Annotated in this window: 50 protein-coding genes and 1 pseudogene; 20 read left to right on the forward strand and 31 right to left on the reverse strand. The window is 65.1% G+C overall.

Translation table 11 applies throughout. The features are described from left to right. Positions 1 to 276 precede the first annotated feature (276 nt). From ASG87_RS03090 to ASG87_RS03115, 7 genes are all read right to left on the reverse strand, one after another. Positions 277 to 1,449 (reverse strand): AI-2E family transporter, encoded by a 1,173-nt coding sequence (locus tag ASG87_RS03090; protein ID WP_056000660.1) that lies wholly within the window; start codon positions 1,447 to 1,449, stop codon positions 277 to 279. Beyond that, positions 1,446 to 1,733, reverse strand: a complete 288-nt coding sequence (locus tag ASG87_RS03095; RefSeq protein WP_056000663.1) for a hypothetical protein — start codon at positions 1,731 to 1,733, stop codon at positions 1,446 to 1,448. The genes ASG87_RS03090 and ASG87_RS03095 overlap by 4 nt, the downstream gene beginning before the upstream one ends. Beyond that, positions 1,730 to 2,188: a hypothetical protein gene (locus tag ASG87_RS03100; RefSeq protein ID WP_056000666.1), complete on the reverse strand. Its 459-nt coding sequence runs from the start codon at positions 2,186 to 2,188 to the stop codon at positions 1,730 to 1,732. The genes ASG87_RS03095 and ASG87_RS03100 overlap by 4 nt, the downstream gene beginning before the upstream one ends. A gap of 20 nt (positions 2,189 to 2,208) precedes the next feature. Then, on the reverse strand, positions 2,209 to 2,592 hold the full coding sequence (locus ASG87_RS03105) for a DUF883 family protein (protein WP_056000670.1): 384 nt from the start codon (positions 2,590 to 2,592) through the stop codon (positions 2,209 to 2,211). A gap of 126 nt (positions 2,593 to 2,718) precedes the next feature. Then, positions 2,719 to 2,874: a DUF1328 family protein gene (locus tag ASG87_RS19090; RefSeq protein ID WP_082582717.1), complete on the reverse strand. Its 156-nt coding sequence runs from the start codon at positions 2,872 to 2,874 to the stop codon at positions 2,719 to 2,721. A 108-nt stretch (positions 2,875 to 2,982) separates the two neighbouring features. After that, positions 2,983 to 3,606 carry a YbhB/YbcL family Raf kinase inhibitor-like protein gene (locus ASG87_RS03110; RefSeq protein ID WP_056000673.1) on the reverse strand — a complete coding sequence of 208 codons (624 nt, stop codon included), beginning with the start codon at positions 3,604 to 3,606 and terminating at the stop codon, positions 2,983 to 2,985. A 104-nt stretch (positions 3,607 to 3,710) separates the two neighbouring features. After that, on the reverse strand, positions 3,711 to 4,802 hold the full coding sequence (locus ASG87_RS03115; protein WP_056000792.1) for a PQQ-dependent sugar dehydrogenase: 1,092 nt from the start codon (positions 4,800 to 4,802) through the stop codon (positions 3,711 to 3,713). Between the two features lie 122 nt (positions 4,803 to 4,924). Between ASG87_RS03115 and ASG87_RS03120 the strand changes: the two genes are divergently transcribed. Together ASG87_RS03120 and ASG87_RS03125 are read left to right on the forward strand one after the other, a co-directional pair. Continuing rightward, entirely contained in the window at positions 4,925 to 6,400 is a 1,476-nt protein-coding gene (locus tag ASG87_RS03120) for an AAA family ATPase (protein ID WP_056000676.1), read from the forward strand. A 282-nt stretch (positions 6,401 to 6,682) separates the two neighbouring features. Continuing rightward, complete coding sequence (locus ASG87_RS03125) at positions 6,683 to 7,366, forward strand: aspartyl/asparaginyl beta-hydroxylase domain-containing protein (protein WP_056000679.1); 684 nt, start codon at positions 6,683 to 6,685, stop codon at positions 7,364 to 7,366. On the opposite strand, the gene ASG87_RS03130 is transcribed toward ASG87_RS03125, so the two are convergent. From ASG87_RS03130 to ASG87_RS03140, 3 genes are all read right to left on the reverse strand, one after another. Further along, on the reverse strand, positions 7,316 to 8,377 hold the full coding sequence (locus ASG87_RS03130) for an alpha/beta fold hydrolase (RefSeq protein ID WP_056000682.1): 1,062 nt from the start codon (positions 8,375 to 8,377) through the stop codon (positions 7,316 to 7,318). The two genes, ASG87_RS03125 and ASG87_RS03130, sit on opposite strands and share 51 nt — an antisense overlap. Further along, a complete protein-coding gene (locus tag ASG87_RS03135; protein WP_056000685.1) occupies positions 8,374 to 9,174 on the reverse strand; it encodes a lysophospholipid acyltransferase family protein in 801 nt (266 codons plus the stop codon). Before ASG87_RS03135 ends, ASG87_RS03130 begins: the two co-directional genes overlap by 4 nt. A gap of 83 nt (positions 9,175 to 9,257) precedes the next feature. After that, positions 9,258 to 9,734 carry an Lrp/AsnC family transcriptional regulator gene (locus tag ASG87_RS03140; protein ID WP_056000688.1) on the reverse strand — a complete coding sequence of 159 codons (477 nt, stop codon included), beginning with the start codon at positions 9,732 to 9,734 and terminating at the stop codon, positions 9,258 to 9,260. Positions 9,735 to 9,888: 154 nt separating this feature from the next. On the opposite strand from ASG87_RS03140, the gene phhA reads away from it, so the two are divergent. Then, a complete protein-coding gene (gene phhA, locus ASG87_RS03145; RefSeq protein WP_056000692.1) occupies positions 9,889 to 10,782 on the forward strand; it encodes a phenylalanine 4-monooxygenase in 894 nt (297 codons plus the stop codon). Between the two features lie 161 nt (positions 10,783 to 10,943). Here the strand turns inward: phhA and ASG87_RS03150 are convergent, their stop codons facing one another. Next, the gene (locus tag ASG87_RS03150) at positions 10,944 to 11,819 is read right to left on the reverse strand and encodes a LysR substrate-binding domain-containing protein (RefSeq protein WP_056000694.1); all 876 of its coding nucleotides are present in this window, start codon (positions 11,817 to 11,819) and stop codon (positions 10,944 to 10,946) included. Positions 11,820 to 11,948: 129 nt separating this feature from the next. On the opposite strand from ASG87_RS03150, the gene ASG87_RS03155 reads away from it, so the two are divergent. Then, entirely contained in the window at positions 11,949 to 12,467 is a 519-nt protein-coding gene (locus ASG87_RS03155) for a lipocalin-like domain-containing protein (RefSeq protein WP_056000696.1), read from the forward strand. Between the two features lie 33 nt (positions 12,468 to 12,500). On the opposite strand, the gene ASG87_RS03160 is transcribed toward ASG87_RS03155, so the two are convergent. The 10 genes from ASG87_RS03160 to ASG87_RS03205 all read right to left on the reverse strand — a co-directional run bounded on the left by ASG87_RS03160 (position 12,501) and on the right by ASG87_RS03205 (position 19,789). After that, a complete protein-coding gene (locus ASG87_RS03160; protein WP_056000699.1) occupies positions 12,501 to 13,172 on the reverse strand; it encodes an SGNH/GDSL hydrolase family protein in 672 nt (223 codons plus the stop codon). 43 nt (positions 13,173 to 13,215) lie between these two features. Further along, positions 13,216 to 13,905 (reverse strand): RES family NAD+ phosphorylase, encoded by a 690-nt coding sequence (locus ASG87_RS03165; protein WP_056000795.1) that lies wholly within the window; start codon positions 13,903 to 13,905, stop codon positions 13,216 to 13,218. A 156-nt stretch (positions 13,906 to 14,061) separates the two neighbouring features. Beyond that, positions 14,062 to 14,460, reverse strand: a complete 399-nt coding sequence (locus ASG87_RS03170) for an MbcA/ParS/Xre antitoxin family protein (RefSeq protein ID WP_056000702.1) — start codon at positions 14,458 to 14,460, stop codon at positions 14,062 to 14,064. A 399-nt stretch (positions 14,461 to 14,859) separates the two neighbouring features. After that, a complete protein-coding gene (locus ASG87_RS03175; RefSeq protein WP_056000705.1) occupies positions 14,860 to 16,635 on the reverse strand; it encodes a DUF885 family protein in 1,776 nt (591 codons plus the stop codon). 81 nt (positions 16,636 to 16,716) lie between these two features. Next, a complete protein-coding gene (locus ASG87_RS03180; RefSeq protein WP_056000707.1) occupies positions 16,717 to 17,421 on the reverse strand; it encodes a YafY family protein in 705 nt (234 codons plus the stop codon). 87 nt (positions 17,422 to 17,508) lie between these two features. Further along, the gene (locus tag ASG87_RS03185) at positions 17,509 to 18,144 is read right to left on the reverse strand and encodes a glutathione S-transferase family protein (protein ID WP_056000710.1); all 636 of its coding nucleotides are present in this window, start codon (positions 18,142 to 18,144) and stop codon (positions 17,509 to 17,511) included. A 14-nt stretch (positions 18,145 to 18,158) separates the two neighbouring features. After that, complete coding sequence (locus ASG87_RS03190) at positions 18,159 to 18,530, reverse strand: VOC family protein (RefSeq protein ID WP_056000798.1); 372 nt, start codon at positions 18,528 to 18,530, stop codon at positions 18,159 to 18,161. Between the two features lie 31 nt (positions 18,531 to 18,561). Beyond that, positions 18,562 to 18,966 (reverse strand): GFA family protein, encoded by a 405-nt coding sequence (locus ASG87_RS03195; protein WP_056000713.1) that lies wholly within the window; start codon positions 18,964 to 18,966, stop codon positions 18,562 to 18,564. Continuing rightward, on the reverse strand, positions 18,963 to 19,166 hold the full coding sequence (locus ASG87_RS03200; protein WP_056000716.1) for a hypothetical protein: 204 nt from the start codon (positions 19,164 to 19,166) through the stop codon (positions 18,963 to 18,965). Before ASG87_RS03200 ends, ASG87_RS03195 begins: the two co-directional genes overlap by 4 nt. Positions 19,167 to 19,177: 11 nt before the next feature. Continuing rightward, entirely contained in the window at positions 19,178 to 19,789 is a 612-nt protein-coding gene (locus ASG87_RS03205) for a DJ-1/PfpI family protein (protein WP_056000801.1), read from the reverse strand. Between the two features lie 179 nt (positions 19,790 to 19,968). Between ASG87_RS03205 and ASG87_RS03210 the strand changes: the two genes are divergently transcribed. From ASG87_RS03210 to ASG87_RS03230, 5 genes are all read left to right on the forward strand, one after another. Further along, positions 19,969 to 21,015: a class 1 fructose-bisphosphatase gene (locus ASG87_RS03210; protein ID WP_056000719.1), complete on the forward strand. Its 1,047-nt coding sequence runs from the start codon at positions 19,969 to 19,971 to the stop codon at positions 21,013 to 21,015. A 64-nt stretch (positions 21,016 to 21,079) separates the two neighbouring features. Then, positions 21,080 to 21,268 (forward strand): hypothetical protein, encoded by a 189-nt coding sequence (locus ASG87_RS03215; protein WP_056000722.1) that lies wholly within the window; start codon positions 21,080 to 21,082, stop codon positions 21,266 to 21,268. Positions 21,269 to 21,526: 258 nt separating this feature from the next. Further along, positions 21,527 to 22,447, forward strand: a complete 921-nt coding sequence (locus ASG87_RS03220; protein ID WP_056000725.1) for a patatin-like phospholipase family protein — start codon at positions 21,527 to 21,529, stop codon at positions 22,445 to 22,447. Between the two features lie 89 nt (positions 22,448 to 22,536). After that, positions 22,537 to 24,588, forward strand: coding sequence for a S9 family peptidase (locus ASG87_RS03225; protein ID WP_056000728.1), 2,052 nt, complete (start codon positions 22,537 to 22,539; stop codon positions 24,586 to 24,588). 17 nt (positions 24,589 to 24,605) lie between these two features. Then, positions 24,606 to 24,833 (forward strand): hypothetical protein, encoded by a 228-nt coding sequence (locus ASG87_RS03230; protein WP_056000731.1) that lies wholly within the window; start codon positions 24,606 to 24,608, stop codon positions 24,831 to 24,833. A gap of 287 nt (positions 24,834 to 25,120) precedes the next feature. On the opposite strand, the pseudogene ASG87_RS03235 reads toward ASG87_RS03230, so the two are convergent. Further along, positions 25,121 to 25,855, reverse strand: a pseudogene (locus ASG87_RS03235) (PA0069 family radical SAM protein); the annotation flags it as partial. Between the two features lie 334 nt (positions 25,856 to 26,189). Here ASG87_RS03235 and ASG87_RS03240 point away from each other — a divergent pair. Next, on the forward strand, positions 26,190 to 27,254 hold the full coding sequence (locus tag ASG87_RS03240; RefSeq protein ID WP_056000734.1) for a PA0069 family radical SAM protein: 1,065 nt from the start codon (positions 26,190 to 26,192) through the stop codon (positions 27,252 to 27,254). 30 nt (positions 27,255 to 27,284) lie between these two features. Here ASG87_RS03240 and ASG87_RS19095 read toward each other — a convergent pair whose 3' ends face one another. The 3 genes from ASG87_RS19095 to ASG87_RS03245 all read right to left on the reverse strand — a co-directional run bounded on the left by ASG87_RS19095 (position 27,285) and on the right by ASG87_RS03245 (position 28,774). Continuing rightward, the gene (locus tag ASG87_RS19095) at positions 27,285 to 28,049 is read right to left on the reverse strand and encodes an SseB family protein (protein WP_162258307.1); all 765 of its coding nucleotides are present in this window, start codon (positions 28,047 to 28,049) and stop codon (positions 27,285 to 27,287) included. Between the two features lie 90 nt (positions 28,050 to 28,139). Continuing rightward, a complete protein-coding gene (locus tag ASG87_RS21220; protein ID WP_082582719.1) occupies positions 28,140 to 28,421 on the reverse strand; it encodes a BPSL0761 family protein in 282 nt (93 codons plus the stop codon). After that, entirely contained in the window at positions 28,418 to 28,774 is a 357-nt protein-coding gene (locus ASG87_RS03245; RefSeq protein WP_056000737.1) for a hypothetical protein, read from the reverse strand. Before ASG87_RS03245 ends, ASG87_RS21220 begins: the two co-directional genes overlap by 4 nt. 82 nt (positions 28,775 to 28,856) lie before the next feature. On the opposite strand from ASG87_RS03245, the gene ASG87_RS03250 reads away from it, so the two are divergent. The 9 genes from ASG87_RS03250 (at position 28,857) to ASG87_RS19110 (ending at position 36,985) form a co-directional block, all read left to right on the forward strand. Next, positions 28,857 to 29,081, forward strand: a complete 225-nt coding sequence (locus tag ASG87_RS03250) for a helix-turn-helix transcriptional regulator (protein ID WP_056000740.1) — start codon at positions 28,857 to 28,859, stop codon at positions 29,079 to 29,081. 50 nt (positions 29,082 to 29,131) lie between these two features. Continuing rightward, a complete protein-coding gene (locus tag ASG87_RS03255; RefSeq protein ID WP_056000743.1) occupies positions 29,132 to 30,763 on the forward strand; it encodes a class I SAM-dependent DNA methyltransferase in 1,632 nt (543 codons plus the stop codon). After that, positions 30,753 to 32,042 carry a restriction endonuclease subunit S gene (locus ASG87_RS19105; RefSeq protein ID WP_082582720.1) on the forward strand — a complete coding sequence of 430 codons (1,290 nt, stop codon included), beginning with the start codon at positions 30,753 to 30,755 and terminating at the stop codon, positions 32,040 to 32,042. The genes ASG87_RS03255 and ASG87_RS19105 overlap by 11 nt, the downstream gene beginning before the upstream one ends. A 140-nt stretch (positions 32,043 to 32,182) precedes the next feature. Then, complete coding sequence (locus ASG87_RS03265) at positions 32,183 to 32,791, forward strand: SLATT domain-containing protein (RefSeq protein WP_056000746.1); 609 nt, start codon at positions 32,183 to 32,185, stop codon at positions 32,789 to 32,791. Next, complete coding sequence (locus ASG87_RS03270; protein ID WP_056000749.1) at positions 32,788 to 34,071, forward strand: nucleotidyltransferase; 1,284 nt, start codon at positions 32,788 to 32,790, stop codon at positions 34,069 to 34,071. The genes ASG87_RS03265 and ASG87_RS03270 overlap by 4 nt, the downstream gene beginning before the upstream one ends. Before the next feature lie 93 nt (positions 34,072 to 34,164). After that, the gene (locus ASG87_RS19790; RefSeq protein WP_157510861.1) at positions 34,165 to 34,491 is read left to right on the forward strand and encodes a hypothetical protein; all 327 of its coding nucleotides are present in this window, start codon (positions 34,165 to 34,167) and stop codon (positions 34,489 to 34,491) included. A gap of 28 nt (positions 34,492 to 34,519) precedes the next feature. Next, a complete protein-coding gene (locus ASG87_RS03275; RefSeq protein WP_056000808.1) occupies positions 34,520 to 35,731 on the forward strand; it encodes a PfkB family carbohydrate kinase in 1,212 nt (403 codons plus the stop codon). After that, positions 35,728 to 36,333 (forward strand): 7-cyano-7-deazaguanine synthase, encoded by a 606-nt coding sequence (locus ASG87_RS03280; protein WP_056000752.1) that lies wholly within the window; start codon positions 35,728 to 35,730, stop codon positions 36,331 to 36,333. The genes ASG87_RS03275 and ASG87_RS03280 overlap by 4 nt, the downstream gene beginning before the upstream one ends. 100 nt (positions 36,334 to 36,433) lie before the next feature. Beyond that, positions 36,434 to 36,985: a nitroreductase family protein gene (locus ASG87_RS19110; RefSeq protein WP_162258308.1), complete on the forward strand. Its 552-nt coding sequence runs from the start codon at positions 36,434 to 36,436 to the stop codon at positions 36,983 to 36,985. Here ASG87_RS19110 and ASG87_RS03290 read toward each other — a convergent pair. From ASG87_RS03290 to ASG87_RS03300, 3 genes are all read right to left on the reverse strand, one after another. After that, the gene (locus ASG87_RS03290) at positions 36,926 to 37,771 is read right to left on the reverse strand and encodes a hypothetical protein (RefSeq protein ID WP_056000811.1); all 846 of its coding nucleotides are present in this window, start codon (positions 37,769 to 37,771) and stop codon (positions 36,926 to 36,928) included. The two genes, ASG87_RS19110 and ASG87_RS03290, sit on opposite strands and share 60 nt — an antisense overlap. Before the next feature lie 651 nt (positions 37,772 to 38,422). Then, positions 38,423 to 38,926: a hypothetical protein gene (locus ASG87_RS03295; protein WP_056000758.1), complete on the reverse strand. Its 504-nt coding sequence runs from the start codon at positions 38,924 to 38,926 to the stop codon at positions 38,423 to 38,425. 14 nt (positions 38,927 to 38,940) lie between these two features. Beyond that, positions 38,941 to 40,056, reverse strand: a complete 1,116-nt coding sequence (locus ASG87_RS03300) for an XRE family transcriptional regulator (protein ID WP_056000761.1) — start codon at positions 40,054 to 40,056, stop codon at positions 38,941 to 38,943. A 224-nt stretch (positions 40,057 to 40,280) separates the two neighbouring features. Between ASG87_RS03300 and ASG87_RS03305 the strand changes: the two genes are divergently transcribed. Continuing rightward, positions 40,281 to 43,496: a type I restriction endonuclease subunit R gene (locus ASG87_RS03305; protein ID WP_056000764.1), complete on the forward strand. Its 3,216-nt coding sequence runs from the start codon at positions 40,281 to 40,283 to the stop codon at positions 43,494 to 43,496. A 51-nt stretch (positions 43,497 to 43,547) separates the two neighbouring features. Here the strand turns inward: ASG87_RS03305 and ASG87_RS19795 are convergent, their stop codons facing one another. The 3 genes from ASG87_RS19795 to ASG87_RS03315 all read right to left on the reverse strand — a co-directional run bounded on the left by ASG87_RS19795 (position 43,548) and on the right by ASG87_RS03315 (position 47,425). Next, entirely contained in the window at positions 43,548 to 43,952 is a 405-nt protein-coding gene (locus tag ASG87_RS19795; RefSeq protein WP_157510862.1) for a hypothetical protein, read from the reverse strand. A gap of 10 nt (positions 43,953 to 43,962) precedes the next feature. Beyond that, positions 43,963 to 45,846 carry a hypothetical protein gene (locus ASG87_RS03310; RefSeq protein WP_056000767.1) on the reverse strand — a complete coding sequence of 628 codons (1,884 nt, stop codon included), beginning with the start codon at positions 45,844 to 45,846 and terminating at the stop codon, positions 43,963 to 43,965. Positions 45,847 to 46,030: 184 nt separating this feature from the next. After that, a complete protein-coding gene (locus tag ASG87_RS03315) occupies positions 46,031 to 47,425 on the reverse strand; it encodes a hypothetical protein (RefSeq protein WP_157510863.1) in 1,395 nt (464 codons plus the stop codon). Positions 47,426 to 47,539: the final 114 nt, after the last annotated feature.

Below are 47,539 nucleotides of genomic sequence, written 5' to 3' on the forward strand. Positions count from 1 at the left end.
GTCATTCCAGCGAAAGCTGGAATCCAGCGCCTCTACGCTTCGATGGTCCAAAGTCGCTCGATCCCGGCCTTCGCCGGGATGACGGGTCGGGGCGAAACCGGCAAGCCAGGCACCGACACCCANCGAGAGCCGTCATTCCAGCGAAAGCCGGAATCCAGTGCCTCTATGCTCCGACAACCCAAAGTCGCTGGATCCCGGCTTTCGCCGGGATGACGGGCCAGGGCGTGATTCGTCGAGGTTCGCGACAATGTGTGTGCGGTCCGAGCAGCAACCGCCCTACCGCTGCACGATCACCGCAAACCACCCCCACCCGCGCACCCGCTCGGCGATCAGCTTGAAGCTGGTCAGCATCGGCACGGCCAGCAGCGCACCGGGCACGCCCCACAGCCAGCCCCATATCAGCAGCCAGATCAGGATCGCGATCGGGCTCAGCCGCATGCTGCGGCCCTGGATCATCGGGGTGATCAGGTTGCCTTCCAGCGCGGTGATGCCGGCGAAGGTCAGCGCGGGCAGGAACGCGTGCAGGTCGGCATGGTTGGTGGACAGCATGCCGATCAGCACCAGCAGCACGGTGGTGACGATCGCGCCGACGTAGGGGATGAAGTTGGCGAACATCGCCACCGTGCCCCACAGCAGCGGGTCGGGCATCTTGTACAGGTACAGCATGCCGGCGGTGAGCGCGCCCAGGCTGGCGTTGATCAGCAGCGCGGTGAGCAGGTAGCGCGACACCTCGGTCTGGATGCCGCGCACGATCGCCACCGCGTGGCGCTTGTAGGCGAAGCTGGGCGTGATCTCGACCAGGCCGCGCAGCATCGAGTCGCCGTAGATCAGGAAGAAGAACACCAGCAGGGTCACGCTGAGCACCGCGGCAAGGATCTTCGGCGCGGTGGAGACGATGTCCCACGCGCTGATCGCCACCGCCGGCGGACGCGGCACGGCCACGCGGCTGGCCTGGCCGTTGACCAGGGTCTGGGTGGCGCGGTTGGCCGCCTCCAGCGGCTGGGTCACGCTCTTGAGCTTGGGCACGAAGCTGCGGATCGCCGCCGGCGCACCGTGGAACCAGCCCACCGCCGGCTGCGCCAGCAGGCCGATGCCGCCGGCGATGCCGGCGATCAGGCCGATCATCAGCACGCTGGCGGTGAGCCAGCGCGGCAGGCGGAAGCGCGTGCCCATCGCCACCAGCGGATTCAGCGCCAGCCCGATGAAGGCGGCCAGCACCAGCGGGATCAGCAGCGCGCGGGCGATGGTGACGGTATAGAGCAGCGCCAGCAGCAGCAGCGCGTTGAGCACGAAGCGCACCGCCAGCAGGTGCCGCCGCACGCTGCGCGCCGCGCGCATGCCGTGCACCGCCGCGCGCGGCGGGTGTGCCGGCGGCGCCACCAGCGCGGCCACCAGTTCGGGCACCGCGCCGGCTTCGGCCGGCGCGGCGGGTTCCTCCGGCGCGTTCATGACGGATCGCCGCCCAGGCCGAGTTCGGCGATCAGGCGGGTGCCGTGCGCCACCGCCTCGGCCAGGCCGCCGCTGAGCAGCGAGCCGAGTCCGGGGACGCGCAGCGGATGGACGTCCAGGCGGCCGAGCACGAAGCCGGCCCCGGCGGCCACGCCCAGGGTGGCAAGCGGGTTGTCGTGCCCGCGCACCAGCAGGGCCGCCGCCGGCCGGGCCAGTTCCTCGCGCGCGGTCTGCATGCGCTGGCGCGCGGCGCGCACGCGGGCGTGCTGACTGACGATGCTCATGTGCCGTCCCCCTCCTCGTCGCCGATCTGCGCCCGGGCCTTGCCGAGCGTATCGCGCATCATCGCACCCCATTCGCCCCGCGTGGCGGGCAGGCTCATCCAGTGCATGCAGCGCTTGAACAGCAACAGCGCGCCGGCGAGGAACAGGCCCTGCAGAACGATCAGCGCCAGCAGCGCCCACAGCCAGGAACCGAACCACTTCGCCAGCAGCAGGCCGACCAGCCCGAGCAGGCTCAGCCCCAGCCCGACGCCGGCCACGGTGGCGGCCAGCCCCGCCAGCAGCATCCACGAGACCGCACTGCGGGCCAGCCCCAGCTCCGCCGCCAGCAGGTGCAACTGGGCGCCGAACAATTGCCTGATCGCCCGGCCCAGCCGGCCGATCTCGGCCAGCAGCCCGGGCGGCACCGGCGGCGCGCCCGCGGACGTCGCGGCTTCGGGCTCGTCTGGTTCGTGCATCCCCTGCCCTCGCGGACGGGTCAGCGACGCAGCACGCGGCCGAGCAGCCAGCCGGCGCCGAGCGCGATGGCTACCGCCTGCACCGGCTTGCGGCGCACGTAGTCGCGCGCCTCGTCCAGCCAGGCGTCGGCGCGGTCCATCGTCTCGTCGCACCACTCGCGCCCGCGTTCGCCCAGGTCGGCGGCCTTGTCCGCGGCCCGGTTGGCGGTGTCCGCTGCCTTGTCGGTGGCGCGGTGCAGGCCCTCCTCGACGCGGTCGGCGGCGTGGTCCACCGCCTGCTTGGTCTTGGCGACGGCTTCGGACGTGGCCTGCTTGACGCGTTCGGCGCCCTGGTCGATGCGGTTGCCGGCGGACTCGGCCGCATTGGCGAGTTCGGACTCGGGGGGCTGCGTGGACTTGCTCATGCTGATTCTCCGTAGGGAACTGACGTTAACCCGGGCCGCATGAACGGCGCCGGGCGGTGCCGTTCATGCGGCCGCGGGCCTGCCGCGGGCGGACCGCGCCATCGCGGGCCGCGGCGCGCACGATGGCTAGCCGGCACGGCGGAAGAAGGCGATCGCGGCCAGGATCAGGAAGATCACGAACAGGATCTTCGCGATGCCGGCGGCCGCGCCGGCGATGCCCCCAAAGCCCAGGACGGCGGCGATGATGGCGATGACCAGGAATACGATGGCGTAGTGAAGCATGGCGGCTACCTCTTGATGATCAAAACGCGCCGCCATTCATCCATAGCCGATGCCATCTGCATGTGAAGGGTACCGCCGCCGCCCTGCACGCGCCGGCGACAAGCCGTTTCACCCCGCCAGCGCCGGATTGAGCGTATAGGTGCCCACCCGTTCCGCCTGCGCCAGCACGTGGCCGGCCATCGCGGCGCGCAGCGCGGCCAGGTCGAAGCCCGCGGCCAGGCCCAGGCTGGCCACGTCCAGCGCGTGGACGGTGAAACGGTAGCGGTGCACCAGGGCATCGTTCCACGGCGGGCACGGGCCGTCGTAGCCGAGGTAGTTGCCGCCCATCCCGGCGTCGCCGGCGAACCAGCCGGTGTAGCCGTTGCTGCCTTGCACGCTGCCCGGCGGGCCGTGCGGATCGCGCTTGCCGCGCGCGGTGACGCCGTCGCTGCAGGCGCCGGCGGCCAGCTCGCCGCACTCGGGCGGGATGTCGGCCATCAGCCAGTGCACGAACTCCACCCGCGGCAGGTCGGCGGGCACCGTGCGGCCTTCCTTGTTCACGTCGTCGCCGCGGCTGGGCACGTCGGCGTCGATGCAGGTGAGCACGAACGAGCGCGTGCCTTCCGGCGCGCCGAACCAGGCCAGGTGCGGGCTGAGGTTGTCCGACAACGCGACCGGCGCGGCGCGCTTGCCGAACGCGAATTCCGCGGGAATCGGCTGGCCGTCGTCGAAACTGTCGCTGCGTAGCTGCATGGCGTTCTCCGGGAATTAGGGATTAGGCAAAGCATGCCGCATCCGTGCGGATCGACCCAAGCGAGCGCGGCCACTTTTCCGATTCCCGATTCCCGACTCCCGATTCACTTGCCCCCATAAGTCACCCGGTACACCGCGCCGGCCAGGTCGTCGCTGACCAGCAGGCTGCCGTCCGGCAGCGGCTGCACGTCGGCGGGGCGGCCCCAGGCTTTCTCGTCCTGCACGAAGCCGGCGATCAACGGTTCGTACGACAGCACCCTGCCGCCTTGCAGGCGCACCGTCATCACGCGGTAGCCGGATTTCCGGGTGCGGTTCCACGAGCCGTGCTCGGCGACGATCGCCGCGCCCCTGTAGCTGGCCGGGAACTGGCTGCCCCCGTAGAAGCGCATGCCCAGCGAGGCGACGTGCGCGCCGAGCTTGAGCACCGGCGGGGTGTAGTCCTTGCAGTGCTTGCCCTTGCCGAACTGCGGATCGAGCGTGTCGCCCTGGTGGCAATAGGGATAGCCGAAGTGCTCGCCCGCCCTGGCGATGCGGTTCAGCTCGTCGCTGGGCACGTCGTCGCCGAGCATGTCGCGGCCGTTCTCGCTGAACCATAGCTGGTTCGTGCCCGGCTGCCAGTCGAAGCCCACCGTGTTGCGGATGCCGCGGGCCACGTCCTCCCAGCCGCTGCCGTCGGGATTCATGCGGATCAGCTTGGCGTGGTCCGGGCCCGGGTCGCAGATGTTGCACGGCGCGCCGATCGGCACGTAGAGCTTGCCGTCGGGGCCGAAGGCGATGAACTTCCAGCCGTGGTGCGTCTCGGTGGGCAGCCGGTCGGTGACCACCTGCGGCTTCGGCGGGTCGTCCAGGCGGTTCTCGATGTCGCGCAGCACCACGATCCTGCTCACCGCCGACACGTACAGGTCGCCGTTCCTGAAGGCCACGCCCACCGGCAGCTTCAGGCCGCTCGCCAGCACGCGCACCTTGTCGGCCACGCCGTCGCCGTTGCCGTCGGTGAGCGCGTAGACCTTGCCGGCGTCGTTGGAGCCGACGAACACCGTGCCCTTCGCGCCCAGCGCGATCTCGCGGGCGTCCGGTACCTGGTCCGAATACACCGCGACGCGGAACCCCTTCGGCAGGACCAACCGGTCCAGTTGCACCGCGGCCATGGCCGGGGCGGCGAACAGGCAGAGCAGCGACAACAGCACGGTGCGCATCGGCATGTCCCTCGTGGCGGGAGGAACGGCGATCGTACCCCCACCGGCATGGCGCGCCAGTGCACGCCGCCGCGCCCGGCCGCCGCGCTCTGCTAAGGTGCGCGCCCATGGACGGGGGACACATGAGCGAATTGCAGGATCTCACCACCCTGGTGCGCGCGGCGACGCCGCTGCTGGTGATCGAGACGGTGGACGAGCAGCGGGTGATCGAGTGCTTCCGCCACGTCATCGCGCAATCGCTGCGCCCGCTGTGGCGCTGGACCCTCACCGACGGCCTGAGCCGGCTCGATTTCGCCCAGCCGGAGGGCCAGGTCGCACCCGACGCCACCGCGACGCTGGAGGCGATCCGCGCTTCGGGCGAGGCGGGCGTGTTCCTGCTGTTCGACTTCCATCCGTTCACGCGCTACGCGATGAGCCTGCGCATGCTGCGCGAGATCGTGCAGCGGCAGCGTTCGGTGGCGCACACCCTGGTGCTGGTCGGCGCGAAGATCGAGCTGCCGGAAGAACTCGAGGCGCTCGCCCTGCGCGTGCCGCTGTCGCTGCCGGACATCAAGGAACTGGCCGGCATCCTGCGCGGCGAGGCGGCTGCCTGGCAGCGCGAGCAGGGCCGCCGGGTCGAGGTGGACGGCGAGGCCGCGCGCACCATCGTGCGCAACCTGCTCGGCCTGACCGCGCCCGACGCGCGGCGCATCGTACGCAAGCTGATCTACAACGACGGCGCGCTCAACCACGCCGACCTGCCCGAGCTGATGCGGGCCAAGTTCGACCTGCTCAACCGCTCCGGCCTGCTGCACTACGAATACGCCACCGCCAGCTTCGCCGACGTGGCGGGGGTGAGCCGCGTGCGCGAGTGGGTGCGCCGCCGCCGCGCCGTGTTCCTCGCGGCCGAGCCCGACCCCGCGCTGGACCCGCCCAAGGGCGTGCTGCTGCTCGGCGTGCAGGGCTGCGGCAAGAGCCTGGCGGCGAAGGCGATCGCCGGCGGCTTCGGCGTGCCGCTGGTGCGGCTGGACTTCGGCACGCTGTACGACAAGTACCAGGGCGAGACTGAGAAGAACCTGCGCGAGGCGCTGCGCAGCACCGAGCTGCTGGCGCCGTGCGTGCTGTGGATCGACGAGATCGAGAAGGGACTGGCCGGCGGCGGCGAGGATGGCGGCGTATCGCGCCGCGTGCTCGGCTACCTGCTGACCTGGATGGCCGAGCGCAAGGCCAAGGTGTTCGTCGTCGCCACCGCCAACGCGGTGCGCGAGCTGCCCGCCGAACTGCTGCGCAAGGGCCGCTTCGACGAAATCTTCTTCGTCGACCTGCCGCGGGCCGACGTGCGCGGCGAGATCTTCGCCATGCACCTGGCCCGCCGCGGGCTCGATCCCGCCGGCTTCGACCTGCCCGCCCTCGCCGCCGCCAGCGACGGCTTCTCCGGCGCGGAGATCGAGCAGGCCATCGTCAGCGCGCTGTACGACGCCGCCGGCAGCGGCCTGCCGCCCGGCCAGGCCACCCTCGCCCACGCGCTGCAGCAGACCCGGCCGCTGTCGGTGCTTATGCACGAACAGGTGGCCGCGCTGCGGGCATGGGCGCAGGAGCGCTGCGTGGCGGCGGATTGACGCAAGGCCGGCGCATCCTGCTGCTTCGGTTGGCCGACACCGGCACGGCGTAGCCTCGGAATCTGTCCAAAGATCCCCAAGCCTCCCTTCAGGGACGCCATCCCTGCGGCTTTCAACGGCCGCAGGAACGACGGAGAAGACAAGGCGGATGAATCTTGAACAGGCCCTTGGTAGGCCGGTTCGCCCACGTACACCGAGCGGCGGCATACACTGGAGGCACGGCTGTTTGATGCTGGCGTTGCCTCGCCGGCGAGGCGTCCCCCGACCCAGGTGCCTACCCGCATGAGTGCCTTGTACGACCTGTCGTCCCGTGCCGTCCGCTCGCTCTACGAGGCGCGCATCGCCACTCCGCCCGTGCTCGACGCGGACGTCCTGTTTCCCGGCGCGCGGCGTTTCGTGGCGGCCTGGCCGGCGCTGCGCGACGAAGCCCTGGCGCTGGCCGCGCACCTGGAGACGGTGCCGCGCTTCCACGAGCTGATGGCCAGCCAGGCGGAGATCTCGGCCAACGACGGCCGCGACTGGCGGATGTTCCTGCTGAAGGCCTACGGGGTGGAGATCGCGGCGAACATGGCCGCCTGCCCGCGGCTGGCGGCGCTGGTCTCGTCCGAGCCGGACGTGCTGTCGGCCACGCTGTCGTTCCTGGCGCCGCACAAGCACATCCCGCGGCACCGCGGGCCGTTCAAGGGCGTGCTGCGCTTCCAGCTCGGGCTGTCGGTGCCGCTGGACGAACAGGGGCGGCCCGCGGCCGTGCTCTCCCTGGACGACCGCGAATACCGCATCGGCGACGGCGACAGCCTGCTCTGGGACGACACCTACCCGCACGAGGTGTGGAACCGCAGCGATGCGATGCGCATCGCGCTGCTGCTGGACGTGCGCCGCCGCGGCATGCCGGCCGACATGGCCGTGCTTTCGCGGCTACTGATCGCGGCGGTCGGCCTCGCCGTGCGCTGGCGCGGTGCCGGCTGAACCCGCGCGACCGCAGGCCACCGCGTTGAAGCGCGCGGCGATGTAGTCGTCGGTGAAGCTGGTCATGCCGTAGCCGCGGATGAAACCGCAGTGGCCGCCGTAGTCGGCGATGTCCAGCTCCACCTCCGGCGGCAGTCGGAGCTTCTCGAACGCATCCACCGGGATCACCGGATCGTCGCGCGCGGTGAGGATGGTGGCGGGGATCTGCATCGCCATCAGCGCGTCGCCGGCCACCGAATAGCCGTCCAGGTACGCCTGCAGCGAGCCGAAGTCGGTATGCCGCTTGACCAGCGATTCGGTGAGCCCGCGCAGGCTCTGCTTCAGCTCCGCCAGCTCGAAATACTCGTGCTGCGGAAACGCCGCCTGCTTGGCCTGCAGCGAGCGCCGCCACTTGTGCATGAAATAGGCCTGGTAGAACCAGGGCGCGCTTTCCTCCAGCGAGAACAGGCCTTCGCTGGGATCGATGATCGGGCACACCGCCAGCGCGTAGTCGAGCGGGATGCCGACGCGCGGCGCCACCAGCGCGGCGCGCAGCGCGAAGTTGCCGCCCAGCGAGAAGCCGGCCAGCGCCATCGTGCGCGCCGGCCAGCGCCGCGCGATGTCGCCCAGCGCGTGCACCACCTCGTCGATGCGGCAGGAGTGGAACAGCGCCTCGTTGAGGTTGTAGCTGTCGCCGTGGTCGCGGAAGTTCAGCCGGAAGATATCCCAGCCGTCGGCCAACAGGCGGCTGCCGGTCTGCAACACGTAGGTGGAATCGACGCTGCCCTCCCAACCGTGGAACAGCACGGCCAGCCCGCGCGACGGCCCGCCGCCGCGCTGCGCGGTGTACGCGCCGCTGAGGCGCACGCCGTCGCCGCCGTCGATCGTCACCGCCTCGGCGCCCTCGCGCACGGCGTGCGCCGCGCGCGGCAGCAGTTGCCGGCGCACGCCGCTGGATGACAGCATGGTCTGGATATGGCCGTTGCGCAGCGGCCAGGACGGACGGAAATCCTTTCCGCGCGGCAAGGTCATGCGTCGCGGTCTGCCAGGGCGGCGCCGATGCGCTCGCGCGCCAGCTCGGCCATGCGCCGGCGCGCATCCGGCGTGGCCGGCACCGGCTCGAGGAAATGCACCTCGGCGTCCATCGGCGCCTCGCCGAGCAGGCGCAGGAAGTTGCCCATGAAGCTCTCGCCCTCGCGGAAGCCGGCATCGACCACCCGGCGGCCGTTCCGCGCGAAGCGCAGCGCCACCGGCTGCACCGGCACCGACGCGTCCAGCGCGGCCTGGAAGATCCGCGCGTGGAAGGTCTTGAGCACGCCGCCGTGGCCGGTGCCGCCTTCCGGGAACACCGCCACCGAACGGCCGCCGCGCAGGCGGTCGACCATGGTCTGCATCACCGCGGCGAGCGAATGGTTGTTGCCGCGCCGGTGGAAGATCGTGCCGCCCGTGGCGGCCATCCAGCCGACCAGCGGCCAGCGCGCGATCTCCGCCTTGGCGACGAAGCAAGCCGCGCGCTGCGAATGCAGCAACTCGATATCGATCCACGAGGTGTGGTTGGCGACGAACAGCACCGGATCGGCCAGCGGCTTGCCCATGCGCACCGAGCGCAGCCCGAAGATGCGCATCAGCGCGGTGGACCACCAGCGGATCATCCGGTGCGCGAACGGCTCGCGGCCGTCGACCATCACGCGATGCGTGTTCCAGCTCAGGATGCCGGCGCACAGCAGGATCCCCAGCACGATGTGCAGCAGCAGCAGCGGGATGCGCCAGACATAGCGCAGGGGACGCCAGGCGTCGCGGGCCGGGGCAGTGGCGGGGGCGGTATCCATGAGCCGGTTAGTTTAGCGTTACTTGGACCTGCCGCCATGCATCCGCGTGTGGCTCGCCCGGCTTGCCCCGGCCGGCCGCCCTTTCACTTTTCCAGTTGCGCCAGCGGCAGCGACGGCGAGCGCTTGACCGTGCGCAGCACGAAGCTGGAATTGACGTCGGCCACGCCGGAGGCGTTCAGCAGATGGTCGAGCAGGAAGCGCGAGAAATGCGCCAGGTCGGCCACGTAGACGTGCAGCAGGTAATCCATGTCGCCGGTCAGCGCGTGGCAGGCGACCACCTCGTCCCAGCCGCCCACGTGCGCGACGAAGCGCTCGATCACCTCCGCCTCGTGCTTCACCAGTTGCACCCGCACGAAAGCCTGCAGGCCCAGCCCGATCGCCTGCGGGTCGACCTGGGCGGCGTAGCCGGTGATCACTCCGTCCGCTTCCAGCCGTTGCAGCCGGCGCAGGCAGGCCGACGGCGACAGGCTCACCCGCTCGGCCAGCTCGGCATTGGTGATGCGGCCCTCGGACTGCAGCACCGCCAGCAGGCGCAGGTCGGTGCGGTCGAGCGTGGTCATGCACGATACTCCTGCCGGAAAAGGTCATGGCGCAATCATATTGCTCATATAAGCCGTATCCGGACAATAAAACAATCTTCGTCCAGCGGATCGGCCGTATCCTGTTGCCATCGCCCTGGGCATCCGCTGCCCCGGCCCGAACCCCGGAGGCCCCATGGACCACAGCATTCCCCGCAAAGTCGAACACCAGCAGACCGACCGCGGCTACGTGCCGGTCTATGCGACCGGCGTGGTGGAGCAGCCCTGGGCCAGCTACTCGCGCACCGACCACGAGGTATGGGACACGCTGTACAAGCGCCAGCGCGAGCTGCTGCCCGGGCGCGCCTGCAAGGAGTTCCTGGCCGGCGTGGAGCGCTTCGGCCTGGGCGACGGCGGCATCCCGAAGTTCGCCGAGCTGAACAAGGTGCTCGGCGCCGCCACCGGCTGGGAGCTGGTCGCGGTGGAGGGCCTGCTGCCGGACGAGGTGTTCTTCGACCACCTGGCCAACCGCCGCTTCCCGGTGAGCTGGTGGATCCGCAAGCCCGACCAGCTCGACTACCTCAGCGAGCCGGACCTGTTCCACGACCTGTTCGGCCACGTGCCGCTGCTGCTCAACCCGGTGTTCGCCGACTACATGCAGGCCTACGGCCGCGGCGGCATGAAGGCGTTTGCGATCGGCCCCGCCGCGCTGATGAACCTCACCCGGCTGTACTGGTACACGGTGGAGTTCGGGCTGATCGATACCGGCGAGGGCATGCGCATCTACGGCGCCGGCATCGTCAGCTCCAAGGGCGAGTCGATCTATTCGCTGGATTCGCCGTCGCCGAACCGCATCGGCTTCGGGCTGGAGCGCGTGATGAGCACGCGCTACCGCATCGACACCTACCAGCAGACCTATTTCGTGATCGACAGCTTCGAGCAGCTTTTCGAGGCGACCCGGCCGGACTTCGCCCCGATCTACGCGAAGCTGGAGGCGCTGCCCGCGCACGCCGCCGGCGACGTGCTGGACGGCGACCGCGTGTTCACCCGCGGCACGCGGGAAGGGTTTGCGACCGGCGCGGATACCTGATCTCCCGGTAAACCGCCGCCCCAGGCGCCGCTCCGGCGAAAACCGGAGCCACACTGCGTCGTGCGGCCGCCGGCGTTGGCTGCACGCCGCGCCTGGCGTCCCGGGACCCGAACCGATGCCAGCCACCCGATGGCGCCGGTGCCTTCCCTACAGCCCCAGCCCTACAACCCCAGGTTGCCGATGGCGTTGTCGGCCACCACGCGCTCGAGCTGGCCTGCCACGGGGTTCGATGCGCCCTGTCCCGAATGCAGGCACAGTTCGACCACGGGGAGCGGCGGCAAGCCGTGCCTTTCGTCGAGCCGCATGAGGGAGGGCGGCAGGCCGGCCGTCGTTCGCAGCGTGATGCCGAGGCCGGCGGCAACCCCCGCCCACAGGCTTTGCAGGCTTGCCGTGGCGTAGGCCAGCCGCCAGGGAATGGAGGCCTTGTCGAGCGCCTCGATGCCCGCGCGGCGGAAGAAGCAGGGCGGGTTGTAGAGCGCGAGGTCCAGCGGCGCGCCGGGTTCCAGGACCGCCTCCGTGCCCACCGGCCCTATCCACGCCATGGGCAGCGTGGCCAGGTGCCTGGCGTCCGGGCGGCTGCCGTGGCCCATGGCGAGGACGAGATCGAATTCGCCCCGGTCGAGGCGCTCCAGCAGGAGCCCGTTGCGTTCCACCTCGACATCCACCCGGACCGCCGGGTGCGCCTTCTTGAACTGGCCCAGCGCCGCGGGCAGCCATGTCTCCGCGAAATCGCCCGGCAAGCCGAAGCGTACGACGCCTTCCACCGACATGCCGGCCACGCTGCGCACCGCTTCGTCGTTGAGCTCAAGGATGCGGCGCGCATAGGAGTGCACCAGCTCGCCGATCTCCGTCAGCACCATCCTTCGCCCCTGCCTGCGGAACAGGGGCTGGCCGAGCTGGCTTTCCAGCTTCCTGATCTGCTGGCTCGCCGCCGATTGCGAACGGCCGATCCTCTGCGCCGCACGCCCCAGGCTTCCCAGTTGCAGGATCGCGACCAGGGTCCGCATGGCGTCCGTATCAAGGTTCGGCAGGGACATCGCTTTCGTTTTTCCGATTGGATGCTTTCAAATTATCGGATTTTCTTAAGCGTATCCAGCGCCTAGCATCCGGCGGTGATCCCCTGCGGGCCATTCGCCCGCGCCCACTCCGACGTCGGGACCCATCGCATGAACATTCGTACGGCAACCACCCGCCGCCTCGCCGCCGCGCTCCTCTCGGCATGCTCGCTCTGGACGTCGGCCGCCTTCGCCGGCCCGGCACGCGGGGTGTCGTCGCTCGCCGGCAGCTGGACCCTGGTCGCGGCCGAGGTCCAGCACCCCGACGGTTCGCGCGCGCCCGACTACGGCGCCAGCCCCAAGGGCTGGCTGCAGATCGACCGCCGGGGCCACTACTCGCTGCAGATCTTCAAGGCCGGGCGGCCGGCCTTCCATGCCGGCGACAAGGCGAAGGGAACGCCCGGCGAGTACGAAGCGGCCGTGATGGGTTCGAGCACCCATTACGGCATGCTCCGCGTCGAGCCGGACCGCGGGATCCTGGTTTTCCGCATCGAGGGGGCTTCCTTCCCCAACTGGGAAGGCCAGGAGCAGCGCCGGCAATACGAACTCGACGATGGCGTGCTGAGCTACCGCGTGACGGCGCGCCCGAATGGCGACGTGCCGATCTCGGTGTGGCGAAGGATCGACTAGGGCGCCGCGAGGCGGCCGGGTACCCGTATCCGCTCAGCGCCCGTGCGCATCCACCCAGGGCCTGAGCAGCCCGATCCACAACGCGTAGCCGCTGCGGTTCATGTGCAGGCCGTCCTCGACGAACCACTTCGGCTGCGGCCTGCCGTCCTTGCCCAGCATGGGCGTGAACACGTCCAGGTAGTCCACGCCCCGCTGGGTGGCGGCATACGCCTTCACCAGCGCGTTCGCCTCGCGGATCTTCGGCAGCAGCGCGGAGCGGGCCACGCTCGGCTTGATCGCGACGAAGGCGATCGGCACCTGCGGGTCGACGGCACGCGCCTTGCGCACGAAGGCGGCGAAATCGTCGCGCACCTGCGCGGGGCTGTCGCCGTCCTGCAGGTCGTTGTCGCCCGCATACATCACGATGGCGCGCGGACGGTACGGCGCCACGATGCGGTCGGCGAAGAAGGTGCTGTCGTCGATCTCCGAGCCGCCGAAGCCGCGGTTGATCGTGCGCACCTCGGGGAAATCCGCCGCCAGGGTCTTCCAGAAGCGGATCGACGAGCTGCCGATGAACAGCACCGCGCCGGAAGGCGGCGGCTGGGCGCGGTCGGCGGCCTCGAACGCGGCGATGTCGGCGTTCCATTGGGCGTGGTCGTCTTCGCGCGCCGCCGCCTGCAGCGGCAGCAGGGCGGCGAGCAGCGGAAGCAGGAGCCATCGTTTCATCGCCCCACCCTAGCACCGGCGCGCGCCGGGACAAACCCGCGGATCAGTGCGGCCGGGCCAGTTCCGACACTTCCAGCACCTGCGCCACGCGCTTGCCGTCCCAGCGGTAGATCAGGTGCTGCGCCTGCACGCATGGCGCGACCACGTCGGGATAGAACGCGGCGATGCACTCGCCGCCGGCATGGCGCGCGCTGTCGTAGACCACGCCGCTGGAGCCGGCCTCGCGCAGCTCCCGCGCCAGCGCGAGGCTGGCCGCGTAGCTGTCCGGATCGTGCACCGCCGGCCAGCCGCCGCGCAGGTCGTGCAGCCTGCTGTCCAGGCTGGTGCGGTAGCAGCGCATCTCCAGGTCGCAGGCCGGCTCGGCGGTGGCCGCGAGGAACCGCTCGCGGTGGTATACCGTTTCCTCCACCGCGGTGGCGACGCTGTGCGCGGCGTAGAACACGCCCCAACTGCCGTCGGAGAAACGGCTGCCCTCCGGGTTGAGATGGGTGAAGGCCGCCATTACCGGGGTGGCGCCCGGGCCGCCGATGCGCCGCTCCTTCGGCACCAGCCGCAGCGCGCCCAGCTCATCGCGCAGGCGCGGATTGGTCAGCGCCTCGATCGCGAACAGCGCCTCCATGTCGGCCGGATCGGCGATGCGGTCGTACACGCCGATCGGCGGGAAGCGGCTGGGCACGATGCGGTACGCCTGGTTCCAGCGGATGCGCTTGAGCGGTGGCAGGGTGGTCGGCATCTTCGGTTCCATGACGCGCGCCGCGGTTGGCAAGGCCGCGTCCATGGCCGCCTGGCGGCCAGCCGTGTGGAGGGAAGGGAGGATTGTCGGCGATCGGCGTATCGCCGACTGCGACGCCCTGGGCAGCCTCGGAGGCCGTTCGCGGGCAGGCGGTGTTTAGTTCCAGCCGCGCTGCGCGTCCAGGTACTGGCGTACCACGTAGAGGTCGGCGACGTTGCCCGACAACATGCGCTGCAACGCCGACTGGCCGCCGAACAGCGGCGCCGCGTTGGGCCGGTGCAGCCAGGCGTCGGCCTGGGCCGGGTCGGGGAACAGGATCTGCAGGTCTTTCCATATGCCGAGCAGGTAGCTGATCCGCTCGATCACGTCGCGCCCCGGGCTGCCGTCCTGCAGGCGCTTCCACTTGTAGAAGGTCGATTCCGGCGGATCGCCGAGCAGCCTGCGCTGGTCGGCGATGCGCAGGTTCCAGCGCTCGGCGAGGTTGAAGAACGCCCGCAGGGCGGGGCCACCGAGCTCGGTGGCGGGAAGCGTTTCGGGCAGCGTATGGGCCAGCATGCGAAACTCTCCTTGTGAAGTTCAAGCAAACTTTACTCTATTTGTGCAGTAGTGCGCAAATTTTGGCCAGGCTGGTTGCGTGATCTGGCATGTGTCCGTGGCGGGCGATGCCCCCGGGCACATCGCAACGCGCCGCATCGGTGGAAGCGTCGCGCTATCTATGTCGCGCTACCGATAAGGAAACATCGGGCCGTCATTCGCGCGGAAGCGGGAATCTGGCGTCTTTCGGAAGGCGCTGGATTCCGGCGTTCGCTGGAATGACGAGCGGAGGGTTCGCGGAGAAGCGAGGGACGAGGGATTGCCGAGGAAGGGGAACGAAGGGCTGTTCGTTCCCTCCACTCTTTCATAGCGTCTTTGTCCCTGCCGCGTCCTCATCGCTGACCCAGCGACGCCACGCCCTCAGTGCCCAACGCCCGCCTTCGCGCAATCGCAGCCGAAATCCGGTTCCGGGCCGCCGTCGGCGATGAAGCGGTCGATGCGCTGCTCCAGCGCCGGCAGCGGCACCGAGCCGAGCGCCAGCACGGTGTCGTGGAAGTGGCGGATGTCGAACCGCGGCCCCAGCGCCTGCTCGGCCTTGCGACGCAGCTCGCGGATCTTCAGGTAGCCCAGTTCGTAGGACAGCGCCTGGCCGGGCCAGCTGATGTAGCGGTCCACTTCGTTGGCGATCTCGCGGGCGGACAGCGCGGTGTTGTCGGTGAGATAGTCGATCGCCTGCTGGCGGGTCCAACCGAGGTGGTGGATGCCGGTGTCGACCACCAGCCGGCAGGCGCGCCACATCTGGTAGGTGAGGAAGCCGAAGCGCTCGTACGGCGTGCGGTAGATGCCCATCTCGTTGCCGAGGTATTCCGAGTACAGCCCCCAGCCCTCGCCGAACGCGGAGATGTAGCCCTCGCGGCGGAACGCCGGCTGGCCCTTCTGCTCGCCGGCCAGCGCCAGTTGCAGCGAGTGGCCCGGCATCGACTCGTGCAGGGTCAGCGCGGGCATGTTGTACAGCGGGCGCGACGGCAGGTCGTAGGTGTTGACCAGGTATTCGCCGGCGCCGCCGCGGCCGGAGGTGTAGTACGGCGCGATGTCGGCCGGTACCGGCACGATCGCGAAGCGCTGCCGCGGCAGCCGGCCGAAGTACTTGCCGAGCTGCGCGTCGACCTGCTTGGCGACCCAGGCGGTGCGCATCAGCAGCTCGTCCGGGGTCTTGGCGTAGAACTGCGGATCGGTGCGCAGGAAGGTCAGGAACTGCGCGAAGCTGCCCTTGAAGCCGGTCTCCTTCATGGTATCGAGCATCTGCGCGTGGATCTTCGCCACCTGCGCCAGGCCCAGCTCGTGGATCGCGCCGGGGTCGAGGTCGAGCGTGGTGTATTCGAGGATCTGCTGGCGGTAGAACGCCTTGCCGTCCGGCAGCGATTCGGCGGCGAGCGTGGCGCGCGCCTTCGGCACGTATTCGTCGCGGAAGAACGCCAGCAGCTTCGCGTAGGCCGGGATCACCTCGTCGCGGATGCGCCGCTGCGCCTCGCCCTGCAATGCCTGCGCCCGGTCGGCCGGCAGCGTGGCGGGCATCCGCTTGAACGGTTCGTAGAAGCTGCTGGCGGTGGGATCCTTCAGCTCGCCCACCGCGGCGATCGACACGTCGCGCCCGGCCAGCACCTCGCGCGGCACGCTGAAGCCGCGCGCCAGGCCGTCGCGCATGTTGGCGATCTGCTGGTCGAAGTAGGCCGGGATCTGGCCGAGCCGGTCGAGGTAGCGCCGGTAGTCGGTCTCGTTGCGCAGGCGGTCGCCGTTGAGCTGGTAGCCGATGTCGCCCCAGAACGACGAGTCGCTGTTGAACGGCATCTGCCAGGCCTTGAACTTCTGCGCGGCGAGCAGCGCCTGGATCTGCGCGCGGTATACCGCGTAGTCGACCTGTTCCTCCGGCGACAACTGCTTCGGATCGATCGTGCCTAGCTGGTCCCAGACCTTCTGCCACTCGTCCAGCCGGCGCTGCTGGCTGGCGGCGTCGACGGTATCCAGCCGGCCGTCGTTCGGCTGCGGCTCGCCGGAGGCGCTGATCCCGGCCTGGCCGTTGCGCCAGGCCCATTCGCTGGCATAGATCGCATGGAAGCGGTCGTCGGCTTCGTTCGCCCGCGCAACCGAAGCCAGTACCAGGCCCACGGCCAGCAAGCCGCCCAACAGCGTTTTCATCGACACGTTTCCTCGCGGATCCAGAACGTGCCGATCATCGCAGATGCGGGCGCCGCTGTGGCCCCGCCGGGCCGGGCGCGGCTATTCCATGCCGGCGTAGTAGCCGCGCATCGCCTCCAGGTAGGCGTCGAGGTTGCGGCCCGCGGCCTCGCCGAAGCACTCGCCGGTCTCGCCCAGCGTGTCGATGCGGTCGGGGCGGAAGTTGCGGAAGCCGCTGCGCAGCCGGCACCAGCTTCCCAGGGTCCACTTGCCGCCCCAGAACGCCAGGCACAGCGGCTCGATCTCGCGCGTGCTGGCCTGCCCGCCCTCGTCGCGGTAGACCAGCCGCAGCACGCGCTGCGCCTCGATCGCCGCGTGCAACTGGTCGATCCGCGCGGCGAACGCGAGCTTGTTCTCGTCGCGCCAGATCGGTGCGTAGATGCGCGTGCGCGACGAACGCTCGCGCAGCTCCGGCGGCAGCACCGCCTCGATCTTCAGCAGCGCGGCCTGCGCGCCGTTCGCCAGCTTCTCGCCGGCGAACGCGCGCACGAAGCGGGTGCCGACCACCAGCGATTCGAGCTCGTCGGCGGTGAACATCAGCGGCGGGATGTCCGATCCCTTGCGCAGCACGTAGCCGACCCCGGCCTCGCCCTCGATCGGCACGCCGGAGAGCTGCAGGTCGGCCACGTCGCGGTAGACCGTGCGCAGGGAAACGCCGAGCGTGCCGGCGAGCTGGCGCGCCTGCAGCGCGGTGCGGCGGCCGCGCAGGGCATGGATGATGAGGAACAGGCGGTCGGCGCGGCGCATCCGCACATGATGCCGCGAAAGCCGTCGCAGCGCCTGCGACGCAGGCCGGCGCGCGGCAACCCGCCCGTGATGCGCCGGCCCACGGCCTCAGCCCTGCTTCGCGGCCAGCAGCGCCGCGTCTTTCTCGCGCGCGCGGCGGATCGCCGGGCGCGCATTCACGCGCTCGATGTAGGCGTGGATCGCCGGCGCTTCCGGCAGCATCCCGAACTTCGCCGTCCAGTCCAGTGCGATGCCCCACAGCACGTCGGCGGCGGTGAAGCGCTCGCCGAGCAGCCAGGGGCCGTTCGCCAGTTGCGCGGTGAGCGCGTGGAACACGTCGTCCCAACTGCCGTAGGGCGAGCGCGAAGGCGGCGCCGGCTCGCGCTGCATCGAGCGGTCGGTCAGCGCCGGCTCGAAGCAGGAGCCGTAGAACACCAGCCAGCGCAGGTACGGCCCGCGCAGCGGGTCGCCGATGGGCGGCGCCAGCCCGGCGTCGGAATACAGGTCGGCCAGGTAGACGAACACCGCCGGCTGCTCGGTCACCAGCGCGCCCTGGTGCACGATCGCCGGCACCTTGCCCATCGGGTTGATCGCCAGGTAGGCCGGCTGGCGCTGGGCGCCGGCGGCGAGGTCGAGCAGGTGCAACTGGTAGTCGGCGTCCAGTTCCTCCAGCAGGGCCAGCGTGCCGAACGAGCGTGCCGGCGTGGCATGGAAGAAATCGATGCGGGGCTTGGCGGCGGTCATGGTCGTTGGCCTGGTCAGAGGGTCTCGGGGTGGTGGCAGACCGCCTCGATGTTGTGCCCGTCCGGGTCGTGCACGAAGGCGGCGTAGTAGTCCGGGTGGTAGTGCGGGCGCAGGCCGGGGGCGCCGTTGTCGCTGCCGCCGGCGCGCAGGGCGGCGGCGTGGAAGGCGTCCACCTGGGCCCGGCTCGCGGCGGCGAAGGCCAGGTGCGCCGGCGCGGACACCGATGCCGATCCGGCCAGCCAGAGCTGCGGCCGGCCCTCGCGGCCCAGCGCCAGCACGCCGGGAAATTCCATCGCCGGCCCGATGCCGAGCGGCGCCAGCGCCTGCATGTAGAAATCGCGGCTGCGCGCCAGGTCGCGCACCGGCAGGGTGAGGTGGTCGAAGATCATGCGTCCTCCTTGTGCGGTGCGGGGCGCGTCACAGGTGGCGCGTTTCGGCGGGCGGATTCATCCAGTTGTCGTGGCGGCCGTCGGCATAGCGCAGCGGCGCGTCGATCAGCTCTTGCGGCTCGGCATCGTCGAGGCAGGCCAGGTTGACCGAGACATAGGCGCCGCCGATCTCCTCGACGTAGCCGCGGCCGAACGAGTGTACGCCGCAGTGGCGGCAGAACAGGTGGTGCGCGCTCATCGTGCCGAACTGGTAGTCGGACAGGGCGTCTTCGCCGGCCAGCAGGCGGAAGGCCCCGGGCTTCACGATCGCGCCCCATTTGCGCGTCTTGGCGCAGATCGAGCAGTTGCAGCGGCCGGTGCCGGCGGCCAGGTCGATGTCGGCCTCGAAGCGCACCGCGCCGCAATGGCAACTGCCGTGGTAGGTCTTGTTCATGGCTTGCTCCGATGTGCGAAGGGGGCGTGGTGGAGCAGTCCGGTCAGCGCGGCCAGCAGCAGGCGGCGCGGCGGGGGCGTCACGGGCTTGGCCGGATCGGCGGCAGGCGCCGGCGGCAGGCGATACTGGCCGTCCAGCAGCAGGCCGCGCAGGTGCAGCGGCCGGTAGGCCATCAGTACGCGGTTGGTCGGGGATTTCATGGGTTGCGTCCTCAGGCTGCGAGCGCGCTTTCGCCGACGCACCACGGCGGCAACTGGGCGTGCTTGAACAATCGGTACCAGTACTCGCGGTCGCTGGGGCTGTAGAGGTCCAGCGTGCGGATCACCTCGCGCGCGAACTCCACGCTGCCGAGGTGGCTGGCGCTGATCACGCCGCCGTCGCTGACCGCCAGCACCGAGGCGTCGTACTGCTCCGCGCCGGCGTAGCCCGGCACCTGGCTGGCGATCTGGCCGGGCCAGTTGCCGGTGTGGCGGCAGCCGTCGAGCAGGCCGGCGCGGGCCAGCGCCAGCACGCCGCTGTCGATCCCGGCCACCGGCGCGCCGGATGCGTGCAGGTGGCGGATCGCCGCCACCGCCTGCTCGCCCTCGCCGCGCTGCCACAGGTGGCCGCCGGGCACGATCAGCAGGGCCGCGCCGGCGAAATCGATCTGCGCCAGGGCCAGGTCCGGCCGCACGGTGAGCCCGCCCATCGACACCACCGGCATCCGGGAAAAGCCCACCGTCCGCACCTGCCAGTCCCCCGGCCGCCGGATCTCGCACAGCGCCAGCGCCGCCTGCCAATCCGCGAAGCCTTCGAAAACCAGGAAGTAAACCGTATCGCGCATGTCCTTGCCCTCCACTGTCGGAGGCACAGCTTGGCGCCCCCCTGCTGCCAACGTGTTGTCAGCAGGGGGCCGGTCCGTGGCGGATCGGGGCGGGCGGGATGGACATGCGCGCGCGCACGGCTGGCGCGGTTCAGCCGCAGCCGGGACAATGCGCGTTCCTTTCACGCCACGGACCCGCCATGAAGCCCGTTTCGCTGATCCAGTTCCTGATCGAGGAACGCCGCGCCGGCCACATCAACGCCGAACTCTCGCTGCTGATCGAAGTGGTGGCGCGCGCCTGCAAGCGCATCGCGGTGGCCACCAACAAGGGCGCGCTGGGCGGTGTGCTCGGCATGGCCGGCAGCGACGACGCGCTCAGCATGAACATCCAGGGCGAGGCGCAGAAGAAGCTCGACGTGATCTCCAACGAGATCCTGCTGGAGGCCAACGCCTGGGGCGGCCACCTCGCCGCTTGCGCCTCGGAGGAGATGGAAGACCCGCAGCAGATTCCGGACGGCTATCCGAAAGGCCAGCACCTGTTGCTGTTCGACCCGCTCGACGGCAGCTCGAACATCGACGTGAACATCTCGGTCGGCACGATCTTCTCGGTGCTGCGCTGCCCCGACGACGTCACCGAGCCGAAGGCCGAGCACTTCCTGCAGCCGGGCACCACCCAGCTCGCCGCCGGCTACGTGGTGTACGGCCCGTCCACCGTGCTGGTGCTGACCTTCGGCCACGGCACCCACGAGTTCACGCTGGACCGCGAGGTCGGCAGCTTCATCCTCAGCCGGCGCGGCATCCGCATCCCGGAGGAGACCGCCGAGTTCGCCATCAACATGTCCAACCAGCGCCATTGGGAAGCGCCGATGCAGCGCTACGTCGGCGAGCTGCTGGCCGGCACCACCGGCCCGCGCGGCAAGGACTTCAACATGCGCTGGGTCGCCTCGATGGTGGCCGACGTGCACCGCATCGTCACCCGCGGCGGCGTGTTCTTCTATCCGCTGGACGCCAAGATCAAGGCCAAGGGCGGCAAGCTGCGCCTGATGTACGAGGCCAACCCGATGGCCTTCATCGTCGAGCAGGCCGGCGGCGCGGCCACCACCGGCCGCGAGCGCATCATGGAGTTGCAGCCGACCGGCCTGCACCAGCGCGTGCCGGTGTTCCTCGGCTCGAAGAAGGAAGTGGAAGTGGCCACCCACTACCATCTGCAGGCCGACCATCTGCAGGCCGACGGCGCGCGCGACTGACGCGCGGCCATCCGCCACGCCCGCACGGGCGCGGCGGACCCGTCCCGCCACGGAGGAACGAACGATGAAGACCCGGTTGCCCGTTTCCCTCCTGCTGGCCTGCCTGGTGGCCGGCTGCGCGCACGACCGCCGGCCGCCGCCGCCGTGCCTGCTGCCGGGCGAACTGCCCGCCGACGCGGCGACCCATGCCAATCCGAAGGATCTGCCGCCGCCGTGCCCGGCGGACTTCGGGCGCAGCGGCCGCGGCCCTTAAGGCTGGCCCCGAAGGGGCGAGTGCAGCGAGTCACTCAGTGACTTGGTACTCCAAAGCTCAACGGCACTGGATCCCAGCTTGACCAGCCCTGCGGCCCTTGAAAGTCGCTGTGATGACGCTTCGTAGGGGGTGCCTGGAGACTTTGAACAGGCCCTTAGGCGCGGCGACCCCGGATCGCCTCCCGCTCGCCCTCGCGGTGGCCCCGGCCGGCCGCGCGACGCCGCTACAATCCGCCCACTCCTTCCGCCTGCAACCTCCATGATCCCGTTGCGCCGCGCCCGCTTCCTGCCGCCGTTGCTGACCTGCCTGCTGCTTTGCGCCTGCTTCGGCACGACGCCCCCCAAACCGGCCACGCCGCTGCCGGCACCAGCGCCGATGAAGCTGCGCATCGGCCTCGCGCTGGGCGGCGGCGCAGCGAAGGGTTTTGCGCACATCGGCGTGATCAAGATGCTGGAAGCCAGCGGCATCCACCCGGACGTGGTCGCCGGCACCAGCGCCGGCAGCGTGGTGGGCGCGCTGTACGCCAGCGGCATGGACGCCTTCGCGCTGCAGGAAACCGCGTTCGGCCTGGACGAGGCGAAGATCCGCGACGTGCGGCTGTTCTCCGGCGGGCTGGTGCAGGGCCAGGCGCTGCAGGACTACGTCAACCAACTGGTGCGCAACCGCGCGCTGCAGCAACTGAAGATCCCGTTCGCCGCGGTCGCCACCGAGCTGGAGACCGGCGCGCGGATCGTGTTCGTGCGCGGCAACACCGGCCAGGCGGTGCGCGCGTCCAGCAGCATCCCCGGCGTGTTCGAGCCGGTGGAGATCGGCGGCAGGCACTACGTCGACGGCGGCGTGGTCAGCCCGATCCCGGTGGACGCGGCGCGCCAGCTCGGCGCGGACTTCGTGATCGCGGTGGACATCTCGACCCGGGCCAGCGGCAGCAACCCGCAGGGCATGGTGAACATCGTCAACCAGTCGATCGCGATCATGGGCCAGCGCCTGGGCGAGCAGGAAACCGCCCGCGCCGACGCGGTGATCCGGCCAAAGGTCGCCGCCATCGGCGCCACCGACTTCGAGCAGAAGAACCAGGCCATCCTGGAAGGCGAGAAGGCTGCCCTGGCGGCGATCCCGGCGATCCGCGCGAAGCTGGCCGCGATGACCGCCACCCGCCAGGCCGCCGCGCCCTCGCCCTGACCCGCCCGCACGGGCATGACCACCTGCACTTGGGCAGGCCACGCCGGCGCTGCTAGCGTGGCAGGTTCCTGCCCGTCCGCGAGGCCGCCATGCCCACGTCCGCCCGTCTGCTGCTCCCCCTGCTCGCCCTCGGCTTCGCCCCGCTCGCCGCCGCCGAGACGCACGCTACGATCGATCCGCGCATCGGGCAGTTGCTCGCCGAACTGGGCAAGGTGCGCCCGATAAGCGCCGTGCAACTGTCGCCCGACGGCCGCAAGTTGGCCTGGGTGGTGCAGACGCAGGGCAAGCCGGCGATCGAGATCGCCGCCGCGGACGGCAGCGGCGCGCGCCGGCTGAACCCGGCCGGCAAGCCGGGCACCTGCAGCGAAGGCGACCTCGCCTGGGCGCCGGATTCGCGCCACCTGGCCTTCCTCAGCGACTGCGGCAGCAGCCAGGCCGGCGTCGAGGGCCGGCAGAAAGACGTCTATATGGCCGACACCGCCGGCCGCGATGCGCCGCGCAAGCTGTCCTCGCTGCGCGGCTACGCGCACGCGCTGCAATGGTCCGGCGACGGCAAGGCGCTCGGCTTCCTCTACGTGGAAGGCGCCACCCGGCGCGCCAGCGCGGTCGCCGCCGCCAAGCCGGCGGCCGGCGAAGTCGGCGTGGACGGGCTGGAAGTCCAGCGGGTCGCCCGCCTGCCCGCCGACGGCGGTGCGGTGCAATTGCTGACCCCGGCCGACCGCTACGTCTACGAATTCGACTGGTCGCCGGACGGCACGCGGATCGCCTACGTCGGCGCGCCCGCGCCGGGCGACAACAACTGGTGGGTGGCCAAGCTGTTCGTGCAGGACGCGCGCGCCGGCGCGGCGTCCCGCGTGGCGGTCGACCCAGGCAGCGTGGCCGGCCCGCTGCGCGGCCTGCAGATCGCCCTGCCACGCTGGTCGCCGGACGGCGCGCGGATCGCCTTCATCGGCGGCCTGATGAGCGACCAGGGCGCCACCGGCGGCGACATCTACGCGGTGCCGGCGGCCGGCGGCGCGCCGGTCGATCTTACGCCGGCGATCCGCGTCACGCCGGCGTGGCTGCGCTGGACCGGCGCACGGTCGATGCTGGTCAGCCAGGTCAGCAACGGCCAGAGCCAGCTCGCCGATTACGCGGTGGACGGCGACCGCGCCACCCAGCGCCATGTGCACTTCACCCTGCCCGCCGGCATCGGCGACGGCAGTGCCTCGATGGCGGTGTCGCTGTCGCGCGACAACACCCGCATCGCCTACGTGCAGAGCTCCTATGCCGCCGCGCCCGAGGTGCATGCCGGCATGCTGGGCGACGCCGCGCCGGCCGCGGTGACCGCGATCAACGCCGCGCTCAAGCCCGGCTGGGGCAAGGCCGAGTCGGTGGAGTGGGAGCACGAGGGCTTCCACGTGCAGGGCTGGCTGCTGTACCCGGCCGACTACGACCCGAACAAGACCTACCCGATGATCGTCAGCGTGCACGGCGGCCCGGCCAGCGCGGTGATCCCGCGCTGGCCGGGCGTCGGCTACGGCAGCGTGCCGTTCTCCGCGCTGGGCTATTTCGTGTTCATGCCCAACCCGCGCGGCAGCTTCGGCCAGGGCGAGAAGTTCGTGCAGGCCAACCGCAAGGACTTCGGCCACGGCGACCTGCGCGACATCCTCGCAGGCATCGACGCGATCGAGAAGAAGCTGCCGGTGGACGACCGCCGCCTCGGCCTCACCGGCTGGAGCTACGGCGGCTTCATGAGCATGTTCGTGCCGACCCAGACCCAGCGCTTCCGCGCGGTGGTGGCCGGCGCCGGCATCGCCAACTGGCAGAGCTACTACGGCCAGAACCTGATCGACCAGTGGATGATCCCGTTCTTCGGCGCCTCGGTGTACGACGATCCGGCGGTGTATGCGAAAAGCTCGGCGATCAACTTCATCAAGCAGGTGAAGGCACCGACCCTGGTGGTGGTGGGCGACCGCGACGCGGAATGCCCGGCGCCGCAGTCGTTCGAGTTCTGGCACGCGCTGCGCGCGCAGGGCGTGCCGACCTCGCTGGTGGTGTACCCGAACGAAGGCCACCACTTCGTCGATCCGGCGCACCAGCGCGACGTGCTGCAGCGGGCGCTGAACTGGTTCGGCAAGTACCTGCCGGCATCGGGCTGAGCACCGCGGCGCCAGGGATGGCGTTTGCCGGGATTCGGGATTCGGGATTCGGGATTCGGGAGAGCGTCGCCCGCCAGGGCTTCTCACGCGTTGAAGTCGTCCGGCGACATGGCCGACATCTGCTGGCCCAGGCGCTGCCCCTGCTGCCGCTGGCCTGGTTGCTGTTCGCCGGCGCGATGGCCTGGCTGTGGCGCCGTGGCTGGCGCGGGCTCATGCAGCGGCCGCATCCTTTCTTGGCCGGCTGATCCTGACCAACTGATCCTGGCCGGCTAAAAGCCGGCCACGCACACTCTCAGAGCCTGTTCAAAGTCTTCCTGTCGGACTGGAATCCCCTGACGCTCCCTGCCCGTCATTCCTGCGAGGTGCTTTTCAACAGCCGCAGGGCTGACGTTTCGTAGGGGGATACCTGGGAGACCTTGAACAGGCTCTCAGAACAGCTCGCCCTGCGGCGACACCTCGCGCGGCGGCACGAAGCGCGAGGTGTCCAGCCGCAGCTCGCGCGCACGGCCGAAGCCGTGCTTGCGGCAGGNNNGCGGCGCAGCAGCTCGGCGAACACGCCCTGGCCGCGCATGCGGGTGCGGAAATCGCTGTCGTAGTCGCGGCCGCCGTTCATCTGCCGCACCAGGCTCATCACGTGCTCGGCGCGCTGCGGCGCGTGCAGCGCCAGCCATTCGCGAAACAACTGCTTGAGCTCGTACGGCAGGCGCAGCGTGGTGTAGCCGGCGCAGCACGCGCCGGCCTCGGCGGCCTGCGCCATCACCGCCTCCATGTCGCGGTCGTTGAGCGCCGGGATGATCGGCGCCACCAGCACGCCTACCGGCACGCCGGCATCGGCCAGCGCTCGGATCGCCTTGAGCCGCCGGTGCGGCGCGCTGGCGCGCGGTTCGAGCTTGGCGGCGAGCTGGTTGTCCAGCGAGTTGACCGAGACGAACACCTGCACCAGCTTTTCGCGCGCCATCGGCGCGAGGATGTCGAGGTCGCGCTCGACCAGGGCGTTCTTGGTGACGATGGTGCACGGGTGGCGGCACTCGGCCAGCAGCTCCAGCGCGGCGCGGGTCAGCCGCCAGCGCTTCTCGGCCGGCTGGTACGGATCGGTGTTGCTGCCGATGTTAATCGGGCTGGCGACGTAGCTCGGCTTGGCCAGCTCGGCGCGCAGTACCTCGGCGAGGTTGCCCTTGGCGCGCAGCTTCGTCTCGAAATCCAGCCCGGGCGAGAGGTTGAGGTAGCTGTGCGACGGCCGCGCAAAGCAGTAGATGCAGCAATACTTTATAACGCACTAGAAAGTGTTCATTTGTCGGGGCTTCCCTTGCTTCCAGTCACCCACGCCACTTGAGCGTACGGTTGCCAGTAGCGCCACCGGATCGGCTCTTGGCGACAGCCACTTTCGTCTTGAACAGCGGACATGAACGGATCGTACTTTGGCCGCAGCTGCGGAAGGAGTGCGAAACTCGGCTGTTTCGAGGCTAGTTTCCACTGTTGGCGTCGCAACCAATCAAATTGATGCCGCTCCGAAGGACCTTGTCACAACGGTCGGTCTATGCCGCAGACGATGAGACTGGCCCCTGATACTTTGGTTCGGTGCCCAACATCGACGATGAACCATGCGCATCAAAGGGCGCGGTGCCGCCTCCAACCCTGACAACCGATTCTTTTCCACGCGAGTCGAGCTCGAGGATGATGGGTGGAGTCCTCCCGAGGACACTGGCGGCAAACCCGAGCCGGTGACGGTCACCCTGGAACACGCGCGAAGCATTCTTTCGAAGAATGACTCCCCTGACGTGCCGTTTGACCTCTCCATCAACCCCTACAAGGGTTGTCAGCACGGCTGCATTTATTGCTTCGCCCGCCCCACACATGCGTACCTCGACTTGTCCCCGGGCTTGGACTTCGAGACCAAGATCTTCGCCAAAAGAAACGCGGCTGCGCTTCTGGCAAAGGAACTTGGCAGACGTTCCTACGAATGTAGGCCTATCAACATCGGCAGCAACACCGATCCGTATCAACCTGCGGAAAAGCGCCTTCAGATCACGCGATCGATTCTGGAAACGCTCGAGACGTACGGCCACCCGTGCACCATCATCACCAAGAATGCCCTGGTCGAGCGTGACATCGACCTTCTCGCTCAGATGGCTCAGCGCCACTTGGTACAGGTATTCGTATCGGTCACTTCGCTCGACAACCGTTTATCGTCCCGCCTGGAACCTGCAGCGACTGCACCCCATCGCCGCATCGATACCATCGCCCACCTGAAATCGAGCGGCATCCCTGTCGGAGTCTTGGTTGCCCCCATCATTCCCGCCGTAACCGATATCTATCTGGAAAAGATCATCCAGCTCGCCAGTGAAGCCGGCGCAACCTGTGCCGGTTACACCGTCATTCGACTCCCACATGAGCTCAAGGGACTTTTTCGCGAATGGCTAGTCAATCATCTTCCGGAGCGAGCAACTCACGTCATGAGCCTCATCCAGCAGATGCACGGTGGCCGGGACTACGTTGCAGACTTTCGGACGCGTATGCGGGGCGAAGGCGTGTTTGCTCGCCTGATCAAAGAGCGGTTCGAAAAGGCTTGCCGTCGAAGCGGCATTGAGTCAGCGCGGACCATCCGGCTGGACACTCAGCATTTCAAGGTTCCCCAAGAAGCTGGCCATCAAGCCTCTCTATTTTGAGGTCATATGCAGATACTGGCTAACCCCCGCCTATTGTGAAGGCGTGTCTTTCTCGAGCGTCAGCAACCTCGGCCCCCATTCACGGTCGTAGAACGGCGCTGTGCCTGCGGCCTTCATGGAGAGATGTTCAGGCGATCCCTTGAGGAAAACGCGAACTTCGGCTGGCAACTTGCTCTTGTAAGCACCTTCGATAGCACCTGATATTGTCTCTGCGATCCGGCAGTCTTCGCTTGCTAGGATGGCGATTCGCAGCGGCCGAGTCAGCAGCTGACTGAGATCAGCTTCGAGGAGATAGGCCTTCTCGACTTGGCTGATTCCAGCCAAGCAGGTCATCAGTTTGCTGGTCAGCAAATGATGGTTCTTGGCAATGGCGGCGTTTTCAGCTGCGCCAGGCATCAATCTCGTCGAACCTCCAGCTTGCGCAACGCTTGCCAAGGCGCGTGTCAGGTCATCAGCCGAGAATTGCATGTCGTATGTCGACCCGGGATTGACGTGGCAGTGTGTGTTTGGGTTTGCCTCAAGGAGACTCTGTACGTTGACGCTATAGGCGGAGCTTCCCGGCATCGGGGCTTTGCTCAACGCTTCCTCTGAAGTAAACAGTGGTATTACCTCCGCGCCGTCGTAGCGAATCCATGCGACGGTTTGACTGTTCCAAACCGTTGGTGTCTCACCCTCCGGATGCTGGATAAAAACGAACGCGTTGCTCGCTAGGAGCTTTTTCAGGAAGCGTGGTCGGGTTCCCGGCTCCATGAACGCACGCTTCAACATTCTTTCAAGGTGTCCGGTTGTAGCCACTACTTCCTCCTGTCGGAATCTGGTGAGGTGGACAACTGCCATAAGCAGTCGCCGCTTCCCGAAGTTTGGATCGCCGCAACAAGGAGATCGTCATGCTTCGTCGCTGTCATTTCGTTCTATTTGGCGTGGTGGTGACCAATGTTCCGAGAGCTTTCCGTCAGTGCTGGTGTCAAAGATTGGTTCCAGAACAAAGGCAGGGCTGGCCAGCTCATGCCACCCTGCCTGGAAAACCTCGTTGGTTGACGGGTAGTGCCGCAGAAGCCACTTGGCCTCACTGCGAACCGGAGCCGGAACTCGGCGGTTGCCGAGTAGCTGCGTCAAGAACTCTCTCGTTTCAATAACTGCTCTCGATCGCTCGTATGGCAGCGTCATGACTGCGTCGCTTGCGCGTTCGTCGAGTACTTCAACTGATGCTCGCGAAACAGGGGAGCATATCGATTGAGGAACAGTCTCATGGTGCCCTTGTACTTCAGCGCTTCTCCTGGGAGCGATATGGCGAGCGCCTTCGCAATACTGAGGGCATAGGAAATCTGGCTCTGGGTCGGGGGTTGGAGATCGTCGTCCAGGATGCTGGCCAGACTGGTGACCAACCGCCACTCGAATGGCGCGTTGCTGCCCGTGCTCAGGCAGCGCTCTAGCTGGATGCCCAAGGCTTCGCGGTGATCCCAGCTCATCGCGATATCCAAGGACAGATCCAGATCATCATCGACCAATCGCAGCGGCATCGTCGTGTTACCTTTCGATACTTATATGTAGACTACATCTAAAGGAGTAGTCCTAAAAGTATCATCTGTTTACGGTCACCGCATGGACAAGGTGACGCTACAGACCAAATTAGGTACCGCCGTGCGCGAGCGTCGACAAGCCCTTGAATACAGCCAGGACACCTTCGCTGATGCCATCGGCATGCACCGCGCCTACTACAGCGCCATCGAGCGCGGCGAGCGGAACGTAACGCTGGCCACCCTCGCCAGGGTGGCAGAGGGGCTGGACGTGCCGATCGCCGCGTTAATGGCGGAAGCCAAGCTTTAGGCCCTGCCGCCGGCATACCGCTTGGCTCAGGACTACCGGGAACACAATCATTGAATATCGAGTTGAGAAAGACCTTATGGGCCGCGGCCGACAAGCTGCGTTCCAGCATGGACGCGGCCGAGTACAAGCATCTGGTGCTCGGGCTGATCTTCGTGAAGTACATCTCCGATGCGTTCGACGAGCTGCGCAGTGGTCTGCGCGTGGCGCTGGCTGATCCGGAATCCGAGTTGTACCTCGACGACCCCGTGGTACGGGCCGCCGCGGAAGAGGATCGCGACTACTACACCGCCGCCAACGTGTTCTGGGTGCCCGAGCAGGCGCGCTGGGAAAACCTCCGCGCACACGCCAAGCAGGCGAACATCGGCCGCCGCATCGACGCCGCGCTGGACGCGATCGAGGCGGACAACCCCCGTTTGAAGGGCATCCTCGACAAACGCTTCGGCCGCGCCCAATTGGAGCCGGGCAAGCTCGGCGAGCTGGTCGACCTGGTCTCCACGATCGGCTTCGGCGCCGGCGACAAGGCCAAGGATGTGCTGGGCGAGGTGTACGAATACTTCCTCGGCCAGTTCGCCAGCGCCGAAGGCAAGAAGGGCGGCCAGTTCTACACGCCCGCCTCGGTGGTCAAGGTATTGGTGGAAATCCTCGGCCCGCACAAGGGCAAGGTGTACGACCCATGTTGCGGATCCGGCGGCATGTTCGTGCAATCGGAAAAGTTCGTGGAGAGCCACGGCGGTCGCTTCGGCGACCTGAGCATTTACGGCCAGGAAGCGAACCCGACCACGTGGCGACTGGTGGCGATGAACTTGGCCATCCGCGGCATGGATTTCAACCTCGGCAAGGAGCCGGCCGACACCTTCCACCGCGACCAGCACCCGGACCTGCGCGCCGACTACGTGCTGGCCAACCCACCGTTCAACATCAGCGACTGGGGCGGCGAGCGCCTCGCCGACGACCGCCGCTGGCAGTTCGGCACGCCGCCCACCGGCAACGCCAACTACGCCTGGCTGCAACACATCCTGCACCACCTGTCCGCGCGCGGGCAGGCCGGCGTGGTGCTGGCCAACGGCAGCATGAGCTCCAACCAGAACGGTGAAGGCACGATCCGCCAAGCGATGATTGAGCGCGACGTCGTCGAGGTGATGGTGGCACTCCCGCCTCAGCTCTTCTTCAACACCCCGATCCCCGCCTGTTTATGGTTTTTGGCCAAGAGCAAAGCAGGTAACCAGCACTTGCCCGACGGTCAAAGGGCTGACCTCCAACTCCGGGATCGCAGGGGGGAGGTGTTGTTCATCGACGCGCGCAAGCTCGGCCGTTTGGAGGGGCGCGTGTTCCGCGTATTCGATGATAAGGACATCGAACAAATCGCCGACACAGTCCACCGCTGGCGCGCGCCCATGAAGCCTGCCAAGAGAGGCCGTCGAACAAGCAAACGGCACGACGATGGCCTATATGCCGACATTCCCGGCTTCTGCCGAAGCGTGTCGCTCGCCGAAATCGCCGAGCACGGCTACGTGCTCACCCCCGGTCGCTACGTGGGTGCGGAGGATATCGAGGACGACGACGAGGCATTCAACGAGAAGATGAATCGGCTTACTGCGCAGCTTGCCGAGCAGATGGGGAAGGGTGTGCAGCTGGATGCGTTGATCCGGGAGAAGCTGGAGGGCATCGGGTATGGGGCCTGAGTTTCGACCACTCGGCGAGTTTGTCTCGCTTGTCTCTGGCAATACCCCGTCAAAAGCAAACCCTTCCTATTGGGAAGGCACAATCCCTTGGATTTCGGCGAAGGACATGGGCGACTTCTGGATTGAAGACGCAGAAGACCACCTGACGCTTGCCGGTCTTGCGGTAGCTTCGCGACTCGTGCCTACGGGAACGATATTGATGCTGACTCGTGGGATGACGCTCCACAAGCGTGTCCCCATATGTCGTGTAACAAAGCCATCGACGTTCAATCAAGACGTAAAGGCAGTGTTGCCGAAAGCGGGCCTCTCTGCGCGGTTCGTGCCCTACCTCCTTATGGGGAATCATGATCGTCTGCACGAACGCGTTGACTCTGCAGGACACGGCACTGGAAGGCTAAACACCGAGACGATCACATCGTTTCCAGTCTACATACCATGCCAAAGCGAGCAGGAAGCTATCGCAGACCTTGGCGAGGCGCTCGATGAGCGCCTTCGATTACTGCGCCAAACCAACGCCACCCTCGAAGCCATCGCCCAAACCCTGTTCAAGTCATGGTTCATCGACTTCGACCCCGTGCGCGCGAAAGCCGAAGGCCGCGAACCCGACGGCATGGATGCCGCCACCGCTGCGCTATTCCCCGACTCCTTCGAAGATTCCCCGCTCGGCCCGATTCCGCATGGTTGGCAGGCGCGTTCGCTCGATTCCATTGCAAATTATCTCAACGGTCTCGCGCTACAAAAATTTCCACCCGAGAGTGACGACGAGTTCCTGCCGGTCATCAAGATCGCGCAACTACGCGCCGGAATTGCCACCAATGCTGATCGCGCGAGCGCTCGACTGAAGCCGGAATACGTGGTTCGCGACAGCGACGTACTTTTCTCGTGGTCAGGTTCATTGGAAGTGGAGTTCTGGTGCGGTGGCGACGGCGCCCTTAACCAGCATTTGTTCAAGGTGACCTCCACCGAGGTCCCCAAATGGTTCTACTACCTCGCCACACGCCAGCATCTGCCAATGTTCCGACAGATTGCGGCTAGCAAGGCCACCACCATGGGGCATATCCAACGGCAACACCTCACGCAAGCAAAGGTCGCTGTGCCGCCGTTGCTGGTGCTGAAGGCAGCAACCGAAATCATCGAGCCCTTGCTAGATCGACGTATCTCGAACTCGCTACAAATGCGTCAACTCGCCCAGCTCCGCGACAGCCTGCTCCCCCGCCTGATCTCCGGCAAGCTGCGCCTGCCCGTCGCACAGAGTCTGATCGAAGAGACCGTCGCCTGAGGTTGCGACCGAACCCGCACAAAAGGGCTGTGCGGCCTTGACCACGTAAGCAAGGGGATTGCCCCTTGTTCCCCGAATGGTCCATCCCTATGTGCTGTACATGAAGCGCGTCGCTTAATTACCCAACATCGGGGGGAAGCATGGAGCGGTCATACTTTCTGAAGGAGCTGGCGCAGACCGGCTATAACATCGGGTACGCCGCCAAAAAACACTTGGCAACCTACGACATTGTCGAAAAGGCACCAGGGTGGATCAGTTTGATTACCTTAGGATTCGGCGTTTTCGCGCTCGTCATTCCAGCGCTGGAAAACCATATTCTTGCGGCGGCGTTGCTCCTGATTGGTATTGCTGCCTTCTACTTCAATTCGTATCAGGATCAGCGCGCCCGCTATGAAAGCGTGGGTAGCCGCCTGACCACATTGTTTACCGAACTTCGTGGGCTTTACTACGAAGTTAAAGGTCGTCACGACGGAGACAATCTGGCTGACCTTGAAGCCAAGTACCGCGAAGCCCTGGCCGAGTCGCAGTGCATCGGGATAAGCAAGCAGATCTTCCTCAGCGACTGGTACGCGCATTACAAGTTTTTCTGGCAGGCTCAGATCGACTGGCTGGACGAGCAACTTCACTTCAAGTTTTGGCGAGACAAGATTCCACTGTCACTATCCGTCACGGTGCTCATGGTCATCGTCGTGGCGGCCCTTGGCTTGACACACGCCCATATTTGCTTCGCAAATGGAGTTGCAAAATGAGCATCGCCAGCCTCTTCAAAGATTTTCGCTTGGCGCTGTCGGTTAGCAACGCCGCCGACATCTCCCAGAAGTACTGCAGCATCACCACACGGCTCAATGCCGACTTCTGGGGTATTGATTCGGATCAGCGAAATAGCCTTCAAATCGGGTCTTACGGCCGCCACACAGCCATCGATGGCGTCAGCGACCTCGACATGGCTTTCGAACTGCCTGCAGCCGAGCTGGAGCGTTACAAGAAGCTTGAGGGCAATGGGCCATCCAGCATGCTTCGTGAAGTACGCGAATCGCTCAAAAAGCGCTACCCAAATACAACTATCAAGGCGGACGGCCAGATAGTCGGGGTCTTTTTCGATCGCTACCACATCGAAGTCCTGCCGGCGTTTCTCAACGCAGATGGCAACTACATCCACGGTGACACGAACAATGGCGGCTCGTGGAAAGTCACCAAGCCTCGTCCCGAAATAAAAGCAGTCAACGATCTCAACAAGGTTACAAACGGTAACCTGAAAGATGTCAGCAAGATGCTGCGCGCGTGGAAGAACAAAGCCGGCGTTGGAATTGGCGGACTGCTGATCGACACGTTTGCCTACAACTTCTTTTCGCAGTCGAACAAGTTCAACGAAGCCACCTACAGCACGTATCCAGACTTGTTCCTGGGTCTCTTCACCTATCTTGGCGCGCTGCCGGAGCAGGAATACTGGATCGCACCAGGGAGCGGCCAGCGTGTCAGGTGCAAGTCGAAGTTCCAGGCAAAAGCAAAGAAGGCGGCCAAACGATGCCAGGAGGCCATCGACGCTGTGGGTGATGCGGCGCAAGCGAAGTTGTGGCGGAAAATTTTCGGCCGGCATTTCCCGAAAGTCACTGCGATGGCGGAAGCAGCTGCGGCCGATGATAGGGACGGTGAGCAGTTCATAGAGGATCTCTACCCAGTCGACATCCGCTACGACATTGAGCTGGATTGTGAAACCAAAGAGGCCAATGTCCTTCGCGATGCGCTACAAAAAATGCTACGGTCAAGGCAACGCGTGCCGGTCGGTCGCCACTTGCGCTTTCATGTTGTCAATTGCGACGTACCCGGTAACTATTCCCTTTTCTGGAAGGTGCGCAATCGAGGAGCCGAGGCCATTCGACGCGATCAGCTGAGAGGAGAGATCACTCCGGATCAAGGCAAGCGGGAGCGAACCGAGACCGCATCTTTTCCTGGTGAGCACTACGTCGAGGTGTACGCAGTTCAAGATGGCGTGGTGGTTGCCAGAGACAGAATCGGGGTGCCGATCTAAAAGCCTGCGCCGGCTAGTGACGAGGTGGCTACGCCCGACTAATCGGGCGTACCTCGCCGATCAAACCAGAGCAATCAACAGCGGAGGTGCGTGATGTCCGGATCAGGTGGTGGTTTCGGAGGCGGAGCGAGCGACGAGGTGCCAATTGCTTGCGAGCGTCTCATTATCGAAACGGCAATTTCCTCTCCGAAGGAAGCCGTCATCAAGAACTTGTCGATCAACGATGTTCTACAGGTCGAACTCGAGCAACTGGGTGCAACCAGCGTAGTCACCCTGACCTACCAGGGCCAAAGGGCTGGTGGCATCACGCACGCCCAGACCAATCGTCTGCGAGAATGCATTCATGCGGGAACCAAGTACGTCGCCACAGTGATTTCCAAGTCCGATGGCCAAGTTCGGGTTCGCATTAAACCGGTCTAGCAGCGGCATCACTACAGGGGAGTTTGAGATGCTGACGATCGTTGGTGGTGTGTATCGGGAGCGATGCTTACGGCCCAATTGGGACGAGTTCTATGGCTCTGCGGGACGTGCCGCAAGCGCGATCGCTAAATTGGCCGGCAAGGTTGCTTTGCACAGTTATATGACCTCCCAAGCGAAAGTGGTCTTGGACGATAGGAAGGTTGCGGAAGGATTCGACGTCTACGACACCGAAACGACTGAGGGTGTCAGCTTTTACTATGAGCATGGACTGGCTCGACCCAAATTCGGGCGCCCCACGAGGCAACTGCCTCCATTGCAGGTCAAGAGTGACCACGTCCTTCGTTACGGCATGATGGAAGGCACGGCCGTCATCCATGCGGATTACGCCGTATTCGATCCGCAGAATGTCGATGGACCAGAGTCCTTCCACCAGAACGGGTCTACCGCCAGTCACCTGGCGTTGGTGCTGAACAGATACGAGGCACGTGCGCTGCTCGGAGTGGCTGATAACCTCTCATTGGATCAGGCTGCCCAGCGACTGGCCCAACAGGAGAATGCCGAAGTCGTGATCATCAAATGCGGCCCACAAGGCGCACTTGTATGGCATGACGGCAAGATCACTCAAGTCCCGGCCTACGAAACTACCAATGTTTGGAAGATCGGTTCTGGCGACCAGTTTGCCGCGAACTTCGCCTATGCGTGGATGGAAGAGCAGCGAGACCCCGTAGCAGCTGCAGATCGGGCATCCCGCGCGACAGCGTTCTACTGCCAACATCTCGGTTTTCCTACTGCCTCCGAACTTGATGGCTATAAACCCGACCCTATTTTTGTGTCGGACAATTACAAGAAGGGAGTTCGACGCAAGGTTTACCTTGCCGGGCCGTTCTTCACGCTTGGTGAGTTGTGGGTGGTCGATCAGGCCCGCCGCAGTTTGCTTGACATGGGATTGGAGGTCTTTTCTCCCTACCATGATGTCGGCCCGGGCGATGCCGCGGACGTCGTGCCCAAGGACATTATGGGCATTCACGATTGCGACTTGTTGCTGGCCATCATGGACGGCACCGATGCTGGTACCGTCTTCGAGGTCGGCTTCGCCCACCGCGAAGGAAAGCCAGTGATCGTTTATGCCGAGAACGAGACGACCGAGAACCGCAAGATGATGATCGGCTCGGGGGGCTTCATGTGCAGGGACTTCGTCAGCGCGATCTACAAGACCGTGTGGGTCGCCGCATCTCTATGAAGACGGCGCTGCTACTTTCCGGCGGTATGGATTCCATCGCTCTCGCGTGGTGGAAGCGCCCCGAGTTGGCATTCACGGTCGACTACGGTCAGCTCGCCGCCACTGCCGAGATCAGTGCTTCAGCTGCTATCTGCAGTGCCTTGGACATCCCGCACACGGTGCTCCGTTTCGACGCCAAGGCGTTGGGTTCCGGTGACATGGCGGGTACCGCAGCCGACCCGAACGCGCCGGCCAGTGACTGGTGGCCGTATCGCAACCAGTTGTTGGTGACCCTGGTGGCAATGAAGGCAGTGGCCACCGGTGTTCAGCGGCTCTGGTTGGGGACCGTCGCATCGGACGGCATCCACAAGGATGGCACTCCCGAGTTCTTTGAAAACATCAATCGCCTGCTTTCTCACCAAGAAGGCGGCATCGTCGTTGAAGCACCAGCGATTGGCCTGCGAACGGTGGATCTGATTCGCCAGTCGGACATTCCACGGTCCATGCTCGCGTGGGCTCACAGCTGCCACAAGGCTGATGTACCTTGCTGCAACTGTCGTGGCTGCAATAAGCATTTCGAGACTCTGCAGGAGCTGGATACTGATGTGGCCACTGGGGACTGACCCGATACCACGTTCTGCGCCCGGCCTCTACAGCCCTATCGAGTGGGAGGTTAAGGGGCGTCGCTCACTTGCCGTTTCCGATGGCGGAGCGTTAGCTGCCATGGCTACCACGCTTGACACCCGACATAGCCACCGAACATTTGCGCCTGTTCCTGAAGCACTGCTAGGTGCTTTGCTGTGGCATACCGCTCGGACCAAAGAAGCGGCCCGATCTCCACTCGGATTCCAGATCGAACATCGACCAACACCCTCGGCGGGCGCTATTCATCCCATCCATTTGGTCATCCAGCTCACAGATGAAGAGAGCTGGGCGCGTTACAACCCGCAGAACCACAGTTTGGACCTTCTCGCGAAGGACGACAGCCTTTTTCAGCCATTGGTCGACTGCAGCGAGCAGGTGGTGCCACGGGGCGGTGGCCACTTGATCTTGTTCGTGGCCGAGCCGGGAAAAACTGCCGCCAAGTATGAGAACCCAGAAAGTCTAATCTGGCGCGATGCGGGGGTTCTGCAAGGCAGCCTCGCCCTGGTCGCCGCGGCCTTGGGATTGAACTACTGCCTGCTTGGCATCACGGGCAACCCGTGGGTCGCCCAGCTATCCGATCAGGGCAAGCTGCAGGGAGTCGGCGTCGCGATCCTTGGGGCGAAACCTTGATGTCGCATGCTTTTGCTTGAACTTACCCTCGGGCAATGACTCCAGCACTGTCGCGACGGTGCGCGGGGACGCCATCATTTCCCACCAAATCACCGCATCTAGTTCCGACGAGCGCACGCCCAAGGCCTTGCTAAAAGCAAGGAACTGCTGTTCCAACTCGAGGTAATGGCGCTCAACCGTCAGTCCAGCATCGAGGAACTTCGCAAGGGCGCCGGCGCGCAAGATGTGAATGTCCAAGATCGCCACATCATCGGCATTGAGCCAGTTGCGGGCAATCCAAGAGGCAGTCTTGAACCCGATTCCCGGTATACCAAGTAGCCAATCCCGCAATTCCCGCCCAGAGTTCTGCGGCGAGGGTTCGACCATCAGTCGCTCGAACGCTGCGGCAAGATAACGTGCCTTTTGCGCCGCAAAACGATAACGGATCTGCTTGCCATCGACTTCGATCGGCTCCGACAACCAGTCGCGCAAGGTTGCTTCATCCTGGTTAGGCCTTTCAAACGCGCCCTTGGCCTTCAAATGCTCGAAAGCCCGGAGTCCGATGCGAGCCGGGATGCCGTGGCCACCCAACAGACAGGCACCGACTTCTTCGCGCAAAGTCCGTCCCAGTCGGTAGTTGATCGAACGCGCCTCAATGCGTCGCGCGATGACTTGGTAGGCCCAGTACGCCGGAGAAGGGAATGCTTCGACGTATCCCCATTGAACACCCGGCATGACCTCTGTTTCGGGTGGCGGCAAATCGACACTAACCGCCATCGATTCCAGCATCACGTAAGCGCGCTGCATGGGCTCCTCCAATCCGAGAATCAGAACCCGCGAGACAAACCACGGGTAAAGGACCGCTGCGCCGCAAGCACTCCTAACCGCCATTCAACCATCCGGAACGCTAACGACCGGTGATTACGGCTGAAGGGTGGGCGCATGTGCTTGCCCGCAACTTTCTTACGAGCGAAGCATGCCATAAAGTATGCCTATATGCCTAATAAGAAAGCCCCCATTCACCCCTGGATGGCACAGCTCCCAGCTGCGTTACGGGCACGCATGGACGTTGAAGGACATACTCAGAAGGACGTAGAAGACGCCACTGGCGTGCCACAACCGCAGATTAGTCGCGTCCTTAACGGACGGCGCAAGCGACCAACCGATGCGATGCGAAAGTTATGCATATATGCTGATTTAAAAACGGCAGAAGAAGCCCTTTCAGGCTCGACTGAACTCTCTGGGCTGCTACATCAGGTCATCGCTGGTGGCCCACAAGCAACGGCGTGCGTGACCGGAATTCTCAAAAGTCTGATGCCGCTGCTAGGAAATCCAACACAACGCAAGCGGAAGAGGTAGTGTCACGAAAGGATGCAGCGCATCAAAGTTCGTAACATGCTCTTAGTTCTTGGACTTCGCTTTTTTGCATTCGCCGCTTAGTGCGAGCGGTGGCGCTGCTCAACCAAGCAACAGCTCCGTCCGCTTGCGCGACAACCACCGCTCCGTGTAGTTGTCGCGCAAATCACGGCTCAGCCTTGCCTTCAGGTGCGCACTCATCGCACCAAGGGAAACCAGCCGATCGATCCAGCCGCAGCGATGGGCAAAACGCACGGCGGCCATGTCCGGGCTGTTGAGCAGCCAGGCTGGCGCGGCCAGGGTTCCCGCGTAGATCAACAGATCGCGCTCGCCAGCATCGAGGGTGGGATGACCGTGCGCCATATTGAATGTCACCCGCTGTATTTCGGTGATCGATTCGACATGGGTCAGTTGCCCGCGTAGCACGGCCTCGTCGATCCAGTGCTCGGGGTCGCGGTTCTGGTAGCCGGTCTGGGTTTCCTCGACCACCTTGGCCACGGTATGCAACGCGAAGTATTTCGCCAGCGGTATCCAACAGCCGGTCTGATGCGCTTCGAGAATGACGTTGGTGTCGACCAGCACGACCTGTTGCGGTTGGAAATCCATTCCGTGCCGACCGCTTACAAATCGAACGGCGTTTTCAGGCCGTGCTCGGTAAACAGGACGGCCAGGTCATCCAGGTTGGTGCCGACTACATCTGCCGCACGGCGTACCGATAGATGACCCTGCTCAATGCCCCAACCCAACGTTGCCACGAAGCGGCAACTGAAGCGGGGCGGCAGGGCGGCATCGTTTGCGGCCGCATCCATGCGCAGCAGGCCGTCGTCGATGCGTTGCGCGGCGGCGTTCTTCAACAACCCCAGCACAACAAGACGCCATTTCATCGCGGGGCCACTGACACCAAGCTGGGCAGCAGCGTCGCGGATCCAGCGGGCTTGGGCCGCGGCATCATTCGAAGGCAAGGCGGCCTTGTCGATCAGGCTGACCACGGCGTGTCGCGGCATCAACAGACCACCGGAGAAGTTGTCCGCCAGTTTCTCGATGCGCCTTTGTTCCCGGGAGAGATTGCCCTCCTCCTCGATGTGCGCCGGTGCCATCTCGCGCCACGTGATGAGGTGGAAAAGCTCGTGGCCCATGTCGAACGCACGGCGCCCGGACGATTCGCGACGGTTGATGAGAATCGTGTTGAGTGGCCCCAGCTGACACGCCGCACCGGACACACCAACTACCGTATCGACATGCAGGATCAGCGTATCGAGCTTCTGCTCCAGTACGGACGCCAGGTTCGCCGCCGGTACGTCACCCAGGCCGAGTGATCGCGAAACGGCGTCACCCTCGTCGGCAGCCTCCTCGAACGAGCTCTTCGGGTTAAGGCCAATCTGGGGCAGCAGGGAATTCACCGACTCGCCCTTGAGTCGGCTCAGGTGCCGATAGGTGGCGATCCAGCCGCCGGCACGCTGCTCGAAAGCACCGAGGTCATCTGCTCTGGCGGCCTGACGCCAGGAGAAGCTGGCTTCGCCGGCGAGCTCGAAGGGGTCGGTGAAATAGCCAGGGTCGACATCGAAAAACTCGGCAGCGCGTACCAGATCCACTGGCGCAACCTGACGCTTGCCCAACTCGATGTCGGACAAGGTTTGGCGGTCATTGAAGCCCAGGGCTTGGGCCAGGTCGGTCTGATTGACCTCTCGGCGCTCGCGCAATGCTTGCAGGCGGCGGCGGATCGTTGCTTGGTCCATAGCGGCACCTCCAGTTGCAGAATTTTATCTTGCAAAAGTGCTAAATGCAAGAATTTTTGCAAGTGCCAGCAGATGTCTGTAGCGATTCGGCGCTCACATTCGCCCCTCATTGCTGTCCCATTTGGCTAAAGTCTGGAATCGCTTTTTTTTGCATGCTTCAGCTCGACTGAGCCGCGCATCATCACCACGGACATGCTTCGGCCCATCGGGTCACAGGGGAAGCGATGACACCGATCCTGCTGGAGGACCACCTGGAACAGGCTGCGTTGCAGTGGCTGGCCGGTCTGGGCTGGGCGGTAGCGCACGGCCCGGACATCTCACCGCCGGATGCGCACACGCCAGGCAGCGAGCGGGACAGTTATCGGCAAGTGGTGCTCGAGCACCGGCTGCGCGACGCGATCCGCCGGCTGAACCCGCAGATTCCCGCCACGGCGCAGGACGAGGCGCTGCGGATGGTGATGAATCCCGACATCCCAAGCGCGTTGCAGGCGAACCGCCAGCTGCACCGCTGGCTGACCGAAGGCGTGCCGGTGCAGTTCCAGCAAGGCAACGAGACGCGTGGCGACCTTGTGCGGCTGGTTGATTTCGACGATGTGCGCGGCAACGACTGGCTGGCGGTCAACCAGTTTTCGATACAGGGGCCGAAGCGCACGCGGCGACCGGATTTGCTGCTGTTCCTCAACGGCCTGCCGATCGTGCTGCTTGAGTTGAAGAATCCGGGCGACGAGAACGCGGATATCTGGTCGGCGTTCAACCAGGTGCAGGCGTATCGGGAAGACATCCCCGACCTGTTCACCTACAACGCGCTAGTGGTGATTTCCGACGGCATCCGCGCACGGATGGGTTCGCTCACCGCCGACCGTGAACGCTACATGGCGTGGCGCACGATCGATGGCGTGCAGACCGACCCGTTGGGCGAGATGCGCGAGCTGGAAACGCTGGTGCATGGTGCGTTCGATCACGTGTTGCTGTTGGACTACCTGCGCAACTATGTCCTGTTCGAGGACGATGGCGTGCTGGTCAAGAAAGTAGCCGGATATCACCAGTTCCACGCAGTGCGCGCGGTGGTGGAAAGCGTGCTGACGGCATCGAAGCCTGGTGGTTCGCGCAGGGGCGGCGTGGTGTGGCATACGCAGGGCGCAGGCAAGAGCATCGAGATGACCTGCCTCGCTGGCGCGTTGATGCAGCACCCGGCGATGGGCAACCCGACCATCGTGGTGGTGACCGATCGCAATGACTTGGACAACCAGCTGTTTGGTGTCTTTGCCGGCGCCGTCGACCTGTTGCGCGAAACACCGACGCAAGCCGATACGCGGCCACGCTTGCGCGAGCTGCTGGGCAACCGCCCTTCCGGTGGGATCATCTTCACTACGATCCAGAAGTTCACGCCGGGCGAGGACGAGGATGTCTTTCCGGTGCTATCCGAACGGCAGAACATCGTGGTCATCTGCGACGAAGCGCATCGCACCCAATACGGCTTCGAGGCGAAGCTGACCGGGGATCCCGGCAAGACCCGGCCCGTGAAGATGGCGGCTGATGCGGCCGGCTCGGTGGCGACGGCAGCGCTGGTGTCCTACGAGACATCCGCCAGTTATGCGAGCGGCGTGCGTTACGGCTATGCCCAGCACCTGCGTGATGCACTGCCGAACGCCACCTTTGTCGCGTTCACCGGTACGCCGGTATCGCTGACCGATCGCGACACCCGCGCCGTGTTTGGCGACTACGTGCACGTGTACGACATCGAGCAGGCGGTAAAGGACGGCGCCACGGTGCCGATCTACTACGAGTCACGGCTGGCGAAGCTGGAACTAAGTGACGGTGACATCGAAGCGCTTGACGAAGAGGTCGACGAGCTGAGCGAAGGCGCAGCAGATGATCCCTCACATGTGGCGCGCATCCGCCGTTGGGCAGCACTGGAGAAGGTGGTGGGTGCTGCGCCACGCATCCATAAGGTGGCCAGCGACATCGTCGAGCATTTCGAGAACCGCCTGGCGGCGATGGACGGCAAGGCGATGATCGTGGCGATGAGCCGCGAGATTTGCGTGCATCTGTACGACGCTATCGTGGCGTTGCGCCCCGAATGGCACGACGCCGATCCCGAAAAGGGCGTGATTAAGATCGTGATGACCGGCTCGGCCGCCGACAAGCCGATGCTCAAGCCGCATGTGTACCAGAAGGAAACACGCAAACGGTTGGAACATCGCTACAAGAACGCCGCCGATCCGTTCAAGCTGGTGATCGTGCGCGACATGTGGCTGACCGGCTTCGATGCGCCCTGCCTGCACACCATGTACATCGACAAGCCGATGCGCGGGCACAACCTGATGCAGGCTATCGCACGGGTCAATCGTGTATTCAAGGACAAGCCCGGCGGCCTGGTGGTGGACTACATCGGCATTGCCAACGAATTGAAGCAGGCACTGGCCGACTACACTCAGGCCAAGGGCAAGGGCCGACCAACGATCAAGGCCGAAGAAGCGCTGGATGTGCTGGTAGAGCGAATGGAGCTGCTGCGCGGCATGCTGCACGGCTACGACTACGTGAACTTCCGCACGCAGGCCTGGGCGCTTTTGCCGGGCGCGGCGAACCATGTGCTGGGACTGGATGATGGCAAGCAGCGTTTCGCCGACCAGGTGCTGGCAGCCACCAAGGCGTTTGCGCTGTGCTGCACGCTGGATGCGGCGCTGACCTATCGCGACGAACTGGCGTTTCTGCAGGCGATCAAGTCAGCGATCACCAAGCATGCAACCACTGACAAGAAGCTCAGCGACGAACAGAAAGAACATGCCCTGCGCCAGATCATCTCGCGCGCTGTGGTGTCCGACCAGGTCATCGACATCTTTGCAGCCGCCGGCCTGAAACGTCCGGACATCGGTGTACTGTCGGAGGAGTTCTTGCAGGATGTGCGCCACATGAAGGAGCGCAACCTCGCGGTGGAACTGCTGGAACGGCTACTGAAGGGCGAGATCAAATCACGCTTCAAGACCAACGTCGTTCAAAGTGCGAAATTCTCGGAGCTTCTGCAGGCATCGCTGACGCGCTATCGCAACCGTGCGATCGAAACGGCCCAGGTGATCGAAGAACTGATCGCGATGGCAAAGAAATTCCAGCAGTCTTCCGAACATGGGGACGCACTGGGACTCAATCGCGATGAAGTCGCCTTCTACGATGCGCTGGCGAACAACGAATCCGCCGTGCGCGAACTTGGCGACGAAACGCTGCGCAAGATCGCCGTCGAGCTGACCCAGAAGCTGCGCAACTCCGTCACGGTGGATTGGGCGGTGCGTGACTCAGTGCGCGCCAAGCTGCGGGTGATGGTGAAAACCTTGCTGCGTCGCTACAAGTACCCACCGGACAGGCAGGATGAGGCGGTGGAGATCGTATTGCGGCAAGCTGAGACTTTGACGGGCGCTTGGGCAGGCGCGGCGCAGTCAGGCTGAAAGCGGGGCCTGTCTACGCTCCTATTCGACCTCTGACAAATAGCCACCAAGTCATCGCCGCCGCATGCGTGTCACCTTTCCTACCGTGCTAGTCGGCGTAGGGGTACGTGCGTCAAGCTCAAGCAACAAGCTGGCCTGGATGCTGTCTTTGGTGACGATTTGTGCCTGAAGCTCCCGAATATGCTCCCTTGCGGCTTCGAGCGCGCGCCTAAGGTCTGTCGCGCGAGGCCCATTCTCCAGGAGTGCCTTAACCCGATTCCGGAATTTCTGATAATGACACCCATCGAAAGCAATCAAGGTGCGGCTATGCCCTGCCTCTTCGGCAACTACCGCATACGAGAGGCGAAGCTTTCCCCTTTCTGCGAGTTCCACAAGACGTGGTGAATTCGGCGTGCCTGAGAGCACGCGCTGTAGTGCCGCTTCAAGTTCCGCTTCAACAGCTTTGTCGGATTTCATTGGTCGAACCTCACTCTGCCGCCTTCCTCGTCAGAATCGCGACCATCGTTTTCGCCTGATCGTGGCGCCGTTTGACTACTCGCATGGCTGGATCGTTCTGAAGGCCGTCCAGTGCCCTTGCGTACGCCAACTCGCGCTCCTGCCAAACCTCAAGATGCCGGTTGTCAGCGATGAAGAGCTTGCAGCCCGCGCAGACCGATGGTGACCGAAACGCCACATTCGGGCCGCGCCGTGACCAGTGACTTCTGTTGCCAAGTTCGTGACATCGTGACGCCTCCGGCTGCAGAGGCAGAAAGCAGTGTCCGTACGGCAAAAGGAAGATTCGCAGGTCGTTCTCGATCACGAACGCTTCCATTGCTGCCAGGTTCCCCTCGACTTTTTGCTCGCTTAGCTCGTCGCGGAAGCGTTGGACATGTCTCGCGACGCTTCCAACCGCCGCCCTGCGGCCTTCTGCGAATTCGAGCATGAATCGAGCGCTCTCCATCACCCGCACGCTATCGAGCGTATCGATGAGATCCACATCGTTGCCAATGTAACCGCGTTCCGTCATGGCCATGCTGAGATGGTGGAAATGGCGGGATATCGCTGGCAGCAATCCCGAATTCACCCGGAACAAAAAAAGCGCAAAGGTGGTGCGCCAGCGGTGACCACGCAGACGGTGCTGCTCTAGGAATTCCACCCGGCTCGCTTCCGACGCGCCCGAGAGGTCACAGTGCTCCCGCACGAAGTCCTTCTGCAGCTCGGTCAGCGCTACAACCGTCATGCGACCAACAGATGATGGCTTCCGGGGAAGACCCTTCGCGGCACTAAACGTAACCAACAGTTTTGTCGTCCCTCGCAACCGCCGCCACGGCATGTACAGCTTCCACAAAACCTGGAACGCCCGGACGGGCGGCGGGAGGTAGACGCTCCCCACACTTCTCGCGCCGATCACCCATCGGGTTCGGGTCTTGCTCTGCTTCGCTTCGACGCTCCGGCAATAGAAGATCTCCATCAATCGATCAGATGAGATCTCCGATTCGATGCAGTCTGGCAGTGGTTGGCCCTCATCGGATCCGGCTTCCAGTCCACACATCTCGTGCGCACGCATACCCGTGAATCCCTGGATGCATACGATTGCCGCCGACTGGACGGTGATGACCAGGCGGCGAAGGAGCTGGTTCCCTTCGAGTATCGTCTCGCGCCCGTCACGTAGAGTCCGCGGCGTCGCTTCGAGCGTTGCTCGCCAGGGATCGACCTCCCCGTCAATCTTCGAGAACGCAAAGTTGTCCATCACATCGAGTGCTGCGCGATACTTTTCGATGTGGCACCAAGGACCATCCCCTTTCCCAGGGGCGTTATCAAACGCGTGCAAGCAACAATCCTGCAACTCCATAACGTCATCGGCCGGCACGCCGAGAAACCTTATTGCCGAGCCGAAGACCGGGATTGCGACCTCGTCAGGGATCGGATCAAGCTTGCCCCGGCGCTGAAGGTCAAGTTCATTGCGTACCACGTCGTCTACCGCACGACCGTCATAAGGTGCCTCACATGGTGGAACAACTCCAAGCAGCCGAAGGGCCTGGCGCTGTCGGTACACGTACACCAGGATGGTGAGACGCGTCCACGCGCTTGCGTTGGATACGACACGCGGCCTCGTCTTCTTCTTCGTCGGATCAACTTGCTCATGATTGTCGACGTAATACTGGACGTAATCCCAACTCTTTGCGGAGTCGATTTCTTCGATGGAAGGCACTCCTTCAACGATCATCCACGAACAAACACTGGCAATACCCTGCTCCAAACTGTTCAGCGAGCCAGCCGCGATCGCCTTCCCTTCACGCGGGTCGTGGAGCATCGTCCAAACCAAGCCCTTGAACTCCGTGAGCAAGCTGCTGTTTTCCTCATCGGTCAAGGACGATCCGTCCGGAAGCGAAATATCCCAGCTGATCGTCCCGTGACGATCTCGCTGCCCGGCGACGCCATGCGGTACTCGCCAAATGTTGTCCATGAACGTGCTTAGGTCACTGACTCGCAGCGTCGCGAGTACACGAGCAGGGTTAGATTTCGGTGTACCGATTGCGGGAACTTGCATCGCATTAGTCCAGTGGCGGCAAAGGTGGAATGAGCAACCGTTCCGCTTCGACTAGCACGGCCTCGTCGGTAAACTGCGGCAACCAGAATTTGACTAAGCGCTCGTAGCTTTCGTGCCACCGAAGACCCCAGGCCTGTTCGCCGAGGTCCTCGCGGGAGGTCTGATGCAGCGCCTTGAGCTGCAAGAGGCGCGCGAGTGCATACGGGCTGCGGACGTCGATCAACCCGAGCGGACACACCGGACACTGCCCATACGCGCCGCACAACGATCCTTTGCGCTCGCCTCGCATCGGGCTATCAAGTGGATCCAAGCAGCGGAATCCTGGTGTTGCGGCCGCCAGCTCATCACTCACAGGCGCGTTGCGTGGGTCAATCCTTCCATCGCTGAACACCCAGCGCTCGCGCTGCATCATGCCAGCCACAAGTTGTTCGGTTTGACGTTGCTTAGCAGCGCCGTATCGATAGTGCCTATCGGTGACGGAAACTCCGCTGTGTTGGAGTAACGCGCCGAGCTGGCGTATGTCGCCATCGTAGAGTTGGTCGGCGAGTTCCGCGCCACTCTCTCGGATCGAGCGCAAACCTCGCCACCTGAAACCTCCTGCCTTGCAGAAGCCGAGGAGATGCGAGTGGAATTGGATCGACTTACCGCGACCCATCTGATGAAGCGTTTCGACGCCGCTCGCCCCCTTTTTATTTCGCGGCACATACAGCCAAAGGTGGTTCTTGAGGTTTTTTGGGCAAAAATCCCGCAACCGCTTCGTCCATCGAATCACGAAAGCGATCAAGCGGTAGGGACTATCAGGCTCGTTCGACCCGGAAAAGCTCGACCGCTGGATCTTGCCGGCACGATACTTCATTCCCTTGATGAGTAACCTGCCGGTTCCCATCACAGACTTGAATTCCAAGTCGGGTATCTCTAAATCGAGCAACGGCTGGGTGTTTAGAAGCGTCCCGAAGCCGACCAGAAAGACGAACTTTGTGAGATCGCCTGCAAGAGGTGACAGCGCACGCGCGATCCTCTTGTAGCCGAACTCTTCCGTTAGATCGAACAACTCGCCGGCCTGCTTTTTGAGAACCTTGCGTTCCGGGAGGTAACCACCTGACAGGTGCGCAACGCGTAGGAAGGCCATACCTACAGTTCGCGCTCGACTCGGCAGGCGATTCTCCGCAATTCGAGGATTGAGCCGTAGAGCTTTTTCTGCGGATCCCCAAACCGCCTCGACTTCCTCCATTTGCGTCGCGGCCAGGTCGCGGCAATAGCGGAAGAAAGCAGTATCGTCTTGTTGGTTCCTGACCTTCGCTGCTTTGCTTCCGTTTGAGGCTCCGGGCCAGGGGTTGCTTGGGACTTCGCAATCGTCCGGCAGCGATGATCTGTCGTGCGTCTTCAGGTGGCGGATCACCTTCCGCAGCGCGCCAAGATAGTGGTTACGCGTATCCAGGTTGTAGTGGTAGCGTAGCCTTCCCCGTCAAGTAGCGCACTCAAAAGGAGAAGTTTGCCGCTCGCAGTGTTCGCG

It is taken from the genome of Frateuria sp. Soil773, from assembly GCF_001428405.1.
Lineage (GTDB): Bacteria > Pseudomonadota > Gammaproteobacteria > Xanthomonadales > Rhodanobacteraceae > LMSL01.

Coding starts and splice junctions, on each gene's coding strand:
- ASG87_RS03090 (WP_056000660.1), bottom strand. CDS start 1,449: ATGAACGCGCCGGAGGAACCCGCCGCGCCGGCCGAAGCCGGCGCGGTG.
- ASG87_RS03095 (WP_056000663.1), bottom strand. CDS start 1,733: ATGAGCATCGTCAGTCAGCACGCCCGCGTGCGCGCCGCGCGCCAGCGC.
- ASG87_RS03100 (WP_056000666.1), bottom strand. CDS start 2,188: ATGCACGAACCAGACGAGCCCGAAGCCGCGACGTCCGCGGGCGCGCCG.
- ASG87_RS03105 (WP_056000670.1), bottom strand. CDS start 2,592: ATGAGCAAGTCCACGCAGCCCCCCGAGTCCGAACTCGCCAATGCGGCC.
- ASG87_RS19090 (WP_082582717.1), bottom strand. CDS start 2,874: ATGCTTCACTACGCCATCGTATTCCTGGTCATCGCCATCATCGCCGCC.
- ASG87_RS03110 (WP_056000673.1), bottom strand. CDS start 3,606: ATGCAGCTACGCAGCGACAGTTTCGACGACGGCCAGCCGATTCCCGCG.
- ASG87_RS03115 (WP_056000792.1), bottom strand. CDS start 4,802: ATGCGCACCGTGCTGTTGTCGCTGCTCTGCCTGTTCGCCGCCCCGGCC.
- ASG87_RS03120 (WP_056000676.1), top strand. CDS start 4,925: ATGAGCGAATTGCAGGATCTCACCACCCTGGTGCGCGCGGCGACGCCG.
- ASG87_RS03125 (WP_056000679.1), top strand. CDS start 6,683: ATGAGTGCCTTGTACGACCTGTCGTCCCGTGCCGTCCGCTCGCTCTAC.
- ASG87_RS03130 (WP_056000682.1), bottom strand. CDS start 8,377: ATGACCTTGCCGCGCGGAAAGGATTTCCGTCCGTCCTGGCCGCTGCGC.
- ASG87_RS03135 (WP_056000685.1), bottom strand. CDS start 9,174: ATGGATACCGCCCCCGCCACTGCCCCGGCCCGCGACGCCTGGCGTCCC.
- ASG87_RS03140 (WP_056000688.1), bottom strand. CDS start 9,734: ATGACCACGCTCGACCGCACCGACCTGCGCCTGCTGGCGGTGCTGCAG.
- phhA (WP_056000692.1), top strand. CDS start 9,889: ATGGACCACAGCATTCCCCGCAAAGTCGAACACCAGCAGACCGACCGC.
- ASG87_RS03150 (WP_056000694.1), bottom strand. CDS start 11,819: ATGTCCCTGCCGAACCTTGATACGGACGCCATGCGGACCCTGGTCGCG.
- ASG87_RS03155 (WP_056000696.1), top strand. CDS start 11,949: ATGAACATTCGTACGGCAACCACCCGCCGCCTCGCCGCCGCGCTCCTC.
- ASG87_RS03160 (WP_056000699.1), bottom strand. CDS start 13,172: ATGAAACGATGGCTCCTGCTTCCGCTGCTCGCCGCCCTGCTGCCGCTG.
- ASG87_RS03165 (WP_056000795.1), bottom strand. CDS start 13,905: ATGCCGACCACCCTGCCACCGCTCAAGCGCATCCGCTGGAACCAGGCG.
- ASG87_RS03170 (WP_056000702.1), bottom strand. CDS start 14,460: ATGCTGGCCCATACGCTGCCCGAAACGCTTCCCGCCACCGAGCTCGGT.
- ASG87_RS03175 (WP_056000705.1), bottom strand. CDS start 16,635: ATGAAAACGCTGTTGGGCGGCTTGCTGGCCGTGGGCCTGGTACTGGCT.
- ASG87_RS03180 (WP_056000707.1), bottom strand. CDS start 17,421: ATGCGCCGCGCCGACCGCCTGTTCCTCATCATCCATGCCCTGCGCGGC.
- ASG87_RS03185 (WP_056000710.1), bottom strand. CDS start 18,144: ATGACCGCCGCCAAGCCCCGCATCGATTTCTTCCATGCCACGCCGGCA.
- ASG87_RS03195 (WP_056000713.1), bottom strand. CDS start 18,966: ATGAACAAGACCTACCACGGCAGTTGCCATTGCGGCGCGGTGCGCTTC.
- ASG87_RS03200 (WP_056000716.1), bottom strand. CDS start 19,166: ATGAAATCCCCGACCAACCGCGTACTGATGGCCTACCGGCCGCTGCAC.
- ASG87_RS03205 (WP_056000801.1), bottom strand. CDS start 19,789: ATGCGCGATACGGTTTACTTCCTGGTTTTCGAAGGCTTCGCGGATTGG.
- ASG87_RS03210 (WP_056000719.1), top strand. CDS start 19,969: ATGAAGCCCGTTTCGCTGATCCAGTTCCTGATCGAGGAACGCCGCGCC.
- ASG87_RS03215 (WP_056000722.1), top strand. CDS start 21,080: ATGAAGACCCGGTTGCCCGTTTCCCTCCTGCTGGCCTGCCTGGTGGCC.
- ASG87_RS03220 (WP_056000725.1), top strand. CDS start 21,527: ATGATCCCGTTGCGCCGCGCCCGCTTCCTGCCGCCGTTGCTGACCTGC.
- ASG87_RS03225 (WP_056000728.1), top strand. CDS start 22,537: ATGCCCACGTCCGCCCGTCTGCTGCTCCCCCTGCTCGCCCTCGGCTTC.
- ASG87_RS03230 (WP_056000731.1), top strand. CDS start 24,606: ATGGCGTTTGCCGGGATTCGGGATTCGGGATTCGGGATTCGGGAGAGC.
- ASG87_RS03240 (WP_056000734.1), top strand. CDS start 26,190: ATGCGCATCAAAGGGCGCGGTGCCGCCTCCAACCCTGACAACCGATTC.
- ASG87_RS21220 (WP_082582719.1), bottom strand. CDS start 28,421: ATGACGCTGCCATACGAGCGATCGAGAGCAGTTATTGAAACGAGAGAG.
- ASG87_RS03245 (WP_056000737.1), bottom strand. CDS start 28,774: ATGCCGCTGCGATTGGTCGATGATGATCTGGATCTGTCCTTGGATATC.
- ASG87_RS03250 (WP_056000740.1), top strand. CDS start 28,857: ATGGACAAGGTGACGCTACAGACCAAATTAGGTACCGCCGTGCGCGAG.
- ASG87_RS19105 (WP_082582720.1), top strand. CDS start 30,753: ATGGGGCCTGAGTTTCGACCACTCGGCGAGTTTGTCTCGCTTGTCTCT.
- ASG87_RS03265 (WP_056000746.1), top strand. CDS start 32,183: ATGGAGCGGTCATACTTTCTGAAGGAGCTGGCGCAGACCGGCTATAAC.
- ASG87_RS03270 (WP_056000749.1), top strand. CDS start 32,788: ATGAGCATCGCCAGCCTCTTCAAAGATTTTCGCTTGGCGCTGTCGGTT.
- ASG87_RS19790 (WP_157510861.1), top strand. CDS start 34,165: ATGTCCGGATCAGGTGGTGGTTTCGGAGGCGGAGCGAGCGACGAGGTG.
- ASG87_RS03275 (WP_056000808.1), top strand. CDS start 34,520: ATGCTGACGATCGTTGGTGGTGTGTATCGGGAGCGATGCTTACGGCCC.
- ASG87_RS03280 (WP_056000752.1), top strand. CDS start 35,728: ATGAAGACGGCGCTGCTACTTTCCGGCGGTATGGATTCCATCGCTCTC.
- ASG87_RS19110 (WP_162258308.1), top strand. CDS start 36,434: ATGGCTACCACGCTTGACACCCGACATAGCCACCGAACATTTGCGCCT.
- ASG87_RS03290 (WP_056000811.1), bottom strand. CDS start 37,771: ATGCAGCGCGCTTACGTGATGCTGGAATCGATGGCGGTTAGTGTCGAT.
- ASG87_RS03295 (WP_056000758.1), bottom strand. CDS start 38,926: ATGGATTTCCAACCGCAACAGGTCGTGCTGGTCGACACCAACGTCATT.
- ASG87_RS03300 (WP_056000761.1), bottom strand. CDS start 40,056: ATGGACCAAGCAACGATCCGCCGCCGCCTGCAAGCATTGCGCGAGCGC.
- ASG87_RS03305 (WP_056000764.1), top strand. CDS start 40,281: ATGACACCGATCCTGCTGGAGGACCACCTGGAACAGGCTGCGTTGCAG.
- ASG87_RS19795 (WP_157510862.1), bottom strand. CDS start 43,952: ATGAAATCCGACAAAGCTGTTGAAGCGGAACTTGAAGCGGCACTACAG.